45 protein-coding genes and 1 tRNA gene (1 of these 46 running past the window's edge) are annotated in these 57,671 nt (G+C 54.4%); 24 read left to right on the top strand and 22 right to left on the bottom strand.

The genetic code is table 11. The features are described 5' to 3' along the window. The 6 genes from metF to FRY97_RS13935 form a co-directional block, all read left to right on the top strand. Window positions 1–94, top strand: the 3' portion of a protein-coding gene (gene metF / locus FRY97_RS13960; protein WP_147168166.1) for a methylenetetrahydrofolate reductase [NAD(P)H]. Its footprint begins 863 nt before the window's first position; the window shows 94 of its 957 coding nt (coding positions 864–957); the start codon falls outside the window, past its left edge; its stop codon occupies window positions 92–94. 63 nt (window positions 95–157) lie between these two features. Beyond that, entirely contained in the window at window positions 158–2,671 is a 2,514-nt protein-coding gene (locus FRY97_RS13955) for a M14 family zinc carboxypeptidase (RefSeq protein WP_246141728.1), read from the top strand. Between the two features lie 119 nt (window positions 2,672–2,790). Continuing rightward, window positions 2,791–6,033 (top strand): trypsin-like peptidase domain-containing protein, encoded by a 3,243-nt coding sequence (locus FRY97_RS13950; RefSeq protein ID WP_147168165.1) that lies wholly within the window; start codon window positions 2,791–2,793, stop codon window positions 6,031–6,033. Between the two features lie 314 nt (window positions 6,034–6,347). Then, a complete protein-coding gene (gene fahA, locus FRY97_RS13945; RefSeq protein ID WP_147168164.1) occupies window positions 6,348–7,616 on the top strand; it encodes a fumarylacetoacetase in 1,269 nt (422 codons plus the stop codon). Between the two features lie 188 nt (window positions 7,617–7,804). Further along, entirely contained in the window at window positions 7,805–9,256 is a 1,452-nt protein-coding gene (dacB, locus tag FRY97_RS13940; RefSeq protein ID WP_170254648.1) for a D-alanyl-D-alanine carboxypeptidase/D-alanyl-D-alanine endopeptidase, read from the top strand. Between the two features lie 59 nt (window positions 9,257–9,315). Beyond that, window positions 9,316–10,032 (top strand): class I SAM-dependent methyltransferase, encoded by a 717-nt coding sequence (locus FRY97_RS13935; RefSeq protein ID WP_147168162.1) that lies wholly within the window; start codon window positions 9,316–9,318, stop codon window positions 10,030–10,032. Between the two features lie 283 nt (window positions 10,033–10,315). Here the strand turns inward: FRY97_RS13935 and FRY97_RS13930 are convergent, their stop codons facing one another. The 4 genes from FRY97_RS13930 to FRY97_RS13915 form a co-directional block, all read right to left on the bottom strand. Beyond that, window positions 10,316–11,584, bottom strand: a complete 1,269-nt coding sequence (locus FRY97_RS13930; RefSeq protein WP_147168161.1) for an adenylosuccinate synthase — start codon at window positions 11,582–11,584, stop codon at window positions 10,316–10,318. Between the two features lie 420 nt (window positions 11,585–12,004). Beyond that, window positions 12,005–12,349, bottom strand: coding sequence for an STAS domain-containing protein (locus tag FRY97_RS13925; protein WP_170254647.1), 345 nt, complete (start codon window positions 12,347–12,349; stop codon window positions 12,005–12,007). 52 nt (window positions 12,350–12,401) lie between these two features. Then, entirely contained in the window at window positions 12,402–12,905 is a 504-nt protein-coding gene (locus FRY97_RS13920; RefSeq protein ID WP_147168159.1) for a Fur family transcriptional regulator, read from the bottom strand. A gap of 45 nt (window positions 12,906–12,950) precedes the next feature. Then, complete coding sequence (locus FRY97_RS13915) at window positions 12,951–15,188, bottom strand: RelA/SpoT family protein (protein ID WP_147168158.1); 2,238 nt, start codon at window positions 15,186–15,188, stop codon at window positions 12,951–12,953. A gap of 311 nt (window positions 15,189–15,499) precedes the next feature. Here FRY97_RS13915 and FRY97_RS13910 point away from each other — a divergent pair. From FRY97_RS13910 to FRY97_RS13890, 5 genes are all read left to right on the top strand, one after another. Then, window positions 15,500–15,581 (top strand) — tRNA-Leu (locus FRY97_RS13910). Window positions 15,582–15,967: 386 nt separating this feature from the next. Further along, the gene (gene tig / locus FRY97_RS13905) at window positions 15,968–17,380 is read left to right on the top strand and encodes a trigger factor (RefSeq protein WP_147168157.1); all 1,413 of its coding nucleotides are present in this window, start codon (window positions 15,968–15,970) and stop codon (window positions 17,378–17,380) included. Between the two features lie 575 nt (window positions 17,381–17,955). Next, complete coding sequence (locus FRY97_RS13900; protein WP_147168156.1) at window positions 17,956–18,666, top strand: ClpP family protease; 711 nt, start codon at window positions 17,956–17,958, stop codon at window positions 18,664–18,666. Between the two features lie 136 nt (window positions 18,667–18,802). Then, entirely contained in the window at window positions 18,803–20,056 is a 1,254-nt protein-coding gene (gene clpX / locus FRY97_RS13895; RefSeq protein ID WP_147168155.1) for an ATP-dependent Clp protease ATP-binding subunit ClpX, read from the top strand. Window positions 20,057–20,165: 109 nt separating this feature from the next. Beyond that, complete coding sequence (locus FRY97_RS13890; RefSeq protein ID WP_147168154.1) at window positions 20,166–20,753, top strand: CopD family protein; 588 nt, start codon at window positions 20,166–20,168, stop codon at window positions 20,751–20,753. A 358-nt stretch (window positions 20,754–21,111) separates the two neighbouring features. Here FRY97_RS13890 and FRY97_RS13885 read toward each other — a convergent pair whose 3' ends face one another. Further along, window positions 21,112–21,717, bottom strand: coding sequence for an NfeD family protein (locus tag FRY97_RS13885; RefSeq protein ID WP_147168153.1), 606 nt, complete (start codon window positions 21,715–21,717; stop codon window positions 21,112–21,114). A gap of 715 nt (window positions 21,718–22,432) precedes the next feature. On the opposite strand from FRY97_RS13885, the gene FRY97_RS13880 reads away from it, so the two are divergent. The 7 genes from FRY97_RS13880 (at window position 22,433) to FRY97_RS13850 (ending at window position 29,137) form a co-directional block, all read left to right on the top strand. Continuing rightward, window positions 22,433–23,365 carry a ribose-phosphate pyrophosphokinase gene (locus tag FRY97_RS13880; protein WP_147168152.1) on the top strand — a complete coding sequence of 311 codons (933 nt, stop codon included), beginning with the start codon at window positions 22,433–22,435 and terminating at the stop codon, window positions 23,363–23,365. A 173-nt stretch (window positions 23,366–23,538) separates the two neighbouring features. Beyond that, window positions 23,539–24,132, top strand: a complete 594-nt coding sequence (locus FRY97_RS13875; RefSeq protein WP_147168151.1) for a 50S ribosomal protein L25 — start codon at window positions 23,539–23,541, stop codon at window positions 24,130–24,132. A 126-nt stretch (window positions 24,133–24,258) separates the two neighbouring features. After that, on the top strand, window positions 24,259–25,029 hold the full coding sequence (locus FRY97_RS13870; protein WP_211356874.1) for an amidohydrolase: 771 nt from the start codon (window positions 24,259–24,261) through the stop codon (window positions 25,027–25,029). 22 nt (window positions 25,030–25,051) lie between these two features. Further along, window positions 25,052–25,687 carry a C40 family peptidase gene (locus FRY97_RS13865; protein WP_170254646.1) on the top strand — a complete coding sequence of 212 codons (636 nt, stop codon included), beginning with the start codon at window positions 25,052–25,054 and terminating at the stop codon, window positions 25,685–25,687. A 174-nt stretch (window positions 25,688–25,861) separates the two neighbouring features. Then, complete coding sequence (locus FRY97_RS13860) at window positions 25,862–26,434, top strand: adenylate kinase (RefSeq protein WP_147168148.1); 573 nt, start codon at window positions 25,862–25,864, stop codon at window positions 26,432–26,434. A 179-nt stretch (window positions 26,435–26,613) separates the two neighbouring features. Then, complete coding sequence (gene obgE / locus FRY97_RS13855) at window positions 26,614–27,669, top strand: GTPase ObgE (RefSeq protein WP_147168147.1); 1,056 nt, start codon at window positions 26,614–26,616, stop codon at window positions 27,667–27,669. A 13-nt stretch (window positions 27,670–27,682) separates the two neighbouring features. Beyond that, on the top strand, window positions 27,683–29,137 hold the full coding sequence (locus FRY97_RS13850) for a RapZ C-terminal domain-containing protein (RefSeq protein WP_147168146.1): 1,455 nt from the start codon (window positions 27,683–27,685) through the stop codon (window positions 29,135–29,137). 9 nt (window positions 29,138–29,146) lie between these two features. On the opposite strand, the gene uvrA is transcribed toward FRY97_RS13850, so the two are convergent. The 10 genes from uvrA to FRY97_RS13800 all read right to left on the bottom strand — a co-directional run bounded on the left by uvrA (window position 29,147) and on the right by FRY97_RS13800 (window position 43,134). After that, on the bottom strand, window positions 29,147–32,002 hold the full coding sequence (gene uvrA, locus FRY97_RS13845) for an excinuclease ABC subunit UvrA (protein ID WP_147168145.1): 2,856 nt from the start codon (window positions 32,000–32,002) through the stop codon (window positions 29,147–29,149). A gap of 907 nt (window positions 32,003–32,909) precedes the next feature. Beyond that, window positions 32,910–33,491, bottom strand: a complete 582-nt coding sequence (locus tag FRY97_RS13840; RefSeq protein WP_147168144.1) for an RNA polymerase sigma factor — start codon at window positions 33,489–33,491, stop codon at window positions 32,910–32,912. Between the two features lie 313 nt (window positions 33,492–33,804). Beyond that, window positions 33,805–34,434 (bottom strand): class I SAM-dependent methyltransferase, encoded by a 630-nt coding sequence (locus tag FRY97_RS13835; protein ID WP_147168143.1) that lies wholly within the window; start codon window positions 34,432–34,434, stop codon window positions 33,805–33,807. Window positions 34,435–34,454: 20 nt separating this feature from the next. Then, window positions 34,455–37,127: a bifunctional acetate--CoA ligase family protein/GNAT family N-acetyltransferase gene (locus FRY97_RS13830; protein WP_147168142.1), complete on the bottom strand. Its 2,673-nt coding sequence runs from the start codon at window positions 37,125–37,127 to the stop codon at window positions 34,455–34,457. A gap of 5 nt (window positions 37,128–37,132) precedes the next feature. Next, window positions 37,133–38,149, bottom strand: a complete 1,017-nt coding sequence (locus FRY97_RS13825; RefSeq protein ID WP_246141726.1) for a histone deacetylase family protein — start codon at window positions 38,147–38,149, stop codon at window positions 37,133–37,135. Window positions 38,150–38,226: 77 nt separating this feature from the next. Next, window positions 38,227–40,095 (bottom strand): CBS domain-containing protein, encoded by a 1,869-nt coding sequence (locus tag FRY97_RS13820; RefSeq protein WP_147168141.1) that lies wholly within the window; start codon window positions 40,093–40,095, stop codon window positions 38,227–38,229. A gap of 32 nt (window positions 40,096–40,127) precedes the next feature. Then, a complete protein-coding gene (locus tag FRY97_RS13815) occupies window positions 40,128–40,982 on the bottom strand; it encodes a universal stress protein (RefSeq protein ID WP_147168140.1) in 855 nt (284 codons plus the stop codon). Between the two features lie 36 nt (window positions 40,983–41,018). Further along, window positions 41,019–41,363: a hypothetical protein gene (locus FRY97_RS13810; protein WP_147168139.1), complete on the bottom strand. Its 345-nt coding sequence runs from the start codon at window positions 41,361–41,363 to the stop codon at window positions 41,019–41,021. A gap of 369 nt (window positions 41,364–41,732) precedes the next feature. Continuing rightward, window positions 41,733–42,620, bottom strand: coding sequence for a universal stress protein (locus tag FRY97_RS13805; RefSeq protein ID WP_147168138.1), 888 nt, complete (start codon window positions 42,618–42,620; stop codon window positions 41,733–41,735). Window positions 42,621–42,696: 76 nt separating this feature from the next. Beyond that, window positions 42,697–43,134, bottom strand: a complete 438-nt coding sequence (locus FRY97_RS13800) for an Hsp20/alpha crystallin family protein (protein WP_147168137.1) — start codon at window positions 43,132–43,134, stop codon at window positions 42,697–42,699. Window positions 43,135–43,403: 269 nt separating this feature from the next. Here FRY97_RS13800 and FRY97_RS13795 point away from each other — a divergent pair, with 269 nt between their 5' ends. The 3 genes from FRY97_RS13795 (at window position 43,404) to FRY97_RS13785 (ending at window position 48,564) form a co-directional block, all read left to right on the top strand. Then, window positions 43,404–44,993: a M28 family peptidase gene (locus FRY97_RS13795; protein WP_147168136.1), complete on the top strand. Its 1,590-nt coding sequence runs from the start codon at window positions 43,404–43,406 to the stop codon at window positions 44,991–44,993. 248 nt (window positions 44,994–45,241) lie between these two features. Continuing rightward, window positions 45,242–45,961 (top strand): hypothetical protein, encoded by a 720-nt coding sequence (locus FRY97_RS13790; protein ID WP_147168135.1) that lies wholly within the window; start codon window positions 45,242–45,244, stop codon window positions 45,959–45,961. 389 nt (window positions 45,962–46,350) lie between these two features. After that, window positions 46,351–48,564: an amino acid permease gene (locus tag FRY97_RS13785; protein ID WP_147168134.1), complete on the top strand. Its 2,214-nt coding sequence runs from the start codon at window positions 46,351–46,353 to the stop codon at window positions 48,562–48,564. A 142-nt stretch (window positions 48,565–48,706) separates the two neighbouring features. On the opposite strand, the gene FRY97_RS13780 is transcribed toward FRY97_RS13785, so the two are convergent. The 5 genes from FRY97_RS13780 to FRY97_RS13760 all read right to left on the bottom strand — a co-directional run bounded on the left by FRY97_RS13780 (window position 48,707) and on the right by FRY97_RS13760 (window position 54,027). After that, the gene (locus FRY97_RS13780) at window positions 48,707–49,501 is read right to left on the bottom strand and encodes an alpha/beta fold hydrolase (protein WP_147168133.1); all 795 of its coding nucleotides are present in this window, start codon (window positions 49,499–49,501) and stop codon (window positions 48,707–48,709) included. Between the two features lie 3 nt (window positions 49,502–49,504). Then, entirely contained in the window at window positions 49,505–50,773 is a 1,269-nt protein-coding gene (locus FRY97_RS13775; protein WP_147168132.1) for a glucose-1-phosphate adenylyltransferase, read from the bottom strand. A 62-nt stretch (window positions 50,774–50,835) separates the two neighbouring features. Beyond that, complete coding sequence (locus tag FRY97_RS13770) at window positions 50,836–52,269, bottom strand: glycogen synthase (RefSeq protein ID WP_147168131.1); 1,434 nt, start codon at window positions 52,267–52,269, stop codon at window positions 50,836–50,838. 546 nt (window positions 52,270–52,815) lie between these two features. Then, entirely contained in the window at window positions 52,816–52,926 is a 111-nt protein-coding gene (locus FRY97_RS13765; RefSeq protein WP_147168130.1) for a 30S ribosomal protein THX, read from the bottom strand. Between the two features lie 456 nt (window positions 52,927–53,382). Next, on the bottom strand, window positions 53,383–54,027 hold the full coding sequence (locus tag FRY97_RS13760) for a thymidine kinase (protein ID WP_147168129.1): 645 nt from the start codon (window positions 54,025–54,027) through the stop codon (window positions 53,383–53,385). A 241-nt stretch (window positions 54,028–54,268) separates the two neighbouring features. Between FRY97_RS13760 and FRY97_RS13755 the strand changes: the two genes are divergently transcribed. The 3 genes from FRY97_RS13755 to fabG all read left to right on the top strand — a co-directional run bounded on the left by FRY97_RS13755 (window position 54,269) and on the right by fabG (window position 56,510). Next, window positions 54,269–54,979, top strand: a complete 711-nt coding sequence (locus FRY97_RS13755) for a hypothetical protein (RefSeq protein ID WP_147168128.1) — start codon at window positions 54,269–54,271, stop codon at window positions 54,977–54,979. Between the two features lie 88 nt (window positions 54,980–55,067). Next, window positions 55,068–55,676, top strand: coding sequence for a hypothetical protein (locus FRY97_RS13750; RefSeq protein WP_147168127.1), 609 nt, complete (start codon window positions 55,068–55,070; stop codon window positions 55,674–55,676). Between the two features lie 87 nt (window positions 55,677–55,763). Next, a complete protein-coding gene (fabG, locus tag FRY97_RS13745; protein WP_147168126.1) occupies window positions 55,764–56,510 on the top strand; it encodes a 3-oxoacyl-[acyl-carrier-protein] reductase in 747 nt (248 codons plus the stop codon). Window positions 56,511–56,840: 330 nt separating this feature from the next. Here the strand turns inward: fabG and FRY97_RS13740 are convergent, their stop codons facing one another. Together FRY97_RS13740 and FRY97_RS22980 are read right to left on the bottom strand one after the other, a co-directional pair. Then, window positions 56,841–57,161: a hypothetical protein gene (locus FRY97_RS13740; RefSeq protein ID WP_147168125.1), complete on the bottom strand. Its 321-nt coding sequence runs from the start codon at window positions 57,159–57,161 to the stop codon at window positions 56,841–56,843. Window positions 57,162–57,437: 276 nt separating this feature from the next. Further along, on the bottom strand, window positions 57,438–57,671 hold a 234-nt coding region (locus FRY97_RS22980), incomplete at its 5' end, for a hypothetical protein (RefSeq protein ID WP_211356872.1).

The raw sequence follows: 57,671 nt of genomic DNA, 5'->3' as shown, positions 1-57,671 counted from the left end.
CAAAGAGCTGAAGGCTGCGGGCGCCCCCTGCCTCCACTACTACACTATGGGCGATGCAGACACCATCAGGCAGATTGCAGAGGCCGTTTACTGACCCAGAACAAAGCAGAGCCCCCCTCCCGAAAAATTGGTATTATTGCAGGCTAAATACCTGATTATGATGTACCGATTCCTTCTTGCACTGCTGGCCGCAGGGCTTCCTGCTTTGGCTATGGCGCAATTGCTGAGCCCTTCTGAATTCCTGCCCCATGAGCATGGCGAGCAGTTCACACCTCACCACCTAGTCGTGGCTTATGCCAGGCACGTAGCGGACAACAGCCCTCGGGTCCAGCTACAAGAATACGGAGCAACCCCTGAAGGACGGCCCCTCATACTGCTCACCATCAGCAGTGAAGAAAACTTGGCGCGCATCCAGGACATCCGCACCGCCAATTTACAGCGCGCAGGCATGCTGCCCGGCACGCCTGCGCCAGAACTAAACCAGCCCGTAGTCTGGCTGAGCTTTGGCGTACATGGCAACGAGGCCGGAGGGACAGAAAGCTCCATGTCCACCCTATATGAGCTGGCTCGAGAAGACCGGGCAGACATTAAAGAATGGCTAAGCAGCACCGTGGTGCTCCTTGACCCTTCCCTCAACCCAGACGGATACGACCGCTACACTCAGTGGTACCGCCGCGTAGCCCCCAAAGCCAACACCCCTGAGCCTCACACCCTTGAGCACCAAGAGCCCTGGCCCGGCGGCCGGGTCAACCATTACCTTTTCGACCTCAACCGGGACTGGGCATGGCAGACGCAGCCCGAATCCCGCCAACGCCTTGCCCTTTATCAGCAGTGGCTCCCGCATGTGCACGTAGATGTGCATGAACAGTACCCCGACAACCCGTACTACTTTGCGCCGGCTGCTGCCCCATACCATGAGCACATCACCGATTGGCAGGCTGAGTTTCAAATGAAAGCGGGGCAGAACCATGCCAGCCATTTTGACAAACAAGGGTGGCTCTATTTCACCCGTGAAGTTTTCGACCTGCTCTACCCTAGCTATGGCGACACCTACCCTACTTTCAACGGTTCTATTGGCATGACACATGAGCAGGCAGGGCACGGCATCTCCGGCCGGGGCATCCTGATGGAAAATGGAGATACCCTTACGCTGCAAGACCGGATAGACCACCATACGGTTGCTGCGCTTTCTACCGTTGAGGTTGCCTACAACAACCGCGAAAAGCTACTGTCTAGTTTTTCGGCTTATTTTAAAAAGGCTGCCGAGGGCACCGTGGGCCAATTCCAGTCTTTTGTTATCAGCAAAGACAACCCACAGGGGAAGATCAAATCCCTGCTGGACTTGCTCGACCGCAATCAGATCCGGTATGGCACGGCCACTCAGGCCCGGGAAATCAAGGGCTATGACTACCGCGCTGGCGGAAATGGGAGCTACCAAGTAAAAGAAGGCGACCTCGTTATCCCTTCTGCTCAGCCAATGTCCACTCTGGTACAAGTGCTTTTCGAGCCTGAACCCGCTTTAGAAGACTCCCTCACCTACGATATCACTGCTTGGGCACTGCCTTTTGCTTACGGGCTAAAGGCTGTAGCATCAGACAGCAAAGTGCCCCAAGCGGAGGGCTTCACACTAGCCCCTTTAGTAAGCAACACCAACGGCAACAGCCAGCCGGCGTACGCCTACCTTTACCCCTGGCAGTCTTTCAGCGATGCGCGCTTCCTGAGCGCAGCCATGAAGGCGGGGCTCAAGCCGCGCCTGGCCACTGGCCGTTTTGAGCTTGAAGGGCAGGCATACCCTGCTGGCAGCATTGCCTTTACCCGTGCAGACAACCGCAAGCTGGGCGAGGCTTTCGATACCCGGATATTGGCCCTTGCAGAAAAACATCAGCAGCCCATCACCCCAGTATATACAGGCTTTTCCGATGCAGGTTTTGATTTAGGCTCGGAGTCTATGAGCTTTATCGATATGCCCAAAACGGCATTGCTGACGGGGCCATCCACCAATGCCAACAGTTTTGGAGAAGCTTGGCATTACTTCGAGCAAAGCCTCGACTACCCCGTTTTTTTGATAAGCGCAGAGGACATTAGCTCAGAAGTATTGAGCCACTATGATGTTGTTGTTATGCCCGAAGGCCGTTATGCTTTTAGCGAAAGCCAGCAGGGCGCCCTGGGAGAATGGATGCGCCGTGGCGGGCGGGTGATCGCCATCGGCAGGGCAGTAGGAGCCTTTGCAGGCCAACAAGGGTTCAGCTTAGCCGCTAAGCGCCCAGAGCAAGAGGAAGCAGCAGCAGGGCAGCGCCTGCTACCCTATGCCGGGCAGGCTCGCAGGAGCATCACCAACTACGTGCCCGGAGCTATTTTCAAAACACAGCTGGATACCACCCACCCGCTCGCCTTTGGGCTGGGAAGCCACTACTACAGCCTAAAGACCTCCTCTTCCGCCTTCGAGCTCTTGGATAGGGGCTGGAATGCGGGCTACCTGAGCGAAGAGGCCACCCCTATCGGCTTTGCCGGAGCGAAAGCGGTAGAAAACTTAAAGGGCTCTTTGGTATTTGGCATTGAAAACCAAGGGCGTGGCGGCGTCGTTTACCTCGTGGACAATCCACTTTTCAGAGGTTTCTGGGAAGAGGGCAAGCTCCTTTTTGCCAACGCACTATTCTTTAGTCAAAACTGACCTGGTTTTCTGTCTGGCAGCAGACGGAAAATGGCGGGAGCTGGCGAAAGCGGGGATAGCCCTTGGCACTATCCCCGCTTCCTTGTATTTTGATCGGTGTGTCAGATAACTGCATTTCTATGGGGCGATGGAATTCCCTGCGTTGTATTTTATTGCTGCTCCTGGCCTTGGCCGGACAGGCTACTACGGCCTTAGCCCAGCATGGGCAAGCGCCTCCTTTGTTCCAACTCCCGCCCCTCGACAACGATAGCTTGAAGGCCGCAGAGCTCAGCCTCCGCCAACCAGGGCGTGCGCCCCGCTTCGCCTGCCCCGAAGAAGTCAACATCCGCCCTCAGACGCACGGCCACTGGATTTTGACGGGAGACAGCGCCATCTGGCAGCTCCGCCTCTCCTCTCCCGGCGCCTTTTCTCTGAACCTTGGCTTCACCGAATACTATATGCCGCCTGGTGGCCAGCTTTTCCTCTCGGGGCCTGGGCAAGAACGTGCACAGGGGCCCTTCACCCCTTCTGACAATGAAGCCCACCAACAACTGTGGACCCCTGCTTTCCCTGGGGACGAGCTGACGATAACCGTTGTCCTCCCGCAGGCAGAACAGCCCCATCTACGGCTTTGGCTGACCCGTATCAACCATGACTTCATGGACTTTTTCGCCATCGCTACTGGCGCCTGCCACCTGGACGTAGTCTGCGGGGAAGAAGATGGCTGGGGAGAAGTAGACCGTTTCCGGGACCAAATACAATCCGTGGCTGTGTACGGCCAAAATGGGGACCGGTACTGTACGGGGTTCTTGGTCAACAATACCGCTCAAGACTGTAAGCCCTATTTCCTTACCGCCTACCACTGTGAGGTCACGCCCTCTGTAGCCCCATCGGTTGTCGTATACTGGAACTACCGGAACAGCTACTGCCGGCAGCCCGGCACGGTAGCCAGCGCAAACCCCGGCAATGGCTCCCTCAACCTTTTCAACACCGGAGCTATCTTCAGGTCAGGGCACAGCCCATCTGATATGGCTTTGCTCGAACTGGACGACGCTGTGCCCGATGCGGCCCAGGCCTTTTTTGCAGGATGGGACCGCTCTGCCGCTCCCCCAGAAGATACCCTGGCTTGCATCCACCATCCTGACGGAGCAGAAAAACGGATCAGTTTTGCTTTTACCGATGCCTACACTGGATCCTGGGGCAGCGGCAGTCAGCAAGTCCCGAATGGCAACCACCTCATCGTGCCCAACTGGTCGGTAGGGAGTACAGAAATAGGCTCTTCCGGGGCGCCCCTGTTCAACAGGCACGGCAAGGCAGTAGGGCAACTGCATGGCGGGGGGGCCAGCTGCAACAACAACGCATATGATGCTTTCGGGTGGCTACGGCCTGCTTGGGAAGGCGGAGGCACGCCCGCTACCCGGCTGAAAGACTGGCTAGACCCACTCCAATCTAACACGATGGCCTTAGATGGCCGCTCTTTGGCCAGCTGCAACGTGGCCTTATTTGTGGAGCCTGCACAACAGGCTACCTGTATACCCGGGCAAGCTATTTTCTCGATTGATGTGGCAGCAGCCTTCAGCGGCCCCGTCAGTTTATCTGCGCCAAGCCTGCCCTCAGGCGTTTCGGCCCATTTCTCCCCCAACCCAGTGCCCCCAGGCGGGCAAGCCAACCTCATACTCAGCTTTGCCCTGGGAGCTGATCTGCCCGGGCTAGAATTCTCAACTGACATACATGCCACTGATGGCAACAGCGAAGCTGCCGCCACCGCGGTAGTCTATCTGGTAGATGGGCCTCCGGAGCCAGTGTCCTCCCTCTCTCCCGAAGCGGCGTCAGAAGGGGTATCGCTATCCCCTGTTTATGAATGGAGCCCACTCCCCGGGGCGGCTACCTACGATATCCAAATTGCCAGAGACTCCCTATTCTCACAGATTGTAGCCTCAGTGAATGGCATTGGGCAGGCACAATACGAAGGGCCGCCTTTGCTCCCTTACACCCGCTATTTTTATAGGGTGCGGGGCCGCAATATCTGTGGCGCATCGCCCTGGAGCAGCACGATACCATTCCGCACCTCAGCTATACGCTGCGACCGCCTGCAAGCAGCCCAGCTCCCGGTTGCGATCCCCAGCAATGAGCCCGGTGTTGTCACCTCCGCTATCCAAACCGAGCTCAGCGGCACCATAGCCAGTGTAGCCCTGAACGGGCTCGATATCGCCCATACCTTTGTTGGGGATCTTTCTGCTTTCCTCCGCTCGCCCGAAGGTGAAGTCGTGCAGCTTTTTGACCGCCCGGGCCACCCCCTGACGCCATTTGGATGCCCGGGCAACGATTTGTTGCTGAGCTTTTCCGACCAAGCCACGGGGTCTCCTTCCCAACTGGAAAACGAATGTGGCAACGAACCTGCCATTGCGGGCAGCTACCGGCCAGCTACGCCGTTCTCCAGCCTGATAGGCGCTTCTGCCTCAGGCACTTGGCGGCTCGTACTGACTGACCATTTCAACCAAGATGGCGGGCAGCTCAACGACTGGGAATTGGAAGTTTGCACGACCTATCCTGCCACGGCAGAAATATTCATGCGCCCAGGCCCGATAACTATATGCCAATCAGACACTATAGCCCTCGAACTCTTAGTAGGGGCAGGCTTCAGCGGCCCTGTCTCTCTTTTTGCACTTGGGCTACAGGATGGGGTATACTCTGCTTTTAGCGCACAGAATATCGCCCCTGGAGCCAGCGCCACCCTTTATTTGGGCAGCTTTGACAACATCGGGCCACGCACCTTCCTGCTCTATGCGACCGATGGGGACAACACCCACGTTTGTGAAGTTTCACTTTTGGTAAAAGCCCCACCTCACACCCCTCTATTGATTGCGCCAGCTGATGCTTCTCCTGTATTTTATGGGCAGGAAAACTTCAGCTGGGGCAACGCCATTTATGCGGATTCTTTCCGCCTTGAAATTGCCCGGGACACCCTGTTTACCGACCTCGCCTATACTGGCTTGCACAACGACAGCTATACCTCGCTGCCAGCACCGCTCGAAGCAGGGCTATTCTTCTGGCGGGTCACTGCACTGAGCGAATGCGGAAACCGCCAGAGCGAAGTCTTTTCCTTTTACCAAGAAGGGCCTACCACTGGGGCCCGTTCGGCAGAAGCCGGCGAAATCGCCCTCTACCCCAACCCTGCTATGGAACAACTGCACCTTGCGCTCCCCTATGGGGCTTCGAAGGCAACATTATATGTTTTCCGCATCGATGGGGGGCTGATGCTGAAGCAAACGATAGGAAGACAAACGGCCTTTCAGGTACAGGACTGGCCAAGCGGGGTTTACCTCTTCAAAGTCATGATCGATGGCCGGCCTTATTTCAAACGCGCAATAGTCCAACATTAGGAAGGCATAAACCCAAATGTCGCTAGCGTTTAGCCTTGTCCGCTTTAGGGTGGAGCCGGCCTAGCGCTGCGCAGGGGTGGCAAGCCCGACAGGGCCGAGCGGACAGCGAGCCCCGTAGCATAGCGGCTCCTGCCCTGTGGCAGGGGCAGGCCCCCAAAAAAACGACAATCCGATTTGCGCCCCATTAGGAATTCCGGCTATGAGTTTCCCTTTTTAACCCGGGACTGCTACTTTTGCCCTGTGGGCATCATCCGCACCGATTCAGCAAAAACCGAGGGCATAGCCCAAAACCTCGGCCATAAAACCAACATTATATGATAAAAGCGAACAACCCTGCGCTCAAATCTTGGGTGCACGTACCGGAGCATAGCGACTTCCCTATACAAAACCTGCCCTTTGGTGTTTTCCGTACCCCTGGCCTTCAGCCCCGCCTCTGCACCGCTATAGGCGAGCACATTGCAGACCTTCAGGTCTTATCAGAGCATGGGTTCTTTGATGACCTTGGCTTGCCCCGGGAGGTTTTCCGGCAGCCCTCCCTCAATGCATTTATGGCTTTGGGCAAGGATAAAACCCGGGCTGTGCGCAACCGCCTTTCCGAAATACTGGACGATGACCTCGACGAATGGGATGCCAGCGAGCTGGCAGAGTATTTTCTGCACCGGCAAGCAGATGTTAGCATGCTCCTTCCGGTAGCCGTGGGGGATTATACCGACTTTTACTCCAGCCGGGAGCACGCCACCAACGTAGGCACGATGTTCCGGGGCAAAGAAAATGCACTGATGCCCAACTGGCTGCACCTGCCTGTTGGTTACCACGGCAGGGCTTCTTCCATCATCCCGTCTGGCACTCCTGTACGCCGGCCTATGGGGCAGCAAATGCCTCAGGATGCGGAGGCTCCTGTGTTTGGCCCCAGCAAGCTGCTCGATTTCGAATTGGAAATGGGCTTTGTGGTTGGCCAGGAAACTGCACTTGGCGAACGGGTGCCTGTAGGGGAGGCCGAAGACTATATTTTCGGGCTGATCCTTTTCAATGACTGGTCTGCGCGGGATATTCAAAAATGGGAGTACGTGCCCCTTGGCCCATTCCTTGGCAAGAGCTTTGCATCGACGGTTTCTCCCTGGGTAGTCACGCTTGATGCCCTTGAGCCTTTCCGCATAAGCGGCCCAGTCCAAGACCCTGAGCCTCTGCCCTACCTGAAAACAGCGGGGGCCCACAGCTTCGATATACAGCTGAGTGTGGCCATACAGCCAGAAGGAGGGACAGAAAAGCAGGTGTGCAAATCCAACTTCAAGTATTTGTACTGGAGCATGGCCCAACAGCTTGCCCACCATACCGTAAACGGCTGCAATTTACGGGTAGGCGATATGATGGCCTCTGGTACTATCAGCGGGCCCACCCCAGACTCCTATGGGTCTATGCTCGAACTGTCTTGGCGGGGCAGCAAGCCTTTGGATATGCCCGACGGCAGCCAACGGAAGTTCATCCACGACGGCGATACGGTCATCATGAGGGGCTGGTGCGAAAAGGATGGCGTCCGTATTGGTTTCGGGGAAGCCAATGGAAAAGTGCTGCCTGCTCAATAACCGGCTTGATGCGCCGGGCCAGTGTAGTGAAAAAAATGAGCTACATTCAACCACGCACCGGCTTTTTCCAGAGGCTTAGCCTAAGCAAAATGGCTAAAATAGAAATGGCCTTGGCAGGAAAGAACCATTCTAGCCCTGCAATGCCCCCGGCGCGTCAAGCTCAATATTGTCAACCCAAAAATACGCTTATGCTGCGCGCCCTATTGTCCATCACCCTGTTTTGCCTAACGCTGGCCGCACAGGCGCAAGCCCCTGCCGCCTGGCAAAAAGCAGCGGAGCAGCTCGCTGCCAGCCCTCAGCTTGAGCATGGGCTGGCGGGAATTGCCGTAATTGACGTAGCCACTGGCAAAACGGTGGCCTCCACTAATGGCAAGCTGTCCATCAAGCCTGCTTCCAACCTGAAAGTACTGACTACGGGCACGGCCCTTGCGCTGCTCGGGCCTGACTACCGGTTTGAGACTCGGCTGGAATACGATGGGACGATTGGCCCACAAGGGGTATTGGAAGGCCATCTATATCTGTATGGCGAAGGCGACCCTACCCTGGGCAGCCCCCTGCACGAAGAGGCTAGCAGCAGGAAAGCGCTCCTTGAGGCTTGGCGTATGGCTATACAAAAAGCAGGCATACGGGAAATCAGGGGTCAGATCATCGGAGATGCCTCCCTCTTTGGAGATCAGGCTTATATACCTACATGGCAGTGGGAAGATATGGGCAACTACTATGCGGCAGGGGCCTGGTCTTTAAACTGGCATGAAAACCTGCACTATCTCCGCTTCCAGCAAGCCCAAGAGGGGAAGCCCCCACAATTGAAAGGGACCGAACCCTTTGTGCCCGGGCTGTCTTTTACCAATTCTGTCGTTTCTGGCAGCCCTGGCTCTGGAGACAATGCCTATATTTTTGGTGCGCCCTACCAATATGAGCGCTATGTCAGGGGGAGCATACCTGCAGGCCATGGCGAGTTCACGATCAAAGGCGCCCTGCCCAACCCTCCTCTGCTCGTAGCACAAGAACTAGAACAAGAGCTACGGAAAATTGGGGTGGTGACGAAGGGGGCTGCTGCTATTTTCAACCCAAAGCAAGGCCAACGGAAAGTGCTGCACCGCCACCAATCCCCTACACTGGCAGCCATCGTGATGCAGGCCAACCAAAAAAGCGTGAACCTCTACTGTGAGGTGCTGCTCCGGGCCATAGGCTGGAGAAAAGGGGCTGCCCCTACCCCGGAAGCCGGCATTAAGGCCATGCAGGAATACTGGGAAGGGCGCGGCCTGGACTGGGGCGGGGTTGCGCTAGATGATGGTTCAGGCTTGTCTGAGGCCAATACCGTCACAGCCAATTTCCTGGCAGCTTTTATGCGCAAAATGGCACTTGGCCCGGAAGGCGTTTATGAGGCGTTCCTAGCCTCCCTGCCCTTGGCCGGGCGAACGGGGTCGCTGAAGAACACCCTCAAGGGCACTGCCGCAGAAGGACGGCTCTATGCTAAAACGGGAACGCTGGAAAGGGTGAGGGGCCTAACGGGCTATACCCGCAGCTCAAGCGGTGCACTATTGGCCTTTTCAGTTATTGTGAACAATTATGAAGGGCCCGGCTGGGAAATCAGGAAAGCGATGGAGCGCTTTCTGCTTTCGCTTTGCACCCAATAACCAAAGAGGGGTACGACTTCCCGATAGGTTTGCTAACTTTGGCTCAAACACTTACCCTTATGACTTACCGACTGTTGTTTTGGTGCCTGGCCCTACTGCTCGGACTGAGCAGTTGCGGTGCTGAGCAGAGCACCGAAACGGACGCTCCTTTCTCCACTGAAAGCCAAGCTGACACCCCGTCTTTACCGGCTCCCCCTCCGGCAAGGGAGGCTGCACCACAGCTGAAGGAGATGTATGAGAACACCAACCGGGTGGCTTGGCAAAAGCCGGAAATGATCATCAACCTGCTGGGCGACCTCAACCAAAAGGTAGTGGCTGACATCGGAGCGGGGACCGGGTTCTTTGCCAAACGGCTGACACAGGATGCTGACAAGGTGATCGCCATTGATATCGACCAGCGCTTCCTCAATTATATCGACAGCGTGAAAGTGCTGGAAATGACGGAGGAGCGTGCCGCAAAACTGGAAACCCGGCTGGCCAAGCCCAGCCATCCCAATTTGCAGCCGGAAGAAGCGGATGTGATCCTGATCGTCAATACTTTTATGTACATCCGCGACAAGGAAGGGTACCTGAATACCCTCCGGGCCTGTCTAAGGCCAGGCGGGAGGCTGATTATTGTAGACTTCAAGCGAAAAAGAACGCAGATCGGCCCACCTTCAGCCATCCGGCTGCCTTTGTACCAACTGGAAGAGATGCTCTACGAAGCTGGTTACAGCAACATTACCACCAATGATACTGCTCTTGACTACCAATACATCATTTCAGGCAGCAAGTAACAGAGCAACCACATCCCCCTGTGCGCCAAGTAATGCAGCACAGGGGGATTGAGCACCTTCGCCTTAGAGCCTGCCTGGAGCTGTTTCGCCTTAAAAATCAAGGATCTTAGCCCGCCTGCTGTGGAAGTATAGCCAGCAGGGTTTTGGCGAAATCACTAAATTTTCATTTAGCGCAGCTCATAAAGCGTTGATTTGCAAAAAGGACAAACGCCTAGCATGCTCCCAGATAGGGCGGGCATGGCCATCTTATCAGAGGCGCTTGCACTGCGTGCACGGGGAGCGCCTACTTCAGGATCAGTTTTTCCCGCTCCGGCCCAGTGGAGACCATGGTTACCGGGGTATTCAGGTGCTCCTCCAAGAAAGCGATATAATCCTTTACTTCAGCGGGCAGCTTTTCATAAGCAGTGATCCCATCGAGGCTCGACTGCCAGCCTTTTATCGATTGAAGTACCGGGGTGACCTCCTGATCGCAGATATCGTAGGGCAGCTCCTGCGTTTCTTGCCCTTCAACCTGATAAGCGACGCCAGCCTGCAAGGCTTCAAATACATTAAGGACATCAACCTTGGTGACGACGAGCTGCGTCACGCCATTGAGCATAATGGTGTACTTCAGCTGCGGCAGGTCAATCCAACCGCAACGGCGTGGGCGGCCAGTTGTGGCGCCGAATTCTCCCCCCTCAGCCCGGAGGCGTTCGCCGGTCTCGTCGTACAGCTCGGTAGGGAAAGGGCCCGAGCCTACCCGGGTACAATAAGCTTTGGTGATACCGATGACCTCCCCGATTTTGGACGGAGCGATGCCCAGCCCTGTACAAACACCGGCGGTAATGGTGTTTGAGGAAGTCACAAAGGGGTAAGTGCCATAGTCGATATCGAGCATAGAGCCCTGCGCGCCCTCTGCCAGCACTTTCTTGCCTTCGGATAAAGCCTTGTTGATGAAATACTCCCCATCCACCAGCTGCAATTGCCTGATCTCTTCTAGGGAGGCCATCCATTTTTGCTCTTCCCCTTCGAGGTCGAAATCGACAGGAGGGTACATACCGAGCAAGCTTAGGTGCTTTTCTTTGAGGGCCTGATAGCGCTCCTCAAACTTAGGGTGCTCTATATCGCCAACGCGCAAGCCATTGCGGCCCGTTTTGTCCATGTAAGTAGGCCCTATGCCTTTCAGGGTAGAGCCGATCTTTGCTTTGCCCTTGGCGTTTTCGGAAGCAGCATCGAGCAGGCGGTGGGTCGGCAAGATCAGATGGGCTTTACGGGCAATGAGCAGGCGCTTCTGAAAACGGACCTCTGCAGCGCGGAGTTTGTCCAGCTCTTTGGAAAGGGTGATCGGGTCAATGACGACGCCATTGCCGATGAGGTTGAGCTGTTCCTCCCGGAAAATGCCAGATGGGACCGTGTGCAGGACAAACTTTTTGCCGTCAAACTTCAGCGTATGCCCAGCATTTGGGCCACCCTGAAAACGGGCGATAATATCGTAGCCGGAAGCTAGATAGTCCACGATTTTACCTTTGCCCTCGTCTCCCCATTGCAGACCGAGTATTACATCGATTGCCATATATGTTTATTGGTTTTGCGGCAGGCACGCAGCGGTCCTCTGCCGGTATGAGGCCAGGTATGCAGCGGAGTAGCATTTTTAAGGCTATAGGACGGTGTACTCGGCTTAAGCCCTGGCTTTAAAGCCCAAAAATAAGCAGTTCAGCCTGATATACCCAAACAGTTGGATAGGCGGAAGAAAAAAATAACAGCGAAACAGAGGCGGCACAGATCAGGCGGGGCGTAAACCAAAATACCGCAGGCGTTTATGCTTTCTGGGCTTTAGCTTGGCATTGGCCTAGCGCTGCGCAGGGGTGGCCAGCCCGACAGGGCCGAGCGGATAGCGAGCCCCGGAGCATAGCGGCACCTGCCATCGGGCAGGGGCAGGCCCCTCACATGATGCAGGGCGGGTCAGAACAACGACAATTTGGTTTGTGCCAGGTCAGACGTTGACCTTCAGAAGTGCCTGATCCAGGTTGGGCGTAAGCTGAAAGACCGGCCGGAGTTTAGTCATATCAAGCAAGTCAAGGACTCTGCTCGATGCATTGGCCAGTACGAGCTGCCCGCCATGATCTTGGGAACGGGAGCGGAGGGTAAGCAGAAAATTAAGCCCGACGCTGTTCATGTAGTCCATTTCTTCGAGGTCGACGATAAACCGTGCCAGGCCTTGGTTGAGCTTTTGGTCTACTGTGCGCAGCAGCTCCTGATGCGTATGCTCGTTGAGCAGGTCGTGGATACGGAGTACCTGAACACCATTTTGGTCAGCAAGCGAATAGTTAAGGTTCATGGGTGTCAAAATCTTAGGGTGGAGGAAAATCAACGGAGGAGGGCAGGCGGCCTTACTCAGGTGTAGCACCTTCCCGTGCAGCCTTGCGCTTTTCCCCCTTGGGGCACGCACCATCGCACTGCCCGTAGAGGTTGAGGGAGTGATGGGTAATGTTGAACTGCAGCAGCTCCCCCATCATGCTTTTGATCTGTTGGATGCGGGGGTCGCAAAACTCAAGGACCTTCCCGCAGTCTACGCAGATCAGGTGGTCGTGCTGTTTGTAGCCGTAAGACTTCTCGTACTGCGCCAGGTTTTTGCCGAACTGATGCTTTTTGACCAAATCGCAATTGACCAGGAGCTCAAGTGTATTATAGACGGTTGCCCTGCTCACCCGGTAGTTTTGGTTTTTCATGTGGATGTAGAGCGCTTCTGCATCAAAGTGGTCGGTACGTTTGTAGATTTCCTCCAGGATAGCGAAACGCTCTGGTGTTTTGCGGAAGTTGTTCTGCTCCAAGTGGGAAGCAAATATATTTTTGACTTCTTTGATGATGTCTTCTTGCATGCGGCCAGCGCTCATAATAAGAAAGGTTAAGGCAGCTATCGCAGCGGCCTCATGATAGAATTATTCTACTCTAGTAACAGTAGATATGTTGTCAAGGTTTTTCAAAGCCTGAACGGCCATGTAGAGCTGATCTGTATTGCGGACCAAGAGGCTGATTTTGCCGCTGAAGTAACCTTCGTCCCCTTCAATGCTAAAAGAACGGATGTTGAGCCCAAGCATAGTTGAGATTTTATGGGTAAGGCGCTCAATTACGCCGGGCCCGTCATCGATGCCAGTGATATTGAGGTTGACCACGAAGGTAGAATTGGTTGTTGATATCCACTCTGCTTTCATGACGCGGTACCCATAGTTGACCATCAGGTTGGTCGCGTTGGGGCAGTTGGAGCGGTGGATTTTCAGCCCGGCGTTGGAGGTCAGGTAAGCGAAGATCGCATCTCCCTGCACCGGGTTGCAGCAGCTGGCAAAGGAATAATCGAAACGTTCAGCAGGCTCCCCATTGATCAGTAGGCGGGGCTTATCCGTTAGCTTTGCGGAACGGCTGCGCTTGCGGGCTTCATCTTCCAGCACGGCCGGTTGTGGCGCCACCTCCTCAATTTCCGCCAGATGGCGGGAACCATCGGTAGCCACTTCTACCCGGTGCGTTTTGAATATCTCATTTATGGAGAGCTCCTCTGTGGCGATGGCATAGTAAAGGTCGGTATGAGAATTGAGGTCATAATCGCGGACCAGGCGTTCCACACTCTCCTCAAAGTCCACTTTTAACGGCCGGAGCTTGCGCTCCAGCGCTTCCCTACCCAGCTCGCCCCGCTCGCGGCGCTCCTCCTTCATGGCATTCCGGATTTTGGCGCGCGCTTTGCCCGTGGTCACCATTTTCAGCCAGTCTTCGGTAGGCTTCTGCCTAGAGCTGGTGATGACCTCCAGTTGGTCTCCATTGCGAAGGGCATACCCCATGGGCACGATTTTGTTGTTCACTTTGACAGCCTGGCAATGGTAGCCTACATCAGTATGGATGCCGAAGGCGAAATCTAGTGCGGTAGCCCCTTTGGGCAGTATCCTCATATCCCCTTTGGGCGTGTATACAAAAACCTCCTCCTGGAAGAGGTTGTTGGAGCGGAAGTCGCCCAAGAACTCTACGGCGTCTGTCTCGGGGTCTTCCAAGATTTCACGGACGCTGTCTAGCCAGCGTTCGTAAATGTCTGGATTTTTAGAACCCCCCTTGTATTTCCAGTGGGCTGCAAACCCACGCTCTGCGATTTCGTCCATGCGTACAGACCGGATCTGTACTTCTACAAAACGCCCTTTGGGCCCGACGACTGTGGTATGCAAAGATTCGTAGCCATTTGATTTAGGCGTTGTAATCCAGTCTTTGAGGCGCTCGGGGATAGGGGTGTGCACATCGGTCACGATAGAGTAAACCTGCCAACAGATGAGTTTTTCTTTTTCGATGGGCACGTCGACAATTATGCGGACGGCGAAGAGGTCATAAATCTCCTCGAAGGGGACATTTTTCTTCTTGATCTTATTCCAGATCGAATAAATCGACTTGGGCCGCCCGGTGATGCGGTACTCGATGCCGAGGGCGTTGAGGTTGTCCTCTAGCGGGCCAATGAACTCGTTGATGTAAGACTCCCTGGCCCGTTTGGTCTCTGCCAATTTCCGGGCGATCTCCCGGTAGTCGTCTGGGTCTGTAATTTTCATACAGAGGTCCAGGTACTCTGTTTTTATTTTGTACAACCCTAGCCGGTGGGCCAGGGGGGCGTAGATGTAGCTCGTTTCAGCCGCGATTTTCAGCTGCTTGTGGCGCGGCATAGCCCCCAGGGTGCGCATATTGTGCAGGCGGTCAGCCATTTTGATGAGGACGACGCGGACATCATCCACGAGGGTGCTCAGCACTTTACGGAAGTTTTCCGCTTGAGGGCTTTCTGCATTGTAAGCACTATCGAGCTTGGTGAGCCCATCAACGATTTTGGCCATCCACCCGCCAAACTGCTCGCGGATATCTTCCAGGGTTACATCGGTATCTTCCACCACATCGTGCAGCAGGGCACAGATGATAGCGGTGGGGCCCAGCCCAATTTCCTCTGCACAGATCTTCGCCACTGCGATAGGATGGAGGATGTAGGGTTCGCCAGATTTTCGCCTTTGCTCTGCATGAGCCTGCACGGCTAACTCGTAGGCGGCACGTATGTTCCGGCTGTCCTCCTCTGACATGTTCACTTTGATCGCCCGCAGCAAATCGCGGTAAGCGCTCTGAATCAGTTGCCGGTCGTTCTCGTTCAATGCTAGTACCTCTGCCATAACAATTCTTTCCTGCTGTTCAGTATCGGCTCCGGGCAGGTGCCCATAACCTTATGTATAACGTAAATGTCTGTTAATTTGTCCAGCCTGCCCCTCCTCTTTTGTTAAAATATTTGCCCCTGCCGCCTCTTTTGGCCCCATCCCCTCCCCTTTTGTTTATTCGGCTCATTTTTTAACCCGAAAAGGTGTGATTTTTAACAAAAGCCTGTATCTTTGTGGCTCCCTAAGAAAAGCTTGGGGGTTTTAGTGCACGCAAGCACTGCAAAATCAAGGGTTTATGAGCTATCCGCAGCATTTATGCTGCTTATAATGCGGGTGTGGCGAAATTGGTAGACGTGCTAGACTTAGGATCTAGTGCCGCAAGGCGTGGGGGTTCGAGTCCCTCCACCCGCACTTGGATAGTTCAAACGTGGTGGGCGAGAAGCTTGTCCCGCAGTATTGCGGGAAGTCCCTCCACCCGCACTTGGATAGTTCAAACGTGGTGGGCGAGGAGCCAAGCCAAAGCCTTGGAACGAAAAAACTGTTCCGGCTGACGACTATCCTTCTTTGAGTTGCAGTCCATCTTGCTAGCTAACAACACAGGCAAAACTGCCTCTGCTCTGCAACTGTGCAAAGCATCTTTTTTAGGTCTGCTCACCCGGCAAAGGCTGCATTAGCTTCAAAAAAGTTGTGCAGCCTTTGCTGTATGAGGAGCCCTGCCTTGAAATAATGCCCTTCCGCCATAGCGGAGCGCTGTTTTCAAGCGTCCCATTTCGTTAATTAATCAAACGCCAAGCGTTATGCCAAAGGTCGAAAGAAAAGACATCGACAATCTGAATGCCGTCATCACGGTAACGCTCGAAAAAAGCGACTACGAGCCAAAATTCAACACAGAACTGGGCAAGTACCGCAAGCAAGCCAATATGAAGGGGTTCCGCAAAGGGAAAACTCCTGTATCTGTGCTCAGGAAAATGTATGGCAAAGGCGTACTGGCAGATGTGATTAACGAGATGCTGCAGTCTGAACTGTACCAATACCTCAATGAAAACGGCCTGAACGTCTTGGGCCAGCCTCTGCCTTCCGAAGAACAGGAGCCTGTCGAATTCGACCTCAAAGCTTTGCAGGACTACGTTTTCAAATTTGATATTGGCTTATCTCCTGATTTTGAAGTAAAAGGCGCTGACGAGAGCGAGACCTACGAGAAAATGGCGGTGGAAGTGGCCGATGATATGGTCGAAGAAGACCTGATGGCCGCCCGCAAGCGCAGCGGCAACCGGGAGAGCGTCACCGAAATGGTGAAAGACAACGACATGGTGAAATTCGCTGCCCGCGAGCTCGAAGGGGAAACGGTAAAAGAAGGCGGCATCAGCACCGAATTCAGTGTGCTGATCAACAACAATACCAACGAGGCTGTGCGTGAGGCGCTTTACACCAAAAAGCAGGGCGACACCATCCGGCTGAACCTGCTCGAGCTCGAAGAAGGGCGGGACGAAGACTATGTGCGAAAGTATTACCTCAACTTGGAGGAAGCAGACGCAGACGTAACCTTCAACCCTGAATTTGAAGCCGAAATACTGGAAGTCAACCGCATTGTACCTGCAGCGCTGGATCAGGAGTTCTTTGATCAGGCTTTCGGCGAAGGCGAAGTTGCTTCAGAAGAGGAAGCCAAGGAGAAAATCCGCGAGCAGATCGCTGGCTTCTACAACAATCAGGCGGAAGCGCTGCTCTCCCGTGATATTCAGGAGCGCCTACTGGAGCTCAACCCCCTCGAACTGCCCGAAGCATTCCTTAAGCGCTGGATGGCCGCAAGCAACGAAGGCGTCACCGCAGAGCAGATAGAAGCCGAATTTGATGGCTTTGCCAAGAACCTACAGTGGTCGCTCATCCGCAACAAACTGGTCAGCAAATTTGAAATCAAGGTAGAAGAGGGCGAGGTGGTAGAAGCAGCCCGCCGCCGCATCCGCAGCTACTTCGGCGGTGCCCCTATGGCTGGCATGGAGCAGATTGTAGAGAGTACGGCCATGCGTATCCTACAAGACGAAAAGCAGGTAGAACAGCTGTATGAAGAAGTCTTGACCGACCGCGTGTTTGGTGCGCTGATTGAAAAAGTCAGCATCGCAGAAAAGCCAGTGGACCTCAAGACATTCGAGGCAGAGGTAGAAAAAGCCCGAGCTTCCAATGCCTCATCTGCAGCCGCTGAAGAAGAGGAATAAGAAGCTGCAAAGCAGATTATCGTTGTTCTGGCTTGCCCAGCTTGCTTCGCGTGATGGCCTGCCCATTCCGTAAGGATAGGGGCCTGCCCCTGCCAGCGGGCAGGTGCCGCTATGCTGCGGGGCTCGCTGTCCGCTCGGCCCTATCGGGCTTCCACCCCTCCGCAGCGCTAGCCCAATGCCAGGCTAGTGCCTTAAGCCATAAATCTCTGATACTTAAGTTGAAGTTATTTTCCAGCTAATCAAGGCGAAGGTTCGCGACTTTAGCCCGAGCTAAAGGAGCGGTTCTTTAACGAAGAGTAGGCGGAAAAGAACGAAACTTGGGGTGTCAAGGATTTATAGCTTGAGGCACTAATTTTCGACTATAAGACCAAAACCCCGACACGCTCTAAAGGCTTGTCTGCAATCCGGTTATTGGGTTTGCCCTGCTAGGCAAACCCAATTTCGTTACACCACCGCAGGGCCTAATACAGGAAAGTTTTGAGCGCGGCTCAACCCGAAGGCGGCCGATTTGTTATAGATGTTGATTTTTATCGTGAGCCAAGATCACCTTTCCTAACGATTTAAAGCGAAAACGAATGTTCCAGAAGAATGAGTTCATGAAGTATGCTACCAAGCACCTTGGCATGAGTAGCATGCATCTCGAAAAATACATCGACCAAACCACCCCTGCGGGCCCGAATATTCAGGGCTTCACCACAGCTATCATAGACGAGCGCATCAAGAATGTATTCCCAATGGATGTATTTTCCCGTCTGATGATGGACCGGATCATCTTCATGGGGGTGCCCGTCAATGATTACGTAGCCAATGTCATTCAGGCTCAGCTGCTGTTCCTTGAGTCTGACGACCCCAAGCGGGATGTGCAGATGTTCATCAACAGCCCGGGCGGCTCCGTTATCGCAGGCCTCGGCATTTATGACACTATGCAATACATCGCGCCTGACGTCAACACCATCTGTACTGGCCTGGCTGCCTCTATGGGGGCCGTCCTGCTCACTGCTGGCGAGAAGGGCAAGCGTACTTGCCTGCCACACAGCCGGGTGATGATTCATCAGCCACTAGGCGGCATGCAGGGGCAGGTGTCTGACATGGAGATCAGCTACAAACTGATCAAAGACATGCAGAAGGAGCTCTACGAAATCCTGGCATCGCACACCGGCCAGCCATTCGAAAAGATTGAAGAAGACTGCGACCGCGACAACTGGATGACAGCAAACGTTGCCAAAGAATATGGCTTGATTGACGAGGTGCTGGACCGCAACAGCCCCCGTAAAGAGAAAGAATAAGCCAACTTTTATGAAAGGCAGTGCTGGCCGGTAAACCTAGCCACAGCGCTGCCTTTCACTTTCAATGCCCCAAGCACAGTTTCAAGTGCTACCCGTTGCGCAAACGGGCATTCATGAGTATCAAACAGCATTTTATATGCGTAAGAGCAAGCAAAGTTACCGCTGTTCCTTTTGTGGAAGAGACAAATCAGAAGCCCTTATCCTCATCGCAGGTATTGACGGGCACATTTGTGAAGTGTGCGTGGAACAGGCTGGTGAAATCATAGAGGAAGAACTCTATGGCGGCAAAGCCAAAGAAGAAGAAAAGAAAGACTTTCTCCTTCCGGATCAGATTACCCCCAAGGAAATCAAAACCCATCTGGACCATTACGTAATTGGCCAGGATGAGGCTAAAAAATTCTTGTCCGTTGCGGTTTACAACCACTACAAGCGCCTGCGCCAAAGCAGGCAAGATGATATTGAAATCGAAAAGTCCAATATTGTTTTTGTAGGCCAAACTGGCACGGGCAAGACGCTGCTCGCCAAAACCATAGCAAAATTCCTGAACGTGCCCTTCGCCATCGTTGATGCTACCGTCTTTACAGAGGCAGGCTATGTGGGCGAGGACGTAGAGAGCATCCTTAGCCGTCTGCTTCAGGTTTGCGATTACGATGTTGCGGCAGCAGAGCGCGGCATCGTTTACATTGATGAGATTGACAAGATCTCACGCAAAAGCGACAACCCTTCTATCACCCGCGATGTATCTGGGGAAGGCGTACAGCAGGCCATGTTGAAGATGCTGGAAGGCACGGATGTCAACGTCCCCCCTCAAGGTGGCCGCAAGCACCCTGAGCAGAAGCTCGTCAAAATCAATACCAGCAATATCCTCTTCATTTGTGGAGGAGCATTTGACGGCATTGAAAAGGTGATCGCCCGCCGCGTCAATACACATGTCATTGGGTTCAAAGGGACTGAAGCCGCCGTTTCTGCCCACGATCGGGAAAACTTGCTACAGTATATCAGCCATCAAGACTTGAGGAGCTTTGGGCTCATACCCGAGCTGCTGGGCCGGCTGCCTGTGCTCGCTTACCTGGAGCCGCTCGACTTGGAAGCCCTCAAGCAGATTTTGGTCGCTCCACGCAATGCCCTTATCAAGCAATACAAAAAGCTGTTCGATCTTGAAGGGATCAAACTGGAGTTTACCCAAGATGCCATTGAATTCATTGCACAGAAGGCACTGGAGTTCAACCTTGGGGCAAGGGGGCTGCGCTCTATTTGTGAGGCGGTCATGACGGATGCCATGTTCGAGCTGCCTTCCAAAGAAGGCGTGGATAAGTTTGAGGTCACGAAAGCCTATGCTGAAGAAAAGCTGGACCGTTCCAAACTGAGCAAGCAGCTACGGGCTGCTTAGCGCAAATGAAAGCCGCCCTGCGCTTTTCTGCTCAGGAGGCACCCAATCGAAATCATGGGGCGCTGCCAGTAAGGTAGCTGCCCCATCTTGTTTTCTAAACGTCCGCAAAATGGCTTACGCAATTTTTTTCCTAAAAGCCCTCCACGTAGTAGGCTTCGTATCTTGGTTTGCCGGCCTGTTTTATCTGGGCCGCATATTGGTCTACGATGAAGAAGCCGCTGGCCAGCCTGAGCCAGAGAAAGGCATCCTGAAAAGGCAATACCAAATTATGGAGTGGCGGGTATACCGCATCATCTGCAACCCTGCCATGATGATCACCTGGGGCGCGGGCCTGGCTATGCTCGCCTTAGGCTGGATATCAGACCGGCTGCCCAATTACCTCAGCATGGGCACACCTGGGTGGATGCACCTGAAGCTCCTGCTGCTTGCAGGGCTGACAGCCTACCATCTTTGGACTAAAGGCATCATCAGGCGGATGCAAGCTGGGGAGCGCATTTTCAACTCCTGGCAGTACCGGCTGCTGAATGAGCTCCCTACTCTATTCCTGATTACGATTTCTTACACAGCAGTATACGGCAAGGCTGGCAGCCTGAATTACGGCTACCTTTTTGGCGGCTTGGCCTTGTTTGCAGGTTTCATCTTTTGGGCGGCACGTGCATACAAAAAGCGGAGGGATAGGCTGGAAAAAGAAGCTTAATGCGGCTCGGCCCTGCTTGTTCCCTATTTTGAAACTGCCCCTTGCGGCGGCTGCCCCAGGCCCCAGCACCGGCACAAAAGCTGAGCACGCGCTGGGGCGTGAACCAAAGTGCCGCAAAGGTTTAAGCATTTCGGGCTTTATAGCCTGGCATTGGCCTAGCGCTGCGAAGGGGTATAAGCCCGATAGGGCCGAGCGGATAGCGAGCCCCGGAGCATAGCGGCACCTGCCGGCAGGCAGGGGCAGGCCCCATCCTTAAGGTGCTCCGCCGAGTGCTGTTCTCTGTTATTAATTGGCTTGGTGTACAGGAGATGATTGCAGGGTTGAAATGGCACCTCGTGCTTTAAGAGATGCCATATTACTATCGGGGCAAGCCGTGCTCTTCGTGAGGATAGCCTTCATCTTCCAAGGGCTCTACTACAAGCACCCGCCCTTCTTCGATCACCCCGACCACCCTTACCGAAGCACCGGGCTTGAGCTCAAAGCCTGCCGTCATCGCCTCTAGTTCGTACGGGGCCCCTTTCACATTAAGGTGGACCTTTCCGAAACCATTGCGGTGTGAGGGGACGACCGCCAGTACTCGCCCTGTGGTGGCCATCAGCCGTTCAGGATGCCGGGGGGCTCCGCCCCTGGGCGCGAGGCGCAGCAGCATAAGGGTGATGCCTTTTGCAAAAACAGCAGCGAGCAAGCCTGCAATTAGGCCTGTGCCAAGGGCGGCCACCGGAGCGGCCCAGTAGTAAGAAACCCCGAGCCCGGTCCAAGCAAAGAAGGTGAGGAAGGTCAGGATAGTGCGGGCATTGAAAACCTTAGCCAGGCGAGCATTGGCCTCTGCCTCCGTATCGGGGTCCAACAGGCTCATGACTATCAGAATGAGCAACAACAGGCTACTGCTTACCGACAGCAGCCAAAGGCTTTGCTGTAGCAAGTTGAGTTGTCCCCACCAATCGCCAAAGAATAGCCCCGGCATGTTTTCGTTGTTTGTTCAGATAGCAGCCTGGGCTTTTTAGGCCAAGGCATTATTTAACTTTACAAAAGTAAGGGATTGGCTGCCTACCGCCACAGGAGTTCGACCAACCCCATATACTCCTCGGCGAAAGCTAGTGGTTCAAGTTTTAAATCTATGATCATTAAGCCGCAGGAATCTTTGTTTGCTGATGAGGCCTGGAAACACAGCCATAGCCTACACGAAGCGTGGGGATAAGGGGCCGCACGATGAAGTCGGCGAGGCTTGCAGGTTTCCATCAGCGGGCAAAAGGCCAAGGCTTGGGGTGTCAAGGATTTAGGACTTGAGCCGCTAGTGGTCTGTCAAGTGTTAATTTATGGGTTGAGTGGGAGCGAATTTTGAGGCTAATCAAGGCGGATGTTCCCGCGCATAGCAGCGCTACGTAAGGGGTTGTCCAACGAAGAGTAGCCTCAAAAGCCGCCGCAGGCAACCCCTAGTTTTAGCCTTGACAGACCACTAGGAACTTTTTGCAGGGCGCATGGGAAAAACCGGCTCAGACGTGGCATAGCTTTATGAATGTTCTTACCTTTACCGCAGGACGGGCAGCGAGCGACGACATTCTCTTTTCCCCCTTGGTTTACAAGACTTTGCAGCACTACTGCACTCCATGCAACGCATTCAGTTGGTTAGCCCTTTTCGAATGATTAATAACCGCAATTGATAAATGATACCTGGCCAAATGGTTGAAGTCAAACTCTTTTCCGGAACAACATCTGAGTACCACTCCAAAAGCATAGCGGACCACTACGGGCACCCGCTTGGAGACATCAAGGTCCACAAGTTCAGCGATGGCGAGATGCAGCCCGTCATCAACGAATCGGTAAGGGGAGCTTATGTGTTTTTTATCCAATCGACCTACCCGCCCGCTGAAAACCTCTTGGAGCTGCTCCTGATGATCGATGCCGCCAAAAGGGCTTCTGCCGGCTATATTACGGCGGTTATCCCTTATTTCGGCTATGCCCGGCAAGACCGTAAGGACAAGCCGCGCGTCCCGATTTCCGCCAAAACTATCGCCAACCTTATTCAGGCGGCAGGGGCTGACCGCATCATGACGATGGACTTGCACGCCGATCAGATCCAAGGCTTTTTTGATATCCCCGTGGACCACCTCAAGAGCGAGGCCATTTATATCCCTTACCTTCAAGAGCAACAACTCGACAACGTCATCTTTGCCTCTCCAGATGTAGGCGGCGTAAAACGGGCCAGGACTTACTCTAAGCACTTCCGCTGCCCGCTCGTCATTTGCGATAAGTACCGCAAGCAAGCCAATGAGGTTTCTGAAATGACAGTTATCGGTGATGTGGACGGTGCGGATGTCATATTGGTAGACGACCTCGTGGATACGGCAGGCACTTTGTGCCGGGCCGCCAACATCTTGATAGAAAAAGGCGCCAAAAGCGTCCGTGCTATGTGCACCCACCCGGTCCTTTCTGGTGATGCATACAATAAAATCGCCAACTCCAAACTGGAAGAGCTGATTGTTTGTGATACCATCCCCCTCAAAGAGCCCTCCGAAAAAATCAAAGTGCTCAGCACCGCCAAGCTGTTCTCTAGAGCCATCCGCAATACCCACGAGCACCGCTCTATTTCTGCGCTTTTTGTGGATGGCTAAGGCTATCCGCTATGCGCTTAGGCCCTCAATCATTCCTAAGGCTCAACTTTTTATAGAGCAGGGCTTTATTTTTTTATTGTGAATGACTATCTTTGCGGACCTTTTTGGGGCTAAATAACTTTAGCACCTGAAATACTATCAATTGTAAAAAGTTAAGACAAAGTCGATAAATCATGGAAACGATAGCGCTTACAGGACAGGCCCGGACAGACTTGGGCAAAAAAGCGACCAATACCCTTCGCAAAGAAGGCCACATCCCCTGCGTAGCGTATGGCGGTGGCGATGCTGTTCATTTTTCTGTTCAGCCCAAAGATGTTAAACACCTTATTTATACGCCTGACTTCAAGCTGGCAGAAGTTTCCATAGACGGAAAGTCTTTCAAAGCCTTTGTCAAGGACTTGCAGTTCCACCCTGTCACGGATGAAATCCTGCACATCGACTTCCTCCGCCTCATCGAAGGGACGCCGGTAAAGGTTGATGTACCTATCCGTTTCAAAGGCACTTCTCCTGGTGTAAAAGCTGGTGGAAAGCTGGTACAGCGCCTGCGCCGTATCCGCATCAAGACGAAGCCCGAGCACATGGTGGGCGACATTCAGGTAGACATTTCAAAGCTGCAGCTGAACGAATCTATCCGTATCCGCGATATCGATCAGAAGCTGGAGACGGTCGAGATCATGAACTCTCCTGGCGTGCCTGTAGCTAGCATAGAAACACCTCGTGCACTGCGTTCTGCGGCAGCAGCAGCAGCCAAAGCCGAGAAGGGTTAATCTTGCCTACCGCTATTGGCATCTATATTTCAGCCGGATAGGCTTTAGTTTAAAGATTTCCTAAAAAGGGGGGCAAGGCATAGAGCTTTGCCCCTCTTTTTCTATAATAGTAGCATGCAAACCAATATGCTCCGCCTATCACTGGCACAGACCACCCTAAGCTGGGAAGACCCCAAAGGCAACCTGGCACATTTTGCACATCTGCTCTCCACATTGCAGCCCGGGCAGACAGATGTAGTCATCTTGCCCGAGATGTTCACTACAGGCTTTTCCATGTCGCCCAAGGGGCTGGCCGAGCCTACGGAAGGACGGGCCTATCATTGGATGGCACAGGAGGCTGCAAGGCTCAGCGCAGTTGTGGCCGGCAGCATCATGGTGGAAGAAAATGGGCAGTACTTCAACCGCTTGCTCTGGGTGAGGCCCGATGGCAGCTACGCTTACTATGACAAGCGCCATCTCTTTACGCTTGCGGGCGAACAAGAACACTACTCCCCCGGGCAAAAGCCCTTGCTCGTTCAGTGGAAGGGGTGGGCCATCATGCCGCTGATCTGTTACGATTTAAGGTTCCCGGTATGGAGCAGGAACCAATACCGCTATGACCTGCTGCTGTATGTCGCCAACTGGCCTGCTATGCGGATAGCAGCCTGGGATGCCCTGCTCAGGGCCCGGGCAATAGAAAACCAAGCTTATACGGTGGGGGTCAACCGGATAGGGGACGACGGCAACGGGTACCCTCATTGCGGGCATTCTTCGGTATATGACTACAGCGGCGGCTGCCGCTTGCTCGTTTCAGAATCAGCTGGTATTTTTACCCTCAGCCTAGAAAAAAAAGAGCAGGATCAGTTCCGGTCTAAACTCGCTTTCCTAAACGACCAGGATGCTTTCGAAATCCTGTAACGCTTTCACTTATATTCCTTCCATGAACCGAATGCCGTCCTTCAGCCTGAAGCTGCTGCTCTTATCCGCTCTGCCATTCTTTTTCAGCCAATGCAGCATTTTTTCTAACTCCTACAGCTATAATTCATCGAGGGGCGGGCGCCCCGTAGAAGACCGCCCCCTATACGAGGAGGCAACGCCCCCTGCTGAGCCGGAAGAGGAAGCCTCTGATGAAGAGGACAGCCGTATACCGCCTGCCCCCCCTGTTGCCGTGGAAGGGGAAGCAGCACTGCGGCAGGAAGCGGTCCGGTACGCACGGACCTTCCTTGGCACGCCCTACAAACTGGGCGGCACCTCTCCACGGGGAGGCTTCGACTGCTCTGGCTTTACTTCCTATGTTATGGACCAGGTTGATGTCGTGCTTTCCCGCACCTCAGGCATGCAGGAGAAAGATGGGAAGAAAGTAAAGCTGAAAGACGTTAAGCCCGGAGATCTCATATTTTACCGGCGGTCCCCTCTCGGAAAAGTCTTCCATGTCTCCCTTGTGGTAGATAATCGGGCAGACGGCATACATGTTATCCATAGCACCTCCCGCGGAGTCGTAGAAGACAACATCACTCAATCCAGCTATTGGGAGCCCAAGATCTCTTCTGCACGGGACGTCATCAGCCAAGACTAGCGCATTCCCTTTTCTACTGCTACCGCAAAGTCAACGCCCTAATATTTGAGCAGACTAGGCAACGGCGTTCCCCCTTTTAAGCCCATTTTTGTATTTTAGCTTTCTTTCAAAATACAGGCGCGCGCGCGTGGTGCGGGCACGCTATCACTAAAGACGTACAAACCAGAACGTTATATGATTAATTTGATCCTCTTCGGCCCTCCGGGTTCCGGGAAAGGTACGCAAGCTGCCAAGCTTGTAGCTAAGTACGAACTCCTGCACATTTCCACCGGCGACCTCTTCCGGTATGAAATGGGCAATGATACCCCTCTGGGCAAGGAAGCCAAGAGCTATATCGAAAAAGGCGAGCTCGTACCTGATTCTGTGACCGTAGGTATGCTGCGCAACAAGGTGGAAGCCAACCCCGATGTGAAAGGCTATATTTTTGATGGCTTCCCACGGACTACCCCACAAGCGGAAGCGCTTGACAACCTGCTGTCCGAAAAAGGGCAGGAAGTTTCCCGCCTCATCATGCTCGATGTGCCCGATGACGAGCTGGTCCGCCGTCTCCTCGAACGCGGCAAAACCTCGGGCCGTGCTGACGACTCGGACGAGGGCATCATCCAAAACCGGATTGAGGTCTACAAAAGCGAAACCACTCCTGTCTTCGACTTCTACGACGCCAAGGGCAAATCTGTCAAAGTACACGGTGTCGGGACGATTGACGAAATATTCAGCCGGCTCTGCCACGAGATTGACGAGCTCTAGCTATCTGCATTGCCCCTGCCCGGTTGCCCTGCCCAACTAAAACCACACCAACTCGCACTGCCTCAACAACTGCACAGCCCTATGCGCCGTTGTTGCCTTAAGCTGTGGAATTCCGCAGCCCCTGCTTTTTATTACCACAATATGGGCTACCTTTGCATGTTGAATAAAAAAGCACCCTGATGTCTGCTCAAAATTTTGTGGATTACGTTAAAATTTGCTTCCGCTCCGGCAAGGGCGGGGCAGGCTCTGCACACTTGCACCGGGCAAAGGGCAACCCCAAAGGAGGCCCCGATGGGGGCGATGGCGGCAGAGGCGGCCACATCATCCTTAGGGGGGACCGCAATGTATGGACCCTGCTCGCCCTCAAATACCGCAAGCATGTCATTGCTGGAGATGGGGGCAATGGCAGCAATAACCACAAGTTTGGAGCTAACGGAGAGGACATCTACCTCGATGTCCCGTTAGGCACAGTGGCTAAGGACGCGGAAACGGGCGAAGTCGATTTCGAAATCACGCAGCACGGAGAAGAGCGCATCATCCTAGCCGGAGGGCGGGGCGGGCTGGGCAACAGCCACTTCAAGTCTTCTACCAACCAAACCCCCCGGTATGCACAGCCCGGCGAGCCCGGACAGGAAGAGTGGAAAGTGCTAGAGCTAAAAACCCTGGCGGATGTCGGGCTGGTGGGCTTCCCTAATGCCGGAAAGTCAACGCTCTTGGCCTCTATCACTTCTGCCAAGCCTAAAATTGCGAACTACCCCTTTACTACCCTAGTGCCCAACCTTGGGATTGTCCCCTACCGCGACGGCCGCTCTTTCGTCATGGCCGATATCCCGGGCATCATTGAAGACGCGCATCAGGGCAAGGGGCTTGGGCACCGCTTCCTGCGCCACATTGAGCGCAATGCGACCCTGTTGTTCATGATCCCGTGCGATACTGGCAACATCCGGGAGGAGTACAGCATCCTGCTAAGGGAACTACAGATGTACAACGAGGAGCTATTGGACAAACCCCACGTCCTGGCGGTCACCAAAAGCGACCTGCTCGATGATGAGCTCCGGCAAATGCTGAAAGCGGATTTGCCGGAAGGCATACCGGCTATTTTCATTTCCTCCGTTGCACAACAAGGGCTACAGGAGCTCAAGGACCTCCTTTGGGCCACTATTACCGAATACAAGGAACAACACCTGCCTGAAGATCATTGGGGCGGCCGCCGTGGGTGGGAAGAAGAAGAGTAAACTCCCGATTACTATGAAAGCTACTGCTATTGAGCAGGCCCTGAGCGCCCTGTTCGAAAACTGGTCCGGAAAATCTCCCGAGCTGGTACTCCCCCTCGCCCCTTCTGGCTCGGCCCGGATTTACTACCGCCTGCAAGCTGAGGGCAAAAGCGCTATCGGGACTTACAACCCCAACCGGGCAGAGAACGAGGCTTTCATAGCCTTCTCCCGGCATTTCCACGAGCTGGGGCTGCCCGTTCCGGCTATATACGAGGAAGACTTGGGCCGGCAGGTCTATCTACAGGAAGACCTGGGGGCAACCACCCTATACAGCTATCTGCTGCAGCGGGGAGAAGGCCCCTTCCCGCCCCACCTGTTGAAAATTTACAAACGGGTAGTAGAAGAGCTGGCCCGCTTGCAGATTCAGGGGGGCAAAAACTTGGACTACAGCCGGTGCTATCCCTGCCCGGTCTTCGATAAGCAATCTATGCTTTGGGACTTCAATGGCTTCAAATACCACTTCCTCCGCCTGGCCGGCGCTCAATTCGATGAACAGCGGCTGGAACAGGAAGCCCACCGCTTGGCTGATTTCCTGCTCGAAGCCGGCACAGCCCACTTTATGTTCCGGGATTTCCAGTCTAGGAACATCATGGTCCGCAATGGGGCGCCATTTTTTATTGATTACCAGGGTGGCCGGCAGGGCGCGCTGCAATACGACTTGGCCTCTTTGCTCTATCAGGCCAAGGCTGACATCCCCGAAGATACCCGCCTTGAGCTCTTATCGCACTATCTCGACACCGCCGGGCAGTTGTTGCCTATAGACCGGGAGCGTTTTCTGCGCCACTATTATGGCTTCGTGCTGATGCGCAGTATCCAAGTCTTAGGCACTTATGGGCTACGTGGGCTGTACGAGCGCAAGGAGCACTTTCTCAAAAGCATCCCCTTTGCCCTGCGCAATGTACAGCAGCTGCTCAACGGAGGCCAAATTGCGATTGAGCTGCCCGAGCTTTCACAAGCAATACAACAAATTACAGACAGCGGAGCGTTCGAGCCTTTTGATACTACGGTAGGCAGCAACAGCCTACTCACGGTGCGCATCAATAGTTTTTCCTATAAAAAAGGGCTTCCCGTTGACCCTTCCGGCAACGGCGGCGGCTTTACTTTCGACTGCCGCTTCCTACACAACCCGGGGCGGTACGAGCCTTACAAAAAACTGACAGGACGGGACGAGCCGGTCATCAACTTCCTCAAGCACCACAGCACTATGGAGGGCTTCCTCAATGATGCGTTCCGTATGGTAGACGAGGCCGTAGAAAACTATATCGAGCGCAGCTTCACCAGCCTGATGGTCAATTTTGGTTGCACCGGCGGGCAGCACCGGTCAGTTTACGCTGCGGATGCCCTGGCTCAGCACCTAGCTGACAAATATGGGGTGGATATCGAGCTCCACCATATAGAACAGGAGCGCAAAAAGTGGATCAACGATTAGGCTATGAAATCATAGCGTCAGCTTCTCCTTCAGAAATTGCCCGGTATAAGAGGATGGCTCCAACGCAAGCCCTTCAGGTGTGCCTTGAAAAACAAGATGCCCGCCAGCCTTGCCCCCGCCGGGGCCGAGGTCAATAACCCAATCTGCACACTTTATGACTTCCATATTGTGCTCCACAACAAGCACGGTATGGCCATTTTCCACTAGTGCGTTCATCGCATCCAATAGTTTCCGGATATCGTGGAAGTGCAGCCCGGTTGTGGGCTCATCGAAAATGAAAAGGATATGCTCGTTGCTCCGTTCTCTGGTCAGGAAGGAAGCCAACTTAACACGCTGCGCCTCTCCGCCGGACAAGGTGCTTGAAGACTGCCCAAGGTGTACATACCCCAATCCGACATCGCTCAGTGGCTGTAGCTTGGACACCACTTCTTTCTGGGCTGCAAAAAAGTCGAGGGCTTCGTCCACGCTCAACTCCAGGATGTCATGAATATTCTTCCCTTGGTACTCCACATCCAATACCTCCTGCTTAAAACGTCTGCCCCCACAGGCTTCGCACTCTAAGCGCACGTCCGCCAAGAACTGCATTTCCACCACCTGCTCCCCTTCCCCTTTGCAGGTATCGCACCGCCCTCCATCCACGTTGAAAGAGAAGTGCTTGGGTTTGAACCCGTGTATTTTGGAGAGCTGCTGCTCTGACATGAGCTTCCGGATGGCATCGTACGCTTTGACGTAAGTCACAGGATTGGAGCGCGAAGACTTCCCGATGGGGCTTTGGCTCACCATTTCTACCTGTGTCACCGTTTTCAAGCTGCCAGACAGCTCATCGAACAACCCTGCCGACTGTGTGGTGCTTTCGCCCAAATGCTGCAGCAAAGCCGGGTATAAAATCTGCTTGACCAAGGTCGTTTTACCTGAACCAGAAACACCGGTCACTACCGATAGCGCATGCAAGGGGAACTTGGCATCTACCTTTTTGAGGTTGTGCTGCCGTGCCCCTTTCACCTCGATAAAGCTGTTGGTTTTACGGCGGGCAGCAGGCAGAGGGATAGCCATCCTGCCGCTCATATACTGAGCCGTAAGGCTTTGGTTCTTGGCTTCGTAGACCTCCGTAAATGGGCCCGCAAAGACCACTTCCCCACCGTGAATGCCCGCCGCTGGGCCGATATCAACTAAGTAATCAGCATTGCGGATAACATCCTCTTCGTGCTCCACTACGATGACCGTATTTCCGAGATCGCGCAGAGACTTCAGTACCCGCACCAGGCGGCTTGTATCTTTAGGGTGCAGCCCCACGCTTGGCTCGTCAAGGATATACATCGAGCTAGTCAGGTTGCTGCCAAGGGTGCGGGTCAGGTTGATCCGTTGGGTTTCTCCTCCGCTAAGCGTGGAAGACAAACGGCTCAGGGTGAGATAGTTCAGCCCCACATCGCACATAAACTGAAGGCGGTTGTTGATTTCCAGCAGCAGCCTGCGGGCCACCTTTTCATCGTAGGCGTTTAGTGTTAGCCCTTGGAAGAAAGACAGCAGCTCATCCACAGGGAGCTCTACCAAATCTGTGATAGGGTGGCCGCCAATTTTGACATAGGTTGCCTCCTGCCGCAGCCGGCCGCCATCGCAGGATGTACAGGTGGTACGGCCGCGGTAACGCGCAAGCATTACCCGGTTTTGTATTTTGTACATCTTTTCCTCCAGCTCCGAGAAAAAATCGTTGATGCCCCAAAAGTGGGCGTTCCCTTTCCAAAGCAGCTTTTTCTGGGCCTTGGTCAACTCAGCGTAAGGCGTATGAACGGGGAAATCAAAGTGATGGGCATTGTCCAAAAGCCGATCGAGCCACTGGCCGTACTTATCGCCTTTCCAACAGGCCACTGCCCCTTCATATACCGACTTGCCAGGATCGGGGATGACCTTGTGCTCATCGATGCCCATCACCTTACTGAACCCTTCACAAGTAGGGCAGGCCCCGTAGGGGTTATTGAAATTGAACAGCTGAGGCGTAGGCTCTAAAAACACCAGCCCATCTAGCTCAAAACGGTTGTTGAATGCTTTGGCTTCGCCCCCAATCTCCTCAACGACACACTCCCCTTCCGCCTCATAAAAAGCAGTCTGCACGGAGTCTGCCATCCGCTTAGCATTTTCCTCATCCCCTTGCCGTACCACAAAACGGTCGATCAGGATACGAAGGCCTGCCCCTGCTGCCTGCTCCAAACTCTGATCCAACAAATCAGGTGCAGCGGTGCTCAGCACCTCCTCCACATATTGCAGCTGCCCCTCGTACTGTACCCGGGTGTATCCTTTCTGCAACAGCAGCTCTAGCTCCTGCCGGATGGTCCGGTCTTTGTACTTGTCAGAAAGCGGGATGAACAACTGCACTTTTGCCCCTTCCGCCAACTGATGTATATAATCTACAACATCGCTGACTTCGTGCTTGCGTACCTCCGCACCGGAGACCGGCGAGTAGGTACGCCCAACTCTGGCATAAAGTATGCGCAGGTAGTCGTACACCTCTGTGAGCGTGCCCACCGTGGAGCGGGCGTTGCTCGTACTCACTTTCTGCTCGATAGCGATGGCCGGGCAAATGCCTTTGATGTAATCTACATCCGGTTTTTTCATCCGCATCAGGAACTGCCGGGCGTAGCTCGACAGGCTCTCCACATATCGGCGCTGCCCCTCGGCAAAGAGGGTGTCCATAGTAATGGAAGACTTGCCAGAGCCGGAGACCCCAGTTACCACTACCAGTTGATCCTTAGGGATATCCAGGCTGATGTTTTTGAGGTTATTGGCACGGGCACCCTTGATCCGGATTGCCGCTCTGAGGTTCTGTTCACTAGGCTTGTCAAGCGTTGGCGTGGTCGCTTTTTTGGACATAGATGCAGGTTGAAGTTTTTCTACTTCAGTAGAACAGCAGAGGGAGGGGAGGGTTGTACGAGCGGGGAATTTTGCCTTATGCCAACGCTACTCCGCAATTATCAATGGCTCCTGACAGGCCTTATCCTCACTGCGCAACTGAACGATATGCTGCCCGGCGGATAGAAAAGCTGGCAGCTCCAAGCCCTTTGTAGCCCAACCGATAAAATGCTATTTGAAAGACACAAATGGAGTCTACTTTGAAATACAACTCAATCCGCTGGGCTGAAGAGAGCAGGAATTGTGGCATATCCGTGCATGGAAAAACAAAGCCCGATAAAATCGGGCGTGAACCAAAATGTCGCAGGCGTTTATGCTTTTGGGGCTCTAGCCTGGCATTGGCCTAGCGCTGCGAAGGGGCGGCAGGCCTGATAAGGCCGAGCGAAGAGCGAGCCCCGTAGCATAGCGGCACCTGCCCTCACGGCAGGGGCAGGCCCCCAAAAAACGACAATCTGGTTTGCGCCGATAAAATCTGGGGATGACCCGAAACCAAAACACAAAGAAACAATGCTAGTCCGGAAACTACTCTACGCAGTTGGTAGTTGGCAGTTCATAAGATAGCAGATTCTTGAAAGAGAAACGTAGCGGCACAAAAACCGACAATGACAATACAAAATAGCTGCAAATCAAGATAAAACAACCATTCCTCTGCAAAGAAGCCAACGTACAAATTCCACACAACTGTGTATACCTGCCTTTGAAAGCCAAAAAAGCCGGCAGCAAAGCTACCGGCTTATAAATTTGGTTAACAGGTTACTAAAGGCTTGAGGGAATTTTGGCGAGAGCTTGCCCTCACCGTGGTTGACTTTGTCGTTCTTGGGATCAAAAGCCGGGCACGCAACGCCTGCACCCGGCAGCAAGTCAGCAGTTACTGCAGAACGATTTCCCGCTCTTCGACGAGTTTGCGGATATTGATCAAGGCGTACCGCATACGGCCTAGAGCGGTGTTGATGCTCACGCGGGTCAGTTTGGCGATTTCTTTGAAGCTCATATCTGCATAGTGGCGCAGGATGACCACCTCGCGCTGTTCGGGCGGCAACATATCGACAAGGGTGCGGATTTTGTCGTGCGTCTGACTGCGGATGATGCTCTGTTCTGCATTGCGCTCAGAAGACTGCAATACATCGAAAATGTCGAAAGTTTCGGTTGGAGACACCTTCGGGCGGCGCTTGTTGCGGCGGAAGTAATCCACGCACATATTGTAGGAAATACGGAGCGCCCACTGCAGGAACTTGCCTTCATGATTGTACTTCCCTTTCCTCAGGGTATCAATAATCTTGATGAAGACCTCTTGGAAAATGTCTTCTGCCAAGCTTTGGTCTTTGACAAAAAGGTAGATGGAAGTGTAAATGCGCTGCTTGTGACGGGAGAGAAGCTCTTCGAAAGCTTTTTCATCACCTTCCAAATAATTAGAAATCAACTGTTGGTCGTTCAGTGGTGTAACTTGCATAACTAAATAAATTAGCGTTATGGGATCTTATGTCGCAATTTTTTAGTGTAGAGTTACTTACTATAGACCTTGTGTTTTGGTGAAGTGATGGAATGCAGCTGTTGCATTAGAACGGTTCAAATATAAGCGCATTGAAAGACAAATGCGAGTGCCCCTCTAATTTTTTCCCTTTTTTTAACAAAATATTAACCGGTGGGGCAAAATAAAAGCTGCCCCAATCAAGAACTTGCGGCCACAGCACACACCCTATGCGCGCAAATCAATAGGATGGTTTAAAAAACAAAGCATTAACGGTATTAAATTCTAATTAGATTCAAGGCCGGCTTTTTTCATATACCCCATAGTAGAACGGCACCCATTTAGTAAGGTGCACCTCCTCTTCCAAGGGAGAGAAGCCCGCCTCCCGTACCAACATATCGGTCTGCCGGTTGAGGTGGCAGCCCGCTGCGGCTTTGCGCCAAATAGGGCTGAGCCACTGCTGAAGGCTGCGCTGCGGCTGTCGGCGATCGTGGATATGCTCCAGCAAAAGCAGTTGGCCAGAGGGGGCCAGCCAAGAGTACAGATCAGCCAAAGCCCGAGCCACATCGGGCACAGTACAAAGTACAAGCGTGCTGACAATAGTATCGAAACCGCCTTCAGGTACCTGTCTGCTCAAAACAGGGCTGTGAACGCCTGCCTGCAACAGAGACACGCTAGGGGGTAGGGTGCGGGCTGCCCGCTTGTACATAGCCGCCGACGGCTCTGTCGCCAAGACTTGGGCAGAAGGTGGGTAATAGGGGAAATTGGCTCCGGTGCCCGCCCCAATCTCTAGTACGCGCCCTCGGGCGTGCGCCAATAGGCTGCGCCGCAGCTCCTGCAGCATGGCCTGTTCCAGTTGTGCCATGACCGGGTCATAGGCTTTCGCAAATAGGCGAGCGTACCAGCTTTCTTCACCAGAGGGCATGGGTTTAGCGTTTTAACGGTTTACAAGTCCAAGTCTACCCGGAACGTATCGAAGTCTTCCCTGGAAATATGAAAGCCCTTGCGCTCAAACAAAGCCAGCATGCTGGCATTGGAAGCCAGCACAGTGGCATAAATATGCCTAAGCCCCATATCCCTGGCAATTTCAATGATGTAGTCGGTCATCTTACTGCCCAAGCCCTGCCCCTGCCACTCATCCGCTATCAGTATAGCATACTCTGCAGAATGCCCCCATGGGTCAGCGATGATGCGCACCACCCCTATCATCTCCTCCCGGCCTTCCTGGCTGATGAGGGCAATGATGGCCATTTCCCGGTCGTAATCTATTTGCGTAAAGCGGGTCATGAGCTCATGGGTCATTTTCGGGACATACCCGAAAAACCGGAAATACAATGATTCCTTGGACAAGCGGTTGACCATTTCCAGCTCGATGGGCTCATCTTCAGGGCGGATGGGGCGCAGCAAGACCTCCTGCCCGTTGCGGGCCATGACCGACTTTCGGTAGCGCCCGGGATAGGGAGAGATGACCAAGTGGTGGTACGGTTTCCGCTGATCTTGTGGCAAGACTGCGGTGTCCAATACTACATGTGCATCGAGCACTACGCCCCCGTTTTCATCCATTACAAAGGGGTTGATATCGATTTCCTGTATCTCCGGGAAGTCCATGATCAGGTACGCAAATTTGCAAAGCGTGAAAGCCAGGCTTTCCAGATCTACCCCTTTCTGCCCCCGGTACCCCTTGAGCAGAGGGTAAATGTTCGTCCGTTCGATCATGCGGTGGGCCAGCGCCATGTTCATAGGCGGCATGCCCAATTGGGTATCGCGGAGCACCTCCACCGCGATACCGCCAGCCCCAAAAGCCAGTACAGGCCCCATCACCGGGTCTTTCCGTGCACCGATAAACAGCTCGAAGCGCTTATTCACCATACGCTCTACCACTACCCCGGTGAGGTGGGCATCAGGGGCATGCGCATGGAAATTTTGCACCACCATTTTAAATGCCCTGCGCACTCCTGCCGCATCCCCCACATTTAGCGCTACCCCGCCAAAATCTGATTTATGGTATAGATCAGGAGTCGCTACCTTTAATACCACGGGGTAGCCAATCGCCTTGGCCGCGAGCACGGCCTCTTCCATATTTTGGGCCAGCCGATAATCTGATACCGAGATATCGTAGCAGGCTAATAGGTCTTTGGCTTCCGTCTCCAGCATCTGTGCCCGTTGAGCAGCACGCACCCCTTGGATCACCCCTGCGGCACGTGCCTTGTCGGGCTTGAACTGACGGGGCTCCTCTGGCGGCGTCTCGTACAACAGCTCCAGATTGCGCGTATACTGGTATATTTTCACAAAAACATCAACCGCGCTCTCCGGGTAACGGTAGTTGGGCACCCTGCCCCGCTCCAATATCTCCCGCCCTTCCCTAACGCCCCTTTCCCCCAGCCAAGCTGCAAGTACGGGCTTCCTTGAGCGCTTGGCCGCTTCTGCCACTGCCCGGGCCACCTCCTCGGGCTCCGTCATCGCCTGATAAGTCAGGATGACCAGCACTGCATCGGACTGCGCATCGAGCAGCAAAGCGGACAGCGCTTTGCCATAAAGCTCGGCGGAAGCATCGCCTAAGATATTGACCGGGTTGGTATGGCTCCAATTGACCGGCAGAGCTGCATTGAGCCTTTCCGTTGTTTTCTCGGACAAAGCAGCCAGCTTGCCCCCTTTAGCCATCAGGTAGTCGGTCGCCAATACGGCAGGCCCGCCGGCATTGGTCAGTATAGCCAGGCGGTTGCCAAAGGGGCGGGGCTGCATGGCCAAAGACTGTGCGCAGTTGAACAGCTGCGCGACGGTATCTACCCGGATGATGCCAGAACGCCGGAAAGCAGCACTGTAAACCGCATCGTTGCCGGCCAAAGCCCCTGTATGCGATAGGGCCACCTGACGCCCTTCCAGGCTGCGCCCAGCTTTGAGGACAATAATAGGCTTATGGCGGGCAAAGGCACGGGCAGCGCTCATGAAACGGCGGGCCTCACTGAGGCTCTCCATGTAAATGAGGATACAAGTCGTGTGGTTGTCCGTGCCGAAATAGTCGATCAGGTCTGCAAAACCGATATCGGCCATAGCGCCCACCGAAACAAAATAACTGAACCCTACCTGCTGCTCTATGGCCCAGTCCAAAACGGAAGTGCCCAATGCGCCGCTCTGAGAAATGAAAGCAATATTGCCAGGCGCTGCCATACGGGTGGCAAAGCTGGCATTCAGCCCCAAGTAGGGGTTGATGAAGCCCAGGCTCCGAGGGCCCAGCACACGCATATTGTACTCCCTTGCTATTTGCTTGATCCGTTTCAGGCGGTGCCGGGCCTCCTCCCCGCTTTCGCTAAAACCAGCAGACAAAATGGCTAATGCCCCTACCCCGGCTTCCCCACATTCCCGGACCACCTGCATCACAGCATAGGCGGGTGTAGTGATGAGCGCCAAATCAGGTGCTTGGGGGACGTCCTTGATGCGGTAATAGCTACGGCGCCCTTGCACCTGACGGTGCTTGAGGTTGACCGGGGTGACCGCCCCCTTAAACTCGCTTTCCAGCAGGTTCCTCATCACCACGAAGCCAACCGAACGCGGATGGTCTGAAGCCCCAATGACAGCCAATGATTTAGGTTGGAACAGCTTTCGCAATTGTTTGCGCATGTGTGTCAGAATTTCCAGTAGTCCCGCAGCTTGCCCATCACTGCGTGCACATAAATTTCGAAAGTCTCCCAAGCACGCAGCCCAGAGATGGTTGCTTCCTCTGCATAGGGCATCGCCTGGCCATTCACCCCTGCCAGGAAATTGAACAGGCAGCGGGGCATTTCATCTATATTATAGCCCCCCTCGAGGGTGCCGAACAGGTGGTCAAAATTGGCCCGCAGCCGTTGCCCGAGGGTGTAGAAGAAAGAAGTGGACAGCTTCAAGTCCAGCAGCAGGTCCCGCTGATGGGCATCAAACCCAGCTGACAGGGCAACAACGTCTGGCTGAAATTGCTTGACCACGGGCAGGAAATAATCCAGCACTTCATTGTAAATATCATCTCCAGCGCCCGGCGGAAGTGGCACATTTATATTGAAGCCCTTACCGGGCCCCACGCCTATTTCATCTACAAAACCATGCCCAGGATAAGCCGGGTATTGGTGGATCGACCAATACAGCACCTGATCGGTACGGTAGAAAATATCGGAAGTGCCATCCCCCAGATGCCCATCAAAATCTAAAATCAGCACCCGCTTGCCCTGCTCCACTAAGTGCTGTGCTGCCACAGCTACATTATTGAACAGGCAAAACCCGCTCCCCCGGGCAGCATAGGCATGATGGCCAGGCGGGCGTACCAGGGCGAAGCCTTCCTGCTCTGCAGCCATAATGGTAGCGCCTACGGCAAAACGGGCGGCCTCAAAACTGCCTGCTGAAGTGGGGGTGTCCCCGTCGAGCCGCTGCCCAAACTCACAAGCTGATTTGATCTGCCGGACATAGTCCTTGCTGTGCACCAGCCCGAGGTAGGGCGCACCATCAATCAGCTCCGTGACTGGCAGTTCCCCCATCGCTTCAAACCGCTTGCCGCTCTCTGGGTGGAGCCCAGTGTCATGCTGTAACACGACCGGGTGGTAAATCAATGGCATGGAAGGGAGCACCCCGGCTGGCCGGGAAGTGCTCGTGGGCGTGCCCGTTGGTGGTTTCATACGCTTATATTTTTCTCCTGCACCCTAGCTGCCAGCAAGACGGCCTGCAGCTTGACCGCTCCAACAATTACTGAAATTTAACCTTCACTGCCAAACAATTCCCTGAAATCTGTATCGGTCAGCAGCCCGATGATCTGCCCCTGCTCCACTACTGGCAAAGATCCGATATGATGGGTTTTCAACAACCGGGCACACTCGCTTAGCGGCGTATCTGGCTTGATGGTAATGAGTTGGCTCACCATGACATCCCCGGCGGTGGTGTCTTCGGGTACAGCCCCCCAGTCCTGCATCAGGTTGCGGGAGAGCAGGCCGACAAGCTGCCCATTTTCATCTTCCACGGGCAGGTGCCTCACCTTTTTCCATTTCATTATGGCACGGGCCATAGACAAAGGCTCTCCGGGCGCTATGGTATACAGGTCTGTTTTCATGAGGTGCCCGGCCGTAGCTGCCCCCGGCCGCAAAGCGTAAACTTTATGGGCGGGTATATCCTCCCAATTGTGCACGGGGACATCGGCAGCCTGTCCGTAGCGCATCGCCGCAGCCAGCTCGCGGGCTGCCACCCCAGGCCCAAACTGGCTTTTCAGGGCTCTAAAATTGCGGGCAGCCCAGCAGGCACCATTGGCTTCTCCTGCCACCCGCCGCTCTACTATCTGCAAACGGCGGTGGGCTTCCTCCTCTCCAACACCTACCTTGCGGAGGCCGTCGGCTGCAATCGGGAGCAGTTCTTCCAGAATTATGCTTTTCACTGGCCGCTGCTTCCCGTTCCAACGCTGACTGCACAGCAGGCTGGAGCGGGCTGCCTCGTAGAAATTTGCCCGGGCATCATCGAATGGCGTTTCTTCAGCAAGGCTCGCGTACCGGGGCGGCATACCTTTCATCAGCCCTACCCAAAAGGCAAAGTTGGCCATCTCGTCCGCCACAGTAGGGCCGGAAGGCACATAGCGGTTTTCCAACCTCAGATGGGCTTCCCCGGCTTCGTTCAAGCCATAGCAGGGCCGGTTCCAACTGTAAATCGTGCCATTATGCAGGCGGAGGGCTTCCAGTTTCGGGGCCTTCCCGCCCGACAGCACAGCCGCTGCCTCCTCGGTCACCTGGCCGGTCAGCAATAAGGGGAAGCGGGTAATCTGATCTTTGAACAGGCCGGCAGGGCCTCCGGTCAGCCATCCACGGCCAAAATGGACGCGATTGTGGCGCTCTCTGAGCTCGTTGGATGAGCGGCGGGTATCCACACTCTGCTGAAACAGCGCGATGCGGGTTTCGTGCCAGAGCTCACGCCCAAATAGCAAAGGCGAGTTGGCTGTAGCGGCGAGGACCGGGCCGGAAATGTATTGCGCCCAGTTGTACGCTTCAGAAAAGCTGCGGGGGTCAATCTGCAAGTGCATCTGCCAGCTGGTGTTCGCGGCTTCGTACATCACACTAGGCAGGGCCACTGCCAGCTCATCTGCGCCAGAAATATGAATTTCAAAAGCCCCGCCCCGGAGGTCTGTCAGCCGCTCGTTCAACATTTCAAAACGGCCGGCCGGCGTCATATACTGCAAAGACAAGTGGGCAGGCACTAAAGTAGGCAAGATCCCAGTGAGCAAAGGGCTCATCCCTCCAGGTTCTCCCGCTGCTTCCAACTGCTGCAGCAAGCCCCTGAGCGTCGTTTCCGTTTGTTGAAAAGCACTGCCATTGAGCAGGGCAGGCGGCAGATTGGCTTCCAAGTTAAACCGCCCTATCTCATACGTGAAGGCCTCCGGCAAACTGCCCACCATAGTGTAGGCCCGGGCATCCGGCTTATAGCTCCTGTCCACCATAAACAGCTCCTGTTCGGCGCCTATCCTTTCCACGCCCTGCTCAAAACGGTCTTCTCGTATCATCGTCTCGAGCACTTCTGCTTCCCGGATCAGCGCCTGAATATAAGCACTGCGGTTTTGGCCGACATGTTGCACCTTCATTTCTCCCATGGGTTTAGTTTTTTGAGGCTCGCCAGGCCGATTTAATGCTTGAGGAAGAGGACAGGCACCTGCGCACGCAAGGCCATGGCTTTAGTCTCACTGTGGTGGAAAAGCCGCTGCCACCAGCTGTGCCCCGGGGCATACATCACCATGAGGTCCAGCCCAAACTGATCGATAAACTGATCTAGAGCAGGCGCCACCTGCCCCCCTTGCAACGTATGGAAAGTAATCTGCAGGGCGGGGGCGTGATTGTCGAAAAAGTGGCCAAGCCCATTGAGGTCCAAGGCATGCTCTACGCTTTGCTCCAAGTTGACATGGGCACAGCGGATGACCGGGCTGAAGGCATCTAAGATTTTGCCGGCCTCCCAAATGTGATAAGGGTCGGCTTCCGCCAAATCTGTGGCATAGCCCACCTGCTCAATTTTTTGATACGGGGCATGCTCAGGGACGACCATGACATGGCACGGGGCATGCTCTAGTACAGCAGTGGCCGTGCTGCCCCAAAAACGCTCGAGGGTATTGTGGCTGCCCCGGGTGCCCATGACAATCAGGTCGGCTTCATCTCTGCGAGCGACCTCGCTGATGAGGCTGGCAGGCGTGCCCACTTCCAGATCTGCATGTATGGGCGGCACGCTTTTGATCTGCCCGGTCGTATGCATTTGGGCCAGCCCCAGCTCCATAAACTCTTTCATGACCACACGGGCTGCCTCTGCTTTTTCACGGGTGGCCTGAGCGGCCATCACGGGCAAGTCCAAGGGCTCGTACTCCGGATAGATAACATGCAGCAGCTCTATTTCAGCCCCCATCCGGTCAGCGAGCATAAGCCCATGGCGGAATGCATTTTGAGCATTTGCAGAAAAATCGGTAGGCAACAATATTTTACGAATGGCATCCATGGCAGCAAAGGTTTAAGTGAGGTAAATAAAAATGGCTTAGCCGATGTACCAGGCCATAGCCAAGAGCCCCGAAGCCGCAGCAGCCCCTATCAGAAGGGCAGCCCAAGCGAGCTCAAAATGCCCCCGGCCGGGGCTGGCCAGCAACAGCATGGCGCTGATCATCCCCATAGAGCCCAGTATCCACCCCAGCCCCCAAAAGCCTAGCACAAAAACGGCTATACCAGACAGGATCAGCCCCAAGGCAGTTTTGCCTTTCAGCTCTCTAGCTTCCGGGCTGCTGCCTGCGAGCCAAGGGCGGCGGGCGCCACGAGCAGACGGGCGGTGAAGACTGGCATTCAACTTTTGCTTATGCGGAAGATGCAAAGGGGCCTGAACTTTCATGTCGCTTGGTTTTACCCCGAAAAACGGGCGGTTTTCTTGTCCAGAAAGCTCCGTTTTTTACCGCAACAAGGCATTGAGATTGGTCAGAGGGCAGTATGACATTCGTCAGGCTTGGGAAATGAGGGCTGCCCTGCCCGGGCAGCTATGTGCCTTGTGGGCAAGATCGGGCGTGGGCAAAAATGTCGCGGGCATTTGGGCTTTATAGCCTGGCATTGGCCTAGCGCTGCGCAGGGGTGGCTGAAGGCCAGACCCGACGCCTATAGGGCGAGGGGCCGAGCGGACAGCGAGCCCCGTAGCATAGCAGCACCTGCCCGCAGGCAGGGGCAGGCCCCTCCCAAAAAAGCGACAATCTGATTTGCGCCTGCAAGATCAGCGTACAATCAGCAGTGGGACATCGCCCGCCCGCTCGGCAAGGCGCTCTGTGACGGAGCCAAAAAGGAAATGCTCAAAAGGGCTGTGCCCCTTTGCCCCTGTGACCAGCCAAGTGCCCGGGTGCTCTTTTGCGTAAGCAAGAATATGCCCCGCAGTATCTTGCCGGAGGTTTTCGAGGTAAACATCCACAAGATCGTCATCTGCTACCCCCAGCTTATCCCGGAATTTGTTGCCAGTCAGGCGAGCCGACTCCATAAGGATGCCCCGGTAGCCTCTGCCCGGCTCAGAGCGGTTGTAGTAATCTGCCGGAGGCAAATCAACCACATACAGGCTGTGCACCGGCTGCCCTTTCATATGGCTGCTGAGGGCAAGGGCGGTATGGATAGCGCGCCCGGCATTCTCAGAAAAGTCGTTGGGGACCACCAACTGCTCAATGCTGCCTGGGGCAGCTGCTGGGACGAAAAGAATGCTGCAAGGTGCATTGCGGGCCACGCGCTTCGCAGTAATACCGCTGCCTTCGCTAATGGCTTTTTTGCCTAGTATCAAAAGGTCAGCCTTTTTGACTTTCTGCCAATGCAATAATTTTTCGTAGGGCTTGCCCTCTCTGATGTCAAGAACGAATTCCAGCCCCTTTACCGGAGCAAAAGCCGCTTCCAAACGGGCTTGCAGGCGCGACCGGATCTGCTCATCTACGGGCACCTCAGGGGCAAACCGGCTCATAAAATCAGCTTCTGTGCCAGCAGGGGCTGTAAAATCGGGTATGATGTGAAGGACATAAAGCTTCTCCACACCAAGCGCCCGGGCGTGCCGCGCAGTGAAATCCAGCAGTGAAGCATCCGTTTCGGTTAGGTCGAGCGCCAGCAAGGCCCGCTTGAAAGTGGTCATTGGCTATTTGCTTTTACGGAAGAGGCAGCCGGGGCGGCGGCTGCCCTCCTGTTTAAGGAAGTAATCAGGCATACCTCTAATCTACTGCCACACGCTGTATTTCTGACTCCTGCTCCTCCGGTACATCCACGAAGGTAAGGAACAGTATGCCTTTGTCGTAGCGGGCGGTAATCTGCTCTCTGGCGATGGTATCAGATAATTTGAACTTGCGCTCGAAAGCATCAAAGTTGAACTCCTCCAGTACCATTTTGCCGGAGCGCTCTGTTTTGGCGGCCCGTTTTTCGCCTTTCACGGTTAAGATACCATGATCGACGAAGACCTCGAGCTCGTCTTTGGCAAAGCCCGGCACAGCAATCTCCATTTCGAACAACTTGCCATCCTTGACGATGTTCACAGGCGGTGCTGATTTGACATCAAAAGCGTTGCGGCCCAGGAAGTGGTCGGGGTCGATTACGCGGGCGAACCGTTCGCCCATGCGTTCAAATGCGTGGTTTTTGATTGGTGCGCGGATCATGACTATTGGATTTGGTGAGCAAACTTGGCAGGCCCCCCTGCCTTTCCTCCTCAAAATCAACAACTACCACCTTTCATGCAGTGGCACAGGTCATGCGCTGCTGATGATTTTAGTCACTGCCTGCGTTGGGCGGATATGGGCAGCCGGGCTTACCTGTACCTGAATTAGCAGCAATCTTCCCCATAAATACCGAGGGGAAAACGTAACTTTTGGATGGAAAAGGGGGGATCCCCCTCAGTTGACAAACATCATTTAACCTCTTGTACTTTATGAAAAAACAACTTTTAGCAGGGCTGATCGGGCTTGGCCTGATGGGCGCCGCACAGGCGCAGGCTCAGGAGCCCGTCAATGAAGACTTGGTCGCTGCGATCCGCAAGCATGGTTTAGACGAAAGCCGGGCTATGGAGACTGCAGAAATGATTATGGACGTATATGGCCCCCGGCTTACCGGCTCCCCTATGCTGGACAGGGCCACTGATTGGGCGGTGAAGGAGCTCAAATCTTGGGGCATGGAGAATGTCCATACCGAGGAATGGGGCCCCTTTGGCAGGGGCTGGGAACTGCAGCATTTTGAGATGCACGCCCACACGCCCAATTACTGGCCGCTGATTGCGGTGCCAAAAGCATGGTCCCCTTCCGTCAAAAATGCCAAAGGGGAGGTCATCTACCTTCAGGCTGATACCAAAGAAGAGCTCGATGCCTATAAAGGCAAGCTCAAAGGCAAATTTGTATTGTTGGACACCCTGCGTTCGGTAGACGAATGGTTTGATGCGCCTGCCCGACGTTACGAAGCTGAAGACCTGCTGGAAATGGCCAATGCGGATATGCCGACGCCCCGCCCAAGGCGCAACTACAACACCACGGGCGGTTTCTCGTTCAACAAATACCTATGGGAAGTGCTGGCAGAGGAAAAACCCATTGCTGTGCTAGACCGCAGCTATAAAGGCGACCTTGGCACCGTCTTTGTTTCTGGCGCCCGGTCGGGCGAATGGGGAAGCGTCCGGGAAGACGGGGCCGATGTCGTCCCTCAGGTCACTCTGGCCGTAGAGCATTACAACCGCCTCTTCCGCCTATTGCAGCGGGGCATGCCCGTTGAGCTCAGCCTCGACATGAAAACCATGTACCACAACCCTGATGGGGGCATGGAGCGGAACATCATCGCAGAGATCCCTGGCACTGACCTTAAGGACGAAGTCGTCATCTTTGGCGCCCACTTCGACAGCTGGCACGCTGCTACAGGGGCTACCGACAACGGGGCAGGCTCTACGGTCATGATGGAAGCTGCGCGCATCTTGTTGGAGGCCATTAAAGAAACCGGCATTCAGCCCCGCCGTACGCTGCGGCTTGCGCTGTGGACAGGCGAAGAGCAGGGCTTATTTGGCAGCCGGGGTTATGTTGGCGAGCATTATGCGGAATTCCCGGAGGGCACCTACAACCCCCAATCTCTGAAGCCTGCGCAGGAGAAAGTATCGGCCTACTATAACCTGGACAACGGGACCGGCAAAGTCCGGGGTGTTTATCTTCAGGGCAACCCCAATGTAGCCCCTATTTTCCGGGCTTGGCTGGAGCCCTTCAAGGACCTCGATGCTGGCACATTGACCCTCTCCAACACTGGGGGGACAGACCACCTCGCATTTGATGCGGTGGGCATACCGGGCTTTCAGTTCATTCAAGACCCGATGGCCTACTTCACGCGCACCCACCACTCTAATATGGACAACCTAGACCATCTGGTGGAGGACGACATCAAGCAGGCGGCCACAATTATTGCCTCCTTTGTGATGCATACTGCTATGCGCGACGAGATGCTGCCCCGCAAGCCTCTTGAGCTCGAGGCTGAAGCCGACAGCAAGCGCTAAACGCTCCTGCATCCGTTGAGACTGAAAAACAATGCCCGGAACCCCGCGGGCATTGTTTTTTCCTTGCTTGCAAAACTTTATATTACTCCAAGGCATTTTCATCTTATAGCAGCCATTTCCCGCTGCTCATCTCACCCAAGGTCACTACTGCTGAAAACTGGAAAGCACCTCTGTTGCAGCCACAACGGTGGGCTTTTCTATCTTTTCCAAATCCTATTTTTTAAAAGCCTTTAAAAAATCAGACCACCATGCTGCAACGCAAATTTGACAAAATTGTCAATGGTTTCTTTCCCAATGCAATAGATGCAAAAGACACTTCCATACAGTATATGGGCAAAATGCAAGAGGAGCACGGCATCAACGTTTCCAAAGTACTGATGGCCACATCCCTTTGTTCTGACGACATCAACGTGCCGTCCACTACCTTCTTCAATGTGCTCTTTGGCCCTTTCATTATGGGCGGGCTGGGCGGCATCCCCTTTGCCGGCAAAACTGGCATGACCGCTTTTGCCCATCATATCCCAGACGACGGGGCTGCGTTTATTTTCTACGGCCCACATATCGGGGTTACCCTGGAAGGGGAAGCCGGGCGCATGTACCGCCCACGGCAGGAGCAGCCGGGCAACTCCTGTGGCGCGCTCATGCTGGCGCTTGACCGTTTCACCAAAGACAGCAGCTATAAGCCCGACCTGGTCGAAGACGATTATCAGCAGATGATGCTGGAGACCTCCCTCCTTCCTTACCGAGATGAAATCCTGGCATCGGACCACCCTCAGGTCGCTATTACAGAGGCGACGTTCAAAGTCATCGACCAAAAAATACACGAGTACCTTAAAGCAACCAAGAATGAGTTCCACGTTGACAAAGTGGCACTGCTCGGCGGCATCATTATCAATACAGACTATGGGCTAGACGACTACTTTGCGGTACGCAATTTTGAAGTCGTAGATATGAAAACCCTGGCATAGGCCACTCGGGCGCAAACCAAGTTGTCTTTTTTTTGCCTGCCCCTGCACCATGTGAGGGGGCCTGCCCCCTACGTAAGGATAGGGGCCTGCACCTGCCCGCGGGCAGGTGCCGCTATGCTCCGGGGCTCGCTGTCCGCTCGGCCCTATCGGGCTTATCACCCCTGCGCAGCGCTAGGCCAATGCTAGGCTATAAGCCCCGAAAAGCGTAAACACCTGCGATATTATGGTTTGTGCCCGGGCACGTCTGCACTTACAGCCTGTACCTCAGCGGTACAGGCTGTTCTTTTTTCGCTCATTGCAGTTGACAGCTACCGCATTCAACCCTTACATTTGGCCCTGCTGCCCAAGCTTGGGCAGCAACTGCTAACGCTCTTTAACCCTTTTCAGCTATGCCTAACAACCTCAAGGAAATCTTTCACAAGAAGCTCATCCCCGTCACCTTTGAACGCACGATCGGCTTGTTTGGGGCCACGACTATTGGCGTTGGCGCGCTGATGGGGGCCGGCGTCTACGTTTTGATCGGCCTGGCGGCGGGCAGTGCGGGCCCCTCGGTGTGGCTTGCGTATGTCATCTGCGGCGGCCTGGCCTTCCTGACCACCCTGCTCTATGCGGAAATGGCCCGGCTGGTGCCGGTAGCCGGCGGAGGGTACGCCTATGCCTATCAGGCGCTGGGCAGCCTTGGGGGGTTCACGACCGGCTGGTTCTTGGCCTTGGGCAGTATCTTTGCCTGCGGCTTGTACGCCATTGGGTTTGCCGAGTACTTTGCCACCATGCTAGGGCTAAAGCTGTCCCCTTTAGGAGTAAAGGGCCTTGCAGGGGCCTTGGTCCTTTTTTCTGCCTGGCTGAATGCCCGGGGCACCGCAGGGGCAGACCGCATACAGAACCTACTAACCTGGGGCAACCTTGCCATTCTGGCCGCACTCCTCATTGGCGCTTCCTTTTTTGCGCAGCCCGAGCTGCTCACCCCTCAGTTCCCTCAAGGCCCTGAAGGCACCCTGGGCGCTATTGGCATCATTTATATTTCCTTTTTCGGCTATCAGCTCATTGCCAATAATGCAGATGAGATCAAGCAGCCTGAAGTGACCATCCCCAAGGCCATGATATATGCCATGGGCATAGCTTTCCTATTTTACCTGCTTGTGGCTTTGGGCAGCATACTTACCGTGCCCTGGCAAACACTTGCCGCTTCCTCTGCCCCACTTGTGGATGTGGCCACTGTCGTTTTCGGGGGCTGGGGGTGGGTGGTCATTTCCATAGGCGGAGTGCTCGCCTCGGCTGGCGCCCTAAACAGTACGCTGCTTTCTCAGGGGCGGCAGATCTACGCAATGGGCAAGGACCGGTTTATGCCCGACCTGATCGGCAAGGTGCACGAAAAAAGCAAAACACCCCGCGCAGCTTTATTGACCGGCGGTCTGTTCATCTTGGCTTTCCTGCTGTTGTTTCAGCTGGAGTTCATTGCCAAAGCAGCCAATTTCTGCCTGCTCGCTTCCCTCCTCCCCATTTCGCTGGCCCTTAGGAAAATTTACCGTCAGAACCCCGCACACCGGCCTGCACAGTGGTGGAAGCGGGCCCTGCCAGGGCTCACGCTTGCTGCCAATATCGGGCTGTTGTTCACGCTAGACTGGCTATCCCTTCTCTTTGGCCTGCAGCTGGGCTTAGCTGGCGGAGTGGTCTATTTTTTCTACTCCCGCAAACGCGTGGTGCGGCAGGAAGGCGGTATGCAGCTCAAACTAACTGAAGAAAAGCCCCGCTTCCAGTTGCGGTCCGGCGAGCGGGTGCTGATGCCCGTGGCCAACCCTAGCACCCAACGCAGTATCTTTGAGCTCTGCCATGCCATCGTAGCTCAAAAAGGGGGAGAAATCATGGCCCTCCATATTGTAGACACACCCGAGCAAATGGATTTCCGGGCAGCACTTTCAGGCTCGGACAAGTCCCTGGAGCTTTTAGAGCGGGTCACGACCTGGCCGACTGCTGAAAAAGTGGCCGTACGGCCCATCATACGCGCATCGCGCAAGCTGGGCATGGGCATCGTCCACGCGGCAGAAGAGGAAAGCTGTGACATTACAGTTATGGGGTACTCTGGGCATAGCTCCAAGACGACGACCCTCAACCTTATGGAGCTGGTACTCAACCGGGCGCCTACGGATTTTATATTCTTCAAGCTCCACAAGCCTAATGAAGATTTCAAGCCCAAGCGCATTGCCGTATCCTTGGGCGGGCGGCTCAACTTGAACCTCATGGTGCGCTTGGCCGGGTCGGTGGCGGCCCAATTTGGAGGAGAAATCACTTTTCTGAACATCCTGCCTAAGGAGTACACCCCGGCTCAGCAGGCCGAATCCGGCAAGATTTTTATCGAGGCCATTCAGCGGCACTCTGCCCGGGCGCTATACAATATTCAAGTGCTGGCATCTGACCAGCCTATAGATACGCTGGTGGAGAAGTCGGCCCATTTTGATCTGCTCATCGTAGGAGCAACCAAAGTAGGGCTGCTGCAGCAAATGGTCGTTGGCAATTTTGCCACGCAGATCACAGAGCGGGCCCAATGCAGTGTAGCTATTGTGCGGGTGAACCCCTTGGGGCGGAAGCTCATGCAGGGGGTCTGACAGGCTGGGCTGAACGGGCGGCAACCCGAAATACGGCCGGCTTTATCGGCTTTACAATGGCACCGGACTAGCGCTGCGCAGGGGTGATAAGCCCGATAGGGCCGAGCGAAGAGCGAGCCCCGGAGCATAGCGGCACCTGCCGTTAGGCAGGGGCAGGCCCCATCCAAGCGCACAGGTGATCTAGTACAGAACGGTGGCCTCCGGGCAGCTCCGACAGGGACACTTGGGGCAGCCCGCCAACTGCCCGGGCGATAAGGGCTGCGGGGACCAATCGATCGGCACGGGCGAGCCCAATGTGGACCGGCAGGGAAGGTTTTGATGACAGGTAGCTCTGTGCCCGGGCAGGGCCCATTTTGCAAGCAGAAAGGCTGGCCCAAGTGTGCAACAGCCTGCGATGGGCATCGGGCCCGGAAAGATGAGTTGTCAAGTAGCGGTACGTAAAAGCGTCTAGTAATTTCCAGCGGTACAGCTTTTCAACTTGCCGCAGGGCGCGGCCGGTATTATGGGTAAGCCGGGCAGCCCGGCGCCTCATGCTGAGCGGCACGCGCTCCGTAAACCCAGAACGGTAAGTGCCAAAACCGTCCGGAGCGATGAGCCATAGCTCAGACATGGCCAGCTCCAGATGGGGCAGCATGCACAGCCACAAGCGCGCGCCTAGGCTGTGCCCAAGGGCTTCCACCCTACCTCCGCCCACCTGCCCCCAGAAATGGTGCAGGGCAGCGGCCAGCTCCTCTGGGGCAAAACGGTCTGCTGCCCACACTGTGCCACCATGAAAGGGCAGGTCCAATGCCCATATAGACAGCTCCGGGCAAGCTTTGGCCAGGCTGGCAAATGCGGTATGGTCCATAGCAAAACCGTGCAGCGCCAGCACCTTTCTTGGCCCTGACCCCCACTGTTGGTATGCCAGCTGCCCCCCTGGCACTGCCATTGAAGGCATAGCTTATGGCTTTCCGATAACCGTGCCGTCTGGGATATGAGCCCCCTTCTTGAGCACAATGATGCCATCGCGGATCACGTACGTATCGGTCTCTACATCTTCGAGCTCTGTATTCCCGATAATGACGACCTTATCGCCCACACGGCAGTTTTTATCCACAATAGCCCGGTGGATTTCACAGTCTTCGCCAATGCCCATAGGCTGTTGAACAGACTCCATCTCCTCCATGGTCTCGTAGTAATCGTTGCCCATGATGATGGATTCAGAGATTTCAGTGCCTTCCCCTATCCTTGACCGGATACCGATGACAGACCGCTCTATTTTCTTAGCGTGGATGATGCAGCCCTCTGCAATAATGGCTTTGTTGAACCAAGTGCCGAAGACTTTGGCAGGAGCAAGGAGCCTGGGGCGAGTAAAGACCTGCTTATCGTTGTCGAAAAGGTTGAAATCGGGGATGTTGTCTGTAAGGGCAATATTGGCATCGAAAAAGGAGCGGATGGTACCGATATCGGACCAATATTCATCAAATGCGTAACTGGCAATTTTGTACCCGCCCTCAATGGCAGAGGGGATGATCTCCTTGCCGAAGTCGGTAGCATCGGGCTGATCTGCAAAAAGCTTTTCCAGGAAAGCTTTTTTGAAAATGTAGATGCCCATGGAAGCCAGATAGTGCTTCCCTGCACTGCTGTACTTCTCCGGCACAACAGATTTCCAGTCCGGCAAAAGGTCTGGCCCTGGCTTTTCGGTGAAGTCCTCTATCCTACCTTCTGCATTCACCTTCATGATGCCAAAACCAGGAGCGTCCTCTGCTACTACGGGGATGGTAGCAATGGTGAGGTCGGCATCTTTTTCAATATGGTACTTGGCCAACAGCTCGAAATCCATCTGATAGAGCTGATCTCCGGAAAGGACAAGGATGTAGTCGTGGTCATGATTGCGCAGATGATGCATTGACTGCCGCACGGCATCGGCTGTGCCCTGGAACCAATTATCGCTGGAAGGCGTCTGTTCTGCAGCCAGGATATTGACAAACCCATGGGAGAACATGTCGAAGTGGTAGGTATTCTGAATGTGCTGGTTGAGGGAAGCAGAGTTGAACTGAGTGAGCACAAACATGCGCCTGACCCCGGAGTTGAGGCAGTTGGAGATCGGGATATCAATAAGCCGGTACTTGCCGCCAATGGGCACAGCAGGCTTGGAGCGCTCGCTGGTCAAAGGATAAAGCCGGGAGCCGGCACCGCCGCCGAGGATGAGGCTGATCATTTTTATCATAGGGGTAATTTTTGGCAGTTCTGGTTTGGAAAAACAATGGTTATCAATGTAGCAACGGGGCTTTATATCATTTCGCTGTAGAGCGCTTGGTATTCCTTGGCCGACCGGTCCCAGGAAAAGTCAACTTGGCTGACTTTTTCGCGTATGGCATGAAAGAAAGCTTGGTTCTGATACAGGCCAACAGCCCTGTGTATAGCCATTTGGGCGTCATCGAGGTTGAAATGCGTAAACTGAATGCCCCGCCCGATGCCACCGGGCGCCCCTACGTCGGGCACGGTATCCCTTAGCCCCCCCACTGCGCGCACCACGGGCAAAGCCCCATAGCGCATGGCGTACATCTGATTGAGCCCGCAAGGCTCTACGCGAGAGGGCATCAGCAGGAAGTCAGAGCCGGCATAAAGCTCATGTGCCAGGCCCTCGTTATATTCAAGGGACAAGCCAAAGCGCCCGGGGAACTGAAAAGCAAGGTGCCGCAGGGCATCGTGTATCCAAGCTTGGCCGGTGCCCAGCACGACGAAAGAAGCGGGCACACCATGCTTCAGGGCCCGGGCAATCAGGTCAGGGAGCAGGTCGGCCCCTTTTTCTCCTACCAAGCGCCCGATGAACGTCATCATCGGCAGCTGTGGATCTACCCGGAAGCGGGCAGCAAGCTGCTGTTTGTGGGCCGCTTTGAATGCATGTACATCCGTTTGCAGGTGATGGCTGAGATAGGTATCTGCCCGAGGGTCCCAGACCTGCGTATCTATCCCATTGAGGATGCCCAAACATTTGTGGCGCTCATGCTGCAGCAGCAGCTCCATGCCGTTGGAGTTTTCGCGCAGCTCTTCCAGGTAAGAAGGCGAGACCGTAGTGACCCGCCAGGCACACTTGATGGCTGCCGCCAGAGGGTTGATGGTGTTGCCCCAGTCCAACAGGCCACGTGCACCGGCCTCGAAGAAAGGCAGGAGGTACATCTTTTCCCAGCTGTAAGCTCCGTGATAGGCCCCATTGTGGATGGTGAACACCGTAGGGATATGGCTTAAGCTTTGATACTCCGGGCAGTGCCGGGCCATAAAAGGGATGAGGCCAGTGTGGTGGTCGTGGCAATGCAAAACGGACGGCTTGCCGGGGCTGCTGGCCACCCATTGCAGTACAGCCTGCTGAAAGCAAAGGCTGCGCTCTACTTCATCTCCATACCCATGCCCGGAGGGGTCGGTATAAATGCCTGTACGGTCAAACTTGCCAGGTATGTCTGCTACAAATAAGGAAAAACCCAACTCCTTGCCGGTATACTGCTGTATGGAGTACGGTACGTAGCCACGATGTATGCGCACAGCCCCTTGGTGCACAGGCTGAAATGCCTTCCCTTCAAACCACTTCAAGCGGTAACGGGGGATGATGACGCCGGCTGAAGCCCCCTGCCGGTTCAGGTACTTGGGCAGAGCGCCAACCACGTCGCCCAGTCCGCCCGCTTTAGCGGCCGGGTAGCATTCTGCACTGATGTGTAATACTTCCATGTTGGTCATTGCGTTGAGGAAAGAGCGCCAGGCCTGCCTGAATGCGCAGGCCGCTCTATCCATTTTAAGGCTGCTCCGGCAAACCAGGCAGCAGCCCGATCTTAGATTCTAAACTTAGTGAAAAAAGTTGGACAGCTGGTTATTTAAAGATTAAGAGTTTGCTGCTGAAAGAGAACGGCATCCTGCGGGGCAGGCCAGGCTAATGCAAGCAGCCGCAACCCCCTGCGCCTGTAGCGTTGAGAGCGAAGGCCGTGCGTTGATAAATTTCCATTTAGCCCGCAAAATTCAAATGCAACGGCTGTGCCAGCCCCCTGCCGGCCATGCTGTCACAGCAGGCGGGCATAACCCCTTGGTTTTCGTAACCGCCCTACTCCAAACAAGCGCTAAGGCGCAAAGCCAAGGCCAATTAAAAACGCGCCCCCGGGACATACCCGGCAGGCGCGTTTTTTGCACACTAAGGTGCTTGCTATCAGATGCGGCTTAGCCCCGGCTACAGGTGCGTTGCTGCAGCTGTTGCAGGGCGCTTTGGGCACCTAGAGCCGATGCTTACGCATCTTGCTTTTTCGCTGTAGCTTTTACAGTTGGCTTTGGGCGGCTGTTCCCGTAAGAACCTGCCTGCCGCTTGCCTTTCTTGCTACGCTTATCGCCTTTTCCCATATTTGTCATGCGGTTGTGGTGAAAAAATAATTTCGCCGCAAAGATATAAATTCTAAGGACTGTGAAGAAACGCCCTGCGCATTTATGGCCTCGTTAAGAAACGGATCAGGAGGGGGCGTGAACCAAAATGTCGCAGGCGTTTATGCTTTGGGGGCTTTATAGCCTGACAACCCAGAATTTATGAATTCTGACTTGCTCTTTTTCCGTTTCTCTTCACCAAAAAGCCTCGCCGTAGCTAAGGCTATGCCTACGTTTTTTGTCTCGACAACCGAAAAAATAGCAGCGTCATATTTTCAAAAATCCTAAGTTGTCAGACTATAGCCTGGCATTGGCCTAGCGCTGCGAAGGGGCGGCAGGCCTGATAAGGCCGAGCGGATAGCGAGCCCCGGAGCATAGCGGCACCTGCCCTCACGGCAGGGGCAGGCCCCCAAAAAAACGACAATCTGGTTTGCGCCCTCAGGAGGCAGCATCTATATTGCGCACCCGCCCCGGCTTTTCGTCCGCCTTCCCTGCCTCAGACTTCAAGTCCAAGATATTGCCCATGTGGTAGCAAGTCCGGCAGCGGGGCTCGTAGGCTTCCTTCTCCCCGAGGACGACGGTGTCGTTGTTGGGCACAAACCGGTAAGAATGGGTCGCCAGGTTGCCACAGTGCTGGCAAATGGCGTGCACCTTGGTGATGTACTCTGCTACCGCCAACAAATTGGGCATAGGGCCGAACGGCTTCCCGCGAAAATCCATATCAAGCCCGGCAACAATCACGCGCACCCCTTTCAAGGCCAGCATTTGGCACACTTCCGGCAGCTCCTCGTCAAAGAACTGAGCCTCATCTACCCCTACAACATTGACGCCCTCCGCCAGCCCGATGAGGCTGCTCGAATGGGCGATAGGAGTGGAAAGGATGTAGTTGGCATCGTGAGAGACGACCTTGGCCTCATCATAGCGGGTATCTATCTTAGGCTTGAAGATTTCTACCCGCTGATTGGCAATTTTAGCCCGCTTCAGCCGGCGGATAAGCTCTTCTGTTTTTCCAGAAAACATCGACCCGCAGATGACTTCGATCCAGCCGCTGCGCTGTCCCTTAAAATGAGGCTCCAAAAACATGTATCCAGGCGATTTGGGTTCGGGGGCTAAGGTACGAACAGTTGGGCGGGGTTCAAAAGGCTGGAACGCATGCGGCTCGCCATGGCTTAAAAAAGCTAAAAACTCCCTTCCACAAGGCAACAATTCCTAGGTTTAGTTCCTTAATTTAGCGGGCGCCAGCGCACAAATGGCAAACCGGCAGCCTAATACGGCCTTTGCTGCGCCTTCTGCTATCTGGGCTGACACCTCTCAAAAACACAATATGGACCTGAAAGAAGCCAAACTCAAGCTTGAAAAAATCCGTACGCTCCTCGAATCCTTGGAACGGGACGAAAGCAATATTTCCAGCATCGAACGCGACCTCATGCTCAGCTATATCCGGGGCCTATACGATGTAGTGCTCTCCGGGGCCGACCGTGCCCCCAAACAGGAAGCTATAGCCCCGCCCAGCCCTAAGGCTGCACAAAAAAGCCAGCCGGCAAGGCCTCAGTACACTCCTCCTCGGATTATTGAGATCCCGGATTCGCTCAAGGACCTAGACTCTAAGCCTGCTCCGCCTCCGCAGGCCCCGCCCCGGCCTACACCGCCCGTTGCCGCAGCCCCGGTACGCCCTGCACCCCAGCCGGAAGCACCGGCCCTCAAGACCAACAGCCCCTTGGCCATACCCCCTAAAGTTGCCCAGCTCTTTGCGGTACGAGAGGCCAGCGATCTGTCCGAAAAATTGAGCGAACGCCCTATACAAGACCTGACAAAGGCCTTGGCCATCAACGACCGGCTGCTGTATATGAACGAATTGTTTGGCCGCGACCTCAATGCCCTCAACGATACCTTGAGCCAGCTCAACCGCCTGCACACTATGGAAGAGGCCAAAGCCCTGCTTGAGCCAATTGCAGCCCGTTTTGACTGGCCCGGGGAAGAACGGGAAGATACCGCACGGGATTTCATCAAACTGGTACGCCGCCGCTACGCCTGAGCCTAAGAAGGCTTGTTTGGATAATAGCTTAGCATGCGCTAAAGATGAACCTTGCCCCCCCGCTGGTGTTTGAGGAGGAAAGTGCTGTATGGACAAACTTTGGTCGTATTTCAAAAACTTGTTCCAGCAGGCTGAGCAAAGCTCGCCTTCCCAACCGTTGATCCATGAACTGATCGAACGAAGCGAAGCGGAAAAGGAAGATTATGCCTTTTGGAAGAAAACCTTGGTCCTTCGCCGCCTGCTCGACTGGCTGAACGAGCAGTATGCCGCATACCGGCTCAGGCCGGAAAGCACGGACGAAGCCCTAGATTTCCTGAACACCCCATCTTCCAAAGGCTTTGTCATACACTTCTCAGAAACGGGGTATAGCAGACGAGACGCGACCTTCTTTTTCGATTACCTCCGGGAACGAGTGCTCAGCCTACAGTACCGCACACAAGTCTCAGACCGCCGCAGCTATCAGCGGCATGCTTGGGTGGAGACTATCGAACGGCATTACCTCAAACCAGGCATTACCCTCCGCGCTAACCTCCGGGAAGGGGAACCTTTTGCACAGCACTTCGGCAACATCATGGTGGAGCTCGAACTGCGCGACGACAAAGTGCACAACCTCCGTTTCCGGGCCACAACTTACAACGACCGTCTATTCCAAGAGCCCGCTGAGTTCAAAGAGCTCATGCAACAGGTCTTGCGCTAAGCCAATACAAATTTTACTACCTTCGTGGGTGTTTGTCGCCAGGCCACTGGCTATTTGTGTACACAGACCAATACAAAAACCAACAATATGGGATTATTAGACGGTAAAGTCGCCCTGGTAACGGGCGGGTCGCGCGGCATTGGAGCGGCGATTGCCCGGCGATTTGCAGAGCAGGGCGCAGACGTTGCCTTCACTTACCGCTCTTCTGCGGAACAGGCTGAAGGGCTGGCTGCAGAACTCAGCGGGCTGGGCGTAAAAGCCAAAGCCTACCAATCAGATGCTTCGGACTATGAGGCGGCAGAGGCCCTCTCCAAAGCGGTGCTTGATGAATTCGGAAAGGTGGACATCCTCGTCAACAACGCGGGCATCACCCGGGATACCCTCATGCTCCGCATGACCGAAGCCCATTGGGACGATGTCATCCACACCAACCTGAAGTCTATCTTCAACCTGACCAAACACCTCATCCGCCCGATGATGAAAAACCGCGGCGGGTCTATTATCAACATGAGCTCTATTGTAGGGATGACAGGCAATGCAGGGCAGGCCAATTACGCGGCTTCTAAAGCAGGGATACTTGGCTTCACCAAGTCTATTGCCAAAGAGATGGGCTCCCGCAACATCCGCTGCAACGCCATAGCACCAGGCTTTATCGAAACCGATATGACCGATGCCCTTGATGAGAAAGTGAAGGAAAGCTACCTGAAGAGCATCCCCATGAACCGGCTGGGCAAAGCAGAAGAGATCGCTGATGTCTGCGTATTCCTTGGCTCAGACCTCTCCTCCTACCTCAGCGGGCAGGTCATCAGCGTTTGTGGCGCACTGAACACCTAAAGAGGGCCCGCCTGCGCTGAACCGTAGGCACACAGCACAGAAAGCCGGAGAGGAAACTCCCCGGCTTTTCTATTTTAGAGAGCATGTTGGGGTCTTGGCCTTCTAGCCGAAAACCGGAGTTTAGCCAAGTCCCGCTTTTGATGCACAAAAGCGGGAAGGATTTTCGGGGCGAAGTATAAGCGAAAATGTCCCGCTGTCTAGCGGGATAGACCGATTACTAAAGTCCCACACGCTCTCTTAACCAAACCGCAATCATATCTCATGCCAGCGCAATGCAAAAATGCGCTTGGGTTTTCAAACCTAGCCTGACAAATATGCGGGCTGCCCGGGTCATTCCCGGTAAAAAGCAGCTAAGCCGCGGGCAACCTTCCCAGCATACTTTAACCTGACGGCATTTAAGGTATAGTAGCAGCCGTACACATCATCGTGACGGCTGATAACCCGTGATTGGCAGAGCAGCTCCAATTGCTGCTCTAATTCTTCCGTAGCCATGCGCAAGCAGAGGGCTAAATCGAGCAAAGCGCCGCGTTCATGCTCCTTCAGGTACTTCAAAATCCTCGCCGAACGGGGCTGCTGAAGCGTTTCCAAAATGTCAATGGCCTGGTCTAGTTTGTTTGTGTTTACGGCTTTGATAGTGTTCCATGTGTGCATGGGTGAAAACTTTAAACAGTTCCACAATAGGATTCCAACGTCTTGTGCATATTCCCGCCTATTGCTCAGGTTACTGGCTTGAACCTAAGCACTAAATGGACAGTTCTTCCAGGTTACGCACCGCCAAGGGTGCCCATTTGAAAAAACAGGAACGTGTAAGCAATGCATCAGCAGCTGGGCTGGCAATGCAGCAGCTTCTGAAAACCTGTACGGTAGCAGCTAGGCTGCAGATAGATTTATTGAAGTTGGCGTGGTTGGTTGGTAGTAGAAAGCCGGTTAGGCTGCGCTGTGTTTAGGCAAGGAAGTTGGTGCAGCAGCCATATTTGTTTGTGCTAACAAAGCTAAAACATCACTTGAATATTTCCTAAAATTTGAATTAAAAAATTTACACATACGATTTTTTAGGGGCGCCACGCTAACTGGCAGTATACTGGGCCGCTCGATAGCCCATCTTCTCTCTAGTTGGTCTTTTACGGAAAGGGCAAAGGCGGGTTTCAATAAATATGATTT

It is taken from the genome of Phaeodactylibacter luteus, assembly GCF_007993045.1.
GTDB lineage: Bacteria > Bacteroidota > Bacteroidia > Chitinophagales > Saprospiraceae > Phaeodactylibacter > Phaeodactylibacter luteus.
This window is presented reverse-complemented; position numbering and strand designations above follow the sequence as displayed.

Bases quoted from the DNA above. Each gene is read 5' to 3' on its own strand.
- FRY97_RS13810 (WP_147168139.1), bottom strand. From the start codon at position 41,363: ATGAAAGTTCAGGCCCCTTTGCATCTTCCGCATAAGCAAAAGTTGAAT.
- FRY97_RS13900 (WP_147168156.1), top strand. From the start codon at position 17,956: ATGTTCCAGAAGAATGAGTTCATGAAGTATGCTACCAAGCACCTTGGC.
- FRY97_RS13920 (WP_147168159.1), bottom strand. From the start codon at position 12,905: ATGAGCGCTGGCCGCATGCAAGAAGACATCATCAAAGAAGTCAAAAAT.
- FRY97_RS13860 (WP_147168148.1), top strand. From the start codon at position 25,862: ATGATTAATTTGATCCTCTTCGGCCCTCCGGGTTCCGGGAAAGGTACG.
- FRY97_RS13825 (WP_246141726.1), bottom strand. From the start codon at position 38,149: ATGAAACCACCAACGGGCACGCCCACGAGCACTTCCCGGCCAGCCGGG.
- FRY97_RS13780 (WP_147168133.1), bottom strand. From the start codon at position 49,501: ATGCCTTCAATGGCAGTGCCAGGGGGGCAGCTGGCATACCAACAGTGG.
- FRY97_RS13865 (WP_170254646.1), top strand. From the start codon at position 25,052: ATGAACCGAATGCCGTCCTTCAGCCTGAAGCTGCTGCTCTTATCCGCT.
- tig (WP_147168157.1), top strand. From the start codon at position 15,968: ATGCCAAAGGTCGAAAGAAAAGACATCGACAATCTGAATGCCGTCATC.
- clpX (WP_147168155.1), top strand. From the start codon at position 18,803: ATGCGTAAGAGCAAGCAAAGTTACCGCTGTTCCTTTTGTGGAAGAGAC.
- FRY97_RS13760 (WP_147168129.1), bottom strand. From the start codon at position 54,027: ATGTTTTTGGAGCCTCATTTTAAGGGACAGCGCAGCGGCTGGATCGAA.
- FRY97_RS13930 (WP_147168161.1), bottom strand. From the start codon at position 11,584: ATGGCAATCGATGTAATACTCGGTCTGCAATGGGGAGACGAGGGCAAA.
- FRY97_RS13950 (WP_147168165.1), top strand. From the start codon at position 2,791: ATGGGGCGATGGAATTCCCTGCGTTGTATTTTATTGCTGCTCCTGGCC.
- FRY97_RS13785 (WP_147168134.1), top strand. From the start codon at position 46,351: ATGCCTAACAACCTCAAGGAAATCTTTCACAAGAAGCTCATCCCCGTC.
- FRY97_RS13925 (WP_170254647.1), bottom strand. From the start codon at position 12,349: ATGAACCTTAACTATTCGCTTGCTGACCAAAATGGTGTTCAGGTACTC.
- FRY97_RS13805 (WP_147168138.1), bottom strand. From the start codon at position 42,620: ATGACCACTTTCAAGCGGGCCTTGCTGGCGCTCGACCTAACCGAAACG.
- FRY97_RS13955 (WP_246141728.1), top strand. From the start codon at position 158: ATGATGTACCGATTCCTTCTTGCACTGCTGGCCGCAGGGCTTCCTGCT.
- FRY97_RS13835 (WP_147168143.1), bottom strand. From the start codon at position 34,434: ATGCCCTCTGGTGAAGAAAGCTGGTACGCTCGCCTATTTGCGAAAGCC.
- FRY97_RS13830 (WP_147168142.1), bottom strand. From the start codon at position 37,127: ATGCGCAAACAATTGCGAAAGCTGTTCCAACCTAAATCATTGGCTGTC.
- FRY97_RS13875 (WP_147168151.1), top strand. From the start codon at position 23,539: ATGGAAACGATAGCGCTTACAGGACAGGCCCGGACAGACTTGGGCAAA.
- uvrA (WP_147168145.1), bottom strand. From the start codon at position 32,002: ATGTCCAAAAAAGCGACCACGCCAACGCTTGACAAGCCTAGTGAACAG.
- FRY97_RS13740 (WP_147168125.1), bottom strand. From the start codon at position 57,161: ATGCACACATGGAACACTATCAAAGCCGTAAACACAAACAAACTAGAC.
- FRY97_RS13885 (WP_147168153.1), bottom strand. From the start codon at position 21,717: ATGCCGGGGCTATTCTTTGGCGATTGGTGGGGACAACTCAACTTGCTA.
- FRY97_RS13765 (WP_147168130.1), bottom strand. From the start codon at position 52,926: ATGGGAAAAGGCGATAAGCGTAGCAAGAAAGGCAAGCGGCAGGCAGGT.
- FRY97_RS13755 (WP_147168128.1), top strand. From the start codon at position 54,269: ATGGACCTGAAAGAAGCCAAACTCAAGCTTGAAAAAATCCGTACGCTC.
- FRY97_RS13800 (WP_147168137.1), bottom strand. From the start codon at position 43,134: ATGATCCGCGCACCAATCAAAAACCACGCATTTGAACGCATGGGCGAA.
- FRY97_RS13870 (WP_211356874.1), top strand. From the start codon at position 24,259: ATGCTCCGCCTATCACTGGCACAGACCACCCTAAGCTGGGAAGACCCC.
- fabG (WP_147168126.1), top strand. From the start codon at position 55,764: ATGGGATTATTAGACGGTAAAGTCGCCCTGGTAACGGGCGGGTCGCGC.
- FRY97_RS13880 (WP_147168152.1), top strand. From the start codon at position 22,433: ATGGTTGAAGTCAAACTCTTTTCCGGAACAACATCTGAGTACCACTCC.
- FRY97_RS13750 (WP_147168127.1), top strand. From the start codon at position 55,068: ATGGACAAACTTTGGTCGTATTTCAAAAACTTGTTCCAGCAGGCTGAG.
- FRY97_RS13890 (WP_147168154.1), top strand. From the start codon at position 20,166: ATGGCTTACGCAATTTTTTTCCTAAAAGCCCTCCACGTAGTAGGCTTC.
- FRY97_RS13935 (WP_147168162.1), top strand. From the start codon at position 9,316: ATGACTTACCGACTGTTGTTTTGGTGCCTGGCCCTACTGCTCGGACTG.
- FRY97_RS13815 (WP_147168140.1), bottom strand. From the start codon at position 40,982: ATGGATGCCATTCGTAAAATATTGTTGCCTACCGATTTTTCTGCAAAT.
- obgE (WP_147168147.1), top strand. From the start codon at position 26,614: ATGTCTGCTCAAAATTTTGTGGATTACGTTAAAATTTGCTTCCGCTCC.
- FRY97_RS13770 (WP_147168131.1), bottom strand. From the start codon at position 52,269: ATGGAAGTATTACACATCAGTGCAGAATGCTACCCGGCCGCTAAAGCG.
- FRY97_RS13820 (WP_147168141.1), bottom strand. From the start codon at position 40,095: ATGGGAGAAATGAAGGTGCAACATGTCGGCCAAAACCGCAGTGCTTAT.
- FRY97_RS13840 (WP_147168144.1), bottom strand. From the start codon at position 33,491: ATGCAAGTTACACCACTGAACGACCAACAGTTGATTTCTAATTATTTG.
- FRY97_RS13775 (WP_147168132.1), bottom strand. From the start codon at position 50,773: ATGATAAAAATGATCAGCCTCATCCTCGGCGGCGGTGCCGGCTCCCGG.
- FRY97_RS13795 (WP_147168136.1), top strand. From the start codon at position 43,404: ATGAAAAAACAACTTTTAGCAGGGCTGATCGGGCTTGGCCTGATGGGC.
- fahA (WP_147168164.1), top strand. From the start codon at position 6,348: ATGATAAAAGCGAACAACCCTGCGCTCAAATCTTGGGTGCACGTACCG.
- dacB (WP_170254648.1), top strand. From the start codon at position 7,805: ATGCTGCGCGCCCTATTGTCCATCACCCTGTTTTGCCTAACGCTGGCC.
- FRY97_RS13915 (WP_147168158.1), bottom strand. From the start codon at position 15,188: ATGGCAGAGGTACTAGCATTGAACGAGAACGACCGGCAACTGATTCAG.
- FRY97_RS13790 (WP_147168135.1), top strand. From the start codon at position 45,242: ATGCTGCAACGCAAATTTGACAAAATTGTCAATGGTTTCTTTCCCAAT.
- FRY97_RS13850 (WP_147168146.1), top strand. From the start codon at position 27,683: ATGAAAGCTACTGCTATTGAGCAGGCCCTGAGCGCCCTGTTCGAAAAC.